Below are 57,671 nucleotides of genomic sequence, written 5' to 3'. Positions count from 1 at the left end.
GGATCCACGTCTGGGCGCGGCCCGCCACCGCGAGCTGCTCGCGCGGGCTCGCCTTGGCGCTGGACAGGTTGTCCATGAAGAAGTAGGCGCAGCCGGCGGCCACCACGATGAACGGCACCCAGAACCAGCCCGCCGCCGCCAGCCCGAACGCCCCGATCACCAGCGGCATCACGAGCTGCACCGAGCTGACGCCGATGTTGCCGCCCGCCGCGTTCAGCCCGAGCGCCACGCCCTGGCGGGCGCGCGGGTAGAAGTAGGTGATGTTGGCCATGCTGGAGGCGAAGTTCCCGCCGCCGACGCCGGCGACGGCCGCGATGGCCAGGAACGCCCAGTACGGGGTGTCCGGGCTGCTCACCGCCACGCCGAGCAGCACCGCCGGGACGATCAGCAGCAGCGCGCTCGCCACCGTGAAGTTGCGCCCGCCGAACCTGGCCGGTCCGAACGTGTACGGCACCCGCAGCGCCGAGCCGACCAGGTTCGGCACCGCCACGAGCCAGAAGAGCTGGTCGGTCGAGAAGTCGTAGGCGCCCATCCGGGCGGCCACGATGCTCCAGAGCGTCCAGACGGTGAAGCCGAGATGCTCGGCCAGGATCGAGAAGACGAGGTTCCGGCGGGCGACCTTCCGGCCCGTGTGCTGCCAGAAGGCCGCGTCGTCGGGATGCCACTCGGCGATCCAGCGCGTCATCGTTCCTCCTACGTTCTGGTGAGGTCGAACGTAGGAACCCGGCGTTACGCACATGGACGGTCCGTGGCTGTGCGCCGGTTACATGTGACTCACCCGGGCAACACGCAATACATATGCGTCACGCCGGAAACATGCTGGTAATCAGCCCCGCAGGGCCCGGAAGAAGGCCCGCACGTCCTCGGTGAGCGCCTGCGGCTGCTCCAGCGCGGCGAAGTGCCCGCCGTGCGCGAACTCCGACCAGTGCACGATCGTGTCGGTCCGCTCGGCCAGCGCGCGGACCGGCTTGACGTAGTCGTGGGCGAACACCGCCACGCCCGTCGGCGTCGGCGAGCGCTCCGGCATGCTCCACGCGTGCGCGAACTCCCAGTAGATCTGCGCCGCCGAGTCGGCCGTGTTCGTCAGCCAGTAGAGCGACACGTTCGTGAGCAGCCGGTCGCGGTCCACGCCGTTCTCGGTCCACTCGGCGAACTTCTCCGCGATCCAGGCGAGCTGCCCCACCGGCGAGTCGGCCAGCCCGAACGCGAGCGTCTGCGGCCGGGTCGACTGGATCGCCAGGTAGCCGCCCAGCTCGCCCGTGAAGCGCTCCAGCCCGGCCAGCCTGGCTTGGTCCTCCTCGCCGAGCTCGGCCTGCTCCGCCGGGTCGCCGTGGGGGAAGGTCATGAGGTAGTTCACGTGCACGCCGATCACGCGCCCGGCGTCGACCCGGCCCAGCTCCCGCGACACGCCCGACCCCCAGTCGCCGCCCTGCGCGCCGTAGCGGTCGTAGCCGAGCCTGGCCATCAGCGTGGCCCAGGCGCGGGCGATCCGCTCCAGCGTCCAGCCCGGGCCGGCCAGCGGCGCGGAGAAGCCGAACCCCGGCAGCGACGGGACGACCAGGTGGAAGGCGTCGGCCGGGTCGCCGCCGTGCGCCCTCGGGTCGGTCAGCGGGCCGATCACGTCCAGGAACTCCACCACCGAGCCCGGCCAGCCGTGCGTCAGGACCAGCGGCGTGGCGTCTGGCTCCGGCGAGCGGACGTGCAGGAAGTGGATGACCTGGCCGTCGATCGTGGTGACGTACTGCGGAAGGGCGTTGAGCCGCTTCTCGTGCAGGCGCCAGTCGTAGTCCGTGGCCCAGTGCTCGGCCAGCTCCGCCAGCGCCGCGACCGGCAGGCCGCGCTCCGGCCCTGCCCCCGGCGTCTGCACCGGCAGCCGGGCCCGGCCCAGCCGCTCGCGCAGGTCGTCCAGGTCCGCCTGGGGGATGTCGATGCGGAAGTCCCTGATCTCTTCGCTCATGACCCCACCGTCGCAGCCCTTGTGGCAAAGTCCTTGCCTGGATTGAATGCGGGCATGCTGGGAACCTCCGCGCGGCTGCTGCGCCTGCTCTCACTGCTCCAGGCCAGGGCCGACTGGACCGGCGCCGAGCTGGCCGAACGGCTGGAGGTCAGCCCGCGCACCGTCCGCTACGACATCGGCAAACTGCGCAGCCTCGGCTACCCGGTGCACGCCGCGCCCGGCGTCGCCGGCGGCTACCGGCTCGGCGCGGGCGCCAAACTGCCGCCGCTGCTGCTCGACGACGAGGAGGCCGTCGCCGTCGCCGTCGCGCTGCGCACCGCCGGGGCGTTCGAGGAGACCGCGCTGCGCGCCCTGGTCAAGCTCGAACAGGTACTCCCCGCCCGCCTGCGCCACCGCGTCCAGGCGCTGCACCGGCACACCGTGTCGCTCCGGCCGCCCGGCACGCCCGTCGCCACCGGCACGCTGACGGCCGTCGCCGCCGCCTGCCGCGACCGGCACCGGCTCCGGTTCGACTACCGCACCCACACCGGTGACGGACGCGTCCGCGACGTCGAACCGTACAAGCTCGTCCACACCGGACGGCGCTGGTACCTGATCGCCTGGGACGTGCACCGTGCCGGCTGGCGCACCTTCCGGGTCGACCGGATGACGGTACGCACCCCGCACGGCCCCCGCTTCACCCCCCGCGCCGCGCCGCCGGCGGACGTGGTGCCGCAGGGCGTCGACACGGCGCTCATGCGGCACCGCGCGACCGTCACCGTGCACGCGCCCGTCGCCGTCGTCCGCGCCCTGCTGCCCCCGTCCGTCGCCGTCGAGCCGCGCGGCGACCACGCCTGCGCGGTCCACGCGGGCGGCGACACGCCGATGCGGCTCGCGCTGCACATCCTCATGCTCGACGCCGACTTCCACGTCGACGGCCCGCCCGAGCTCCTGGCCGCCTTCCGCACCCTGTCGGAACGCGCCGGCCGAGCCTCCATCCCCCAGCAGCCAGGAACGATTACGGAAGGTCACGCGGGGTAACAGCATCACAGCAAGGGGGGAATCATGATCAAAACGCTCCACAAGATGGGCATTAAGTCAAACCACTGCTATCTGGCCGGTATCGCTTCCATTGGGCTGGCCTTCGCCACCTGGATGACGTCCAAGAACGTCGAGAACGCGGGCATGGACCGCGCCGACCGGTGGGGGATCTTCATCGGCCAGTGGGCACCGACGCTGTTCTGCATGGGCGTGGCGCTCCGCATCGAGGAGACCCACGGGCCGGACGCGCAGACGGAGGAGGAGATGTACGGCCACACCGGCCGCCAGTCGGAGAGGATCCGGGCAGGCGCCGGCGTGTGAACACCAGGCAGGCCATGTCCTTCACCGGACATGGCCTGCTCCCCCACCCGCTGACCGATTCCGTGGTCGCCAACCCCCAAGGACCTCACTTCGTTCGGACGTCTTCCCGGCTTTCGCCGCACCCTTGGCCGATTCGGCACGGCAGGCGTCGAACCCGCATACCCGGGACGAGACCTACCCGCTCCCGCAAGATCACGGCCTCGGACTCCCTGGCATGATTGTCCGTTGCTCGTGGAACCAAACCTGGCGGGACACAGCGATGCCACACACCTCACCCCTGACCGCGGCTCTCGTCGCCGCCACGCTGCCGCCCGCGCGGCTGCCTCAGCCTGGTTCGGTGGTGGCGGTCGCGAGGTGGCGGAGCGCCGAGGGGCTCGGCGCGGTGCTCTCCGTACGGCACAGGCGTGACGGCGTGCTGGCCTCGGACGTCGCCGTCGCAGTGCGCACGGACGAGGGCGCCTGGCGGGACCTGGGCGTCTCCTCCGGCTCCAGCGGCTACCCGGACGTCTTCTCCCCCTCCCCCGGCCCGCCGGACGCGGCGCTGCTCGGCATGGCCGAGACGTGGATCTCGGACCAAGATTTCAGGGGTGGTGCGGAGGCTCCGCTGCGCCTGTTCGAGCTCCGGCTCTCCGCCTCGGTCACCTCGGTCGTCTGCGAGACGGCGTCGTCGCGCGCCGTGCAGGAGATCTCGCCGCTGCATTTCTGCCTCGTGGGCGTCCTGGGCGACGAGCCCGCGACCGTGCACGTCCACAGGGGCGCGAACCTGGTGGACGGCATCCCCCTCCACCCCGCCTGGACCCCCTGGCGCTGATCCCCCGGCAGCGCGACACACTCGGCCGACCCGGGCGCCGGTGCATGGCTACGTTGCGATCGGCTCGCTGCGGAGCCGGCTCCTGGGGCCTACGCATTCCCGGGGGCGGTGAGGACTTCCGTGGCGAGGGTTTCGATGACGTGGGCGACCTCGGCCGGGGCGCGGAGGTGGGCGCTGTGTCCCTGGCCGCGCAGGGTGACGCGGCGGGCGTTCGGGAGGCGGCGTTCGAGGGCGTCGAGGCGGGCGGCCAGGTGGGCGGGGCTGCGGTCGCCGCCGAGCAGGACGACGGGGGCGTCGATGGCGGCGTACGCGTCGAGGCGGTCGCCGAGGTCGTCGATCGCCTCGAGGTCGTCGATCTGCCGGGGCGCCAGGGCCCGCATCCTGGGCGCGGCCGCCACGTACAGGCCGACGAGGCGGGAGGCGAACGGCGGGATGCCGACGACGTCGCGGACGAAGATCTCGATGGCCTTGCCGGGGCGGCCGGCGTCGGCGAGGGCGCGGGTGCGGGCGGTGGCCTCGCCGCCGAGCGGGGGGCCGGTGACGATGGGGGGTTCGTAGAGGACCGCGCCCGCGAACGCGCCGGGGGCGGCGGCGAGCGCCTCCAGGACGGCGACGCCGCCGGAGGAGTGGCCGGCGAGCAGCACCGGGCCGCCGAGTGCCGCCGCCGCCACGCGGACGTCGTCGGCCTCCTGGGCCATGGTGCAGCGGGGGCGCAGGTCGAGGCGGTACTGGCGGCGGTGGATCCGGACGACCCGGTGGCGGGGGCTGAGCAGGCGGGCGACCTTGTGCCATTGCGAACCGTCGTCCAGGCCCGCGTGCACCACGAGGACGGCGGGGCCACGGCCCTCGTCGGTGGCGTGTATGCCGGCGCCGTCGGGGGTGGGGATGGTGAGCACGGTGCCTCCTTAGCAACGCTAAGGGCGACTTTAGCATTGCTAAGGTAGGGCGTCGATGGGCGAGAACAGGCGGGGCGCGCTGTCCCCACAGGTGCTGGTCGAGACCGCGTTGCGGCTGCTGGACGAGGTCGGGCTCGACGGGCTGACCGTGCGCAGGCTGGCCGCCGAGCTGGGCGTGCGGTCACCGGCGCTCTACTGGCACATCCGCACCAAGCAGGAGCTTCTGGACGGGATGGCCGACGCGATCGTGCTGGCGGCGGGCATGGGGCCGCCGGGCGCGGACGAGACGTGGCAGGAGTGGCTGGCCCGGCGCGCCCGCGCGTACCGGCGCTGCCTGCTCGCGCACCGCGACAGCGCCCGCATCGTCGCCGGGGCCACGCGGCTCGGCGCGGAGACGGTCGCGAGGTTCGACGAGGAGCTGGCGGAGCTGGTCAGGCGCGGGTTCGGGCCGGTGCTCGCGTTGCGGGCGATCACCCACGTCACCCACTACGTCAACGGGTTCGTGCTGCAGGAGCAGGCGGAACGCCCCGAGAGCGGGCAGCCGGCCGGGCCGCCCGGCGAGACGCTGGCGGCGGCGCTGCGCGAAGGGGACAGCCCGCTGGGTGAAGAGGCGTTCGAGCACGGCCTGCGCACGCTCGTCGCGGGCATCGAGGCGGCTCTGGAGGAAGGTCAGCGGTAGGGGTCGGTGATCTCGCGGAGGCGGGTCAGGGCGTGGCGGAGCCGGTCGGTTCCGCGTCTGCCGAGGTGGCGGGCGGGGGCGACGCGGCGGCACGGTCACCGGCCCGGCGCGGACGGTCATCGGGTGGTACGTGGCACCCAGCCCAGGAACGTGCCCTCGGGGCAGTGCGTGGCCAGGGCCGCCGCGATCGAGCCGTGCAGGTGGGCGTCGCCGGGCAGGGCGAGGTGGCGCTCGCCGGGCTCGTCGTGGAACGACAGGTCGAGCCGGGCCCCCGGGTAGCGGCGGACGCCGTCGACGGTCTTCGCTTCGCCGGTGTACGAGAGGGCGGCCGAACGGATTCTGGGCCAGGGGTGCTCGTTGATGCCGCGTTCGGTGACGGTCAGGACGCCCAGGGCCTTGGCGCGCAGATTGATCCGGATATATCCGGCGATGCCGATGATCACGACGAGCACCACGCCGGCCATGAACGCGAGGTAGTCCGGCGCGTCCACCCCCCGGTCCTCGGGCAGCGTCGCGCCGATCACCCCGACGACGACCAGCACGGCGACGGAGATGACGAGCATCAGGCAGCCGAACATCCCCCGGCCCTGCCTGAGCGCGGCGCCCCGCAGGTCGAACGCGGTCCCGTCAGGCGGCTGCCGCACCACCCGCACCCTGGTCGTGGAACGGCTCCACCGCTTGACGTCCTCGCGCCCCAGCAGCAGCCCGCCCGCGACGCCGCACAGCGCGGCCCCGGCCCCGATCCCCTGCGACGGATACACCCCGCCACCGGAGATCCCTGCGGCGAGCACCGCGCCCACGAGCAGGACCGAGCCGATCCCGAGCACCGCCACGCGCATCAGCCCGATCGCCATCGGCCCGCCCAGCCACACCCGGGCGAGCCAGAAGCACCAGACCGAGCTCCAGAACACCCCGGCGAAGATCTCGAACGGCGCGGCGGCGGTCCCCCACACGAGCACGGCGCCGCCGGCGAGACCCAGCCAGAACACGGCGAGCAGCCCGGCAGCCAGCCGAAGAGCGGGGGGACGCGGCATGCGCGGCATCCTAACCGGCCCCGGGCCGCCACCACGCCCCGCCGAGGCCCGTCCGCAGCTACGGGAGCCGCCCCTGGGAGACGACCGTTCGGGCGAGCTCGGCGCGGGGGCGGCCCACGAGGCGCGGGGCGGTCCGTACGGGCGCGCGCCCCCGTACGGACGAGAGCTCGTACGTACGGGGGGCGGTCCGTACGCGCGCGGTCCGTACGGGCGGGTGGTTGCCCGGATCTCGGCCTGCTGCGGCCAGGACGGGCTGGTCAGGAGGGTGGGGGGAGGGCGGTCAGGCCGGCGCCGATGAGGCCCGCCTGGTCGGTGAGGGCCGCCGGGTGGATCGGGGCGCGGCGGGGGCCGGGCAGGGCGTCGGCGCGGTAGGCCAGGCGGAGCGGGTCCAGCAGGAGGGGGCCGAGTCGCGAGACACCGCCCGCGATCACGATCACGTCGGGGTCCAGGAGGTTGGCGGCGCCCGCGAGCGTACGGCCCAGGAGGGTCGCGGCGGTGGTGATCACCTGGGTGGCGCGCGGGTCGCCGGATCGGGCCAGGGCGGCGATGGCGGCCAAATCGAGGCGGTCGCCGGTCAGCTCGCGGCCTGTCAGTTCGTGGTACGTGCGCTCGATCGCGGGGCCTGAGGCGTGGGCTTCGATGTGGTCCGTCGCGCCGCACGAGCACTTGCGACCGGCGACCAGGGCGGAGGCCGGGGCGGGGAGGTGGCCGAGGGCGCCCGCGGTGCCCGTGGGGCCGGGGTACGTGGTGCCGCCGGTCACCAGGGCGCCGCCGATGCCGGTGCCGACGGCGACGACCAGGGCAGTGCGGGCGCCCCGGGCGGCGCCGAGGCGGGCTTCGGCGGTTCCGGCGGCGTGGCAGTCGTTCACCACGGCCACCGGAAGGCCGAGGGCGTGCCCGGCGATGGACCTGACGTCGGTGCCGGCCCAGCCGGTGAGCAGGTCGGTGGCGCTGGAGATGCGTCCGCCGGCGTCGACCACGCCGGCCGTCGCGATGCCGCACGCCACCACCCGGTCACCGCCGAGGGCCAGCAGGGGCCGGACGCAGTCCAGGACGGCTGCCATGATGGCCTCGCCGCCGTCGGCCGCCGGGGTGGGCGTGCGCCGCTCGCCGGTCAGCCGCCCGGCGGCGTCCACCAGCCCGGCCGCGATCTTGGTGCCGCCGATGTCCACCGCCACGGCCAGCGCCCCGCCACCATCACTGAAAGCCCGGGAGCCGACGCCGGGCGCCTCGGAACGAATGCCCGGCTCCCCACCGCGGTCCCAGGACAGGTCGCCTGGCCGGTTCGCCGTCATCGGGAGGCTGCCGGGGTGGCGTGGGTGAGGCGGGCGGTGAGGGACACCGGGTCGGTGATCGCGCCGCCGGCCACGACGGCCCACGCCCCGGCCTCGAACGCGCGCCGTACCTGGTCCTCGGTCCGGTAGCGCCCCTCGGCGACGACCCGCACGCCGTGCCCGGCGAGGGCGGCGACGAGGGCGAGGTCGGGGTCGTCGGGCGTGGGGAGCTGGGCGGCGGTGTAGCCGGACAGGGTGGTGCCGACCACGGCGGCGCCCGCGTCCCAGGCGGCGAGGCCCTCGTCGAGGGTGGAGACGTCGGCCATCACGGGCACGAACGCGCGCACGGCCGCGACCAGCTCGGCGTCGGCGGGCGATTCGCGGGTCAAATCGACGGCGACCATCGCGGCCCCGGCCGCCGCCAGGTCGCGGGCGAGGCCGAGGGTGGGGGTGATGAGGTGGCGGTGCGCGTACGGGATCTTGTGCAGGCCGATGACCGGGAGCGCGGTGTGGCGCCGGACGGCGCGGATGTCGGCGGCGGAGTTGATCCGGAGCCCGGCTGCGCCGCCGAGTTCGGCGCAGCGGGCGAGCCGGGCGATGGTCTCGGGGTCGCGCAGCGGGTGCCCGTCGGGCGCCTGGCAGGAGACGACGAGGCCGCCCCGGATCTGTTCCAGCATGGTTGTATAGCCCAATCCACCTGATCCCCCACGACAAGGGGGATTCGCTCGGCGAAATGGTATAGCCCAATTCTGGGGAGGGCTAGACTGCCCGCTGTGAACGAGGAGGCGGAGGGCAAGTCGGCACGGCTGCGCCGGCATCTGCTCTCGCTGCTGGGCGACGAGCTGGCCCCGCACGACCGGCTGCCGACCGAGCGCAGTCTGGCGGAGGAGTTCGGGGCGAGCCGGTTGACGGTGCGGCTGGTGCTCGACCAGCTTGAGCGGGAGGGCCGCGTCTACCGGGTGCAGGGCTCGGGGACGTTCGCGAGCGAGCCGCGCATCGCCAAGTCGGTGGAGCTGACCTCGTTCAGCGAGGACATGCGGGCGCGGGGGCTGCGGCCGGGGTCGCTGGCGGTGACGGAGGAACGCATCCCGGCCGGGGCGGAGGTCGGCTACGCGCTGGGCATCAGCCCGTCGGCCGAGGTGCTGCACGTGCGGCGGGTGCGTACGGCCGACGGCGAGCCGATCTGCCTGGAGCACTCCTACCTGCCGTCGGCGCTGGTGCCGGGCACGCTGGGCGAGGCGTTGCGCGGCTCGCTGTACGAGGAGCTGGCCGGGCACGGGCTGGCCCCGCGCCGGGCCGAGCAGACGATCAGGGCGACGGTGCTGGACCCGGCCGACGCGCGGGAATTGCGGGTGGCGGCGTTCTCGCCGGCGTTCCTGGTGCAGCGGACGGCCTACGACGCGCGCGGCCGGGCGGTCGAGCGCGCGCTGTCGCTCTATCGGGCCGACCGCTACTCCTACGAGCTGACGATCTACCGGGACTGACCGGCTACCGGGACTGACCGGCGAAGGTCGTCAGGGCGTCGCCCGAGAGCCGGTAGCGGATCCACTCGTCGCACGGCTCGGCGCCGATCGACCGGTAGAAGTCGATCGACGGCTGGTTCCAGTCGAGCACCGACCATTCGAACCGCTCGTAGCCGCGCTCGACGCCGATGCGGGCCAGCTCCGTCATGAGCGCCTTGCCGTGCCCGCCGCCCCGGCTCTCCGGCCGAACGTACAGATCCTCCAGATAGATCCCGTACGTCCCGGTCCAGGTGGAGAAGCTGAGGAACCACAGCGCGAAGCCGACGACCTGCCCGTCGCTCTCGGCGACGTGGGCGTATGCCGCCGGGGAGTCGCCGAACAGCGCGTCCTTCAGCCGCTCGTCGGTGAGCTTGACCTCGTGCAGGGATTTCTCGTATTCGGCCAGGTCGCGGACCAGCTGGTTGATCACGGGCACGTCGTCGGGAGTGGCGGGGCGAATCATGTGCGCAAGCGTATGACACCTGCGCGCCTACCCTTTTCGCCCGTCCCCGTGCGACGATGCGCAGGCGTGGTGTGCGCCGGGGGGCGGGGGGCCTGTTGGGATGGCGTGCGCGCGCGTTCCCGGGAGGTGGCTGTTCGGTGGGGGGCGTGGATCTGGCCCGCTGTGACGACGGCGCGTTCGCGATCACCGCGGGCGAGCGGGCGCTGTACGAGGAGGGCGACTTACGGGCCGCGCGGCGCTGCTTCGAGGCGGCGCACGGCCGGGCCGAGGCGAGCGGCGACCGTGCCGCGCTGGCGCGGGCGGCGCTCGGGCTGGGCGGGATCTGGGTGCAGGAGCACCGGCCGGGCCCGCGTCAGGAGACGGTACGGGCGCGGCAGCGGCGGGCGCTGGCGCTGGTCGGCCCGCGCTCCCCGCTGGCGCTGCGGCTGCGGATCAGGATGCGCGGCGAGGACGACTACCGGGCGGGCGAGCACGCCGGGACCCTGCGCCTGCTGGAGGAGGCGAGGGCGGCGGGTGACCCGGTGGCGCTCGCGGAGGCGCTGAGCCTGGCGCACCACTGCCTGCTGGGCCCGGCCCACGCGGGCACGCGGCTGGCGCTGGCGTCGGAGCTGACGGGCGTGGCCGCGCGCACCGGGCGGCGCGGCGACCTGCTCATGGGGCTGATGTGGCGGACGGTCGACCTGTTCAAGGCGGCCGATCCGCAGGCGGAGCCGTCGCTGCGGGAGCTGCGGGCGGCGCTGGCGGCGGGCGACCATCTGGCGGTCGGGTTCGTGGCGCGGGCGGCGGAGGTGATGCTCGCGACGCGGGCGGGCCGGTTCGAGGAGGCGGAGGCGCTGGCGGGCGCGTGCGCGCAGCGGGGCGCGGAGGCGGGGCACGTGGACGCGCCCGGCTGGTACGGCGAGCAGCTCGGCGCCATCCGCTGGTTCCAAGGGCGGGCGGGCGAGCTGGTGCCGTCGCTGCGCGAGCTGGCCGGGTCGCCGACGCTCAGCCCGGTGGACCACGCGGTGGCGGCGAGCCTGGCCGTGTCCGCCGCGACGGCCGGCGATCACCGGACGGCGGCGGGGGTGCTGGCCCGGTTGCGCGGCCAGAACCTGCCGCGTTCGGGAAGCTGGCTGGCGACGCTCTACTTCCTGACCGAGGCCGCGTACCTGCTGCGTGACACGGGCACGGCGGCGCGGGCCCGCGAGCTGCTGGCGCCCTACGCGGGGCTGCCGGCTGTGGCCGGGCCGGGCGTGACGTGTCTCGGCTCGGTGCGGCACTCGCTGGGGATGGCGGCGCTGACGACCGGCGACGTGGACGGCGCGGTGGCGGAGCTGCGCGCGGCGGTGCGCGACAACGTGGCGCTGGGCCACCGGCCCGCCGCGGCGCTGTCGCGGCACCGGCTCGCGCAGGCGCTGGCGCTGCGCCACGGCCTCGACGACGAGGCAGCCCGCCGGGAGCGGTCGGCCGCCGCCGAGGAGGCCAGGGAGCTGGGCATGATGCTGCCCGCCGGGCCGGGCGCGTGCCGGATCGAGCCGCACGGCAGGCAGTGGCGGGTGACGCTGGGCGGGCGGCGCACGCTCGTCGCCGACAGCGTCGGCATGCGTCACCTGGCCGTCCTGGTGGCGCGGCCGGGCCGGGAGGTCCCGGCGGCCGACCTGGTCGAGGAGGACCGGGCGGGCGGCGGGGAGCGGGCCAGGATCGCCGTCGGCAAGGCGGTCAGGCGGGCGCTGGCGCGGATCGCGGAGGCGGACCCGGTCATCGGCGTGGAGCTGCGGGCCGCCGTGCGGACGGGGGCCCGCTGCGCCTATCTGCCGGGAAACGACGAGATCCCGCCCAACCGGACGGGATCTCGTGAAGAGTAGCGGGGGAAGGATTTGAACCTACGACCTTCGGGTTATGAGCCCGACGAGCTACCGAACTGCTCTACCCCGCGTCGACTCCTCAACTGTATCGCACTTCCGGACCTACACGAGCCGGATCACGTGAAGCAGATACTCCTTCCGGTTGAGCGGGTTGTGGTCGGTGCGCGGCCGGGCGGGCGCGGGGCCGCGCACCTCCTGGTAGGAGTCGAACGCGCTCTCCAGCATCCCCTCCCCCCGGGTGAGCCCCGGCAGCCGCTGCTCCAGCTCGTGCACCCGGGCCGCCGGGATCACCCCGTCCACCCGGTACGCGCTCCCGGCGGGCCCGGCGGCGCCCGGCACGCCGCCGAGGCGGGCCAGCTCGGCCAGCACGGCGGCGGAGGCGTCGGCCGGCAGCTCCAGCGCGAAGCGGTGCATCGGCTCGTACACGCGGGTGCCGGCCCGCTTCAGCGCGTCCATGAGCACCAGCGGCGTCAGGTGGCGGAAGTCTCCGGCGGTGCTCGACATGCTCTTGTCGAACCCGCCGTGCGCGCTGCTCTGCCTGGCCCAGTAGCCGGAGTGCGTGAGCGTGACCACGCAGTCGAGCACCTGCCAGCCGTACAGCCCCTGGCCCAGGGTCTCGCGGACGGTGTCCTCGACGGCCCGCATGAACGTGTACGGCATCGAGCCCAGCTCCACCTCCAGCCTGAAGTCCACGCCTGACCCGATCGGCGCGGGCTCGACGCGCAGCCCGACGGTGCCGAGGAACGGATTGCCGCCCTTGCCGATCAGCTCCACGGCCGCGCCGGTGCCCGCGGGGCGCTCGACGCAGATCGTGGTGGTCTCGCGGAAGGTGACGCCGAGCCCGTACTCGGCGGCCAGCGTCTCCTGGATGACCTCCTTCTGCACCTCGCCGTACAGGGAGACGGAGATCTCCTGGCGCACGTCGTCCTGGCGCAGGTTGATCAGTGGGTCCTGCTCGGCGAGCTGGGAGAGCGCGGCGTGCAGGGCGGCCCGGCCGGACGGGTCGCCCGGCACGACGACGGTCTCCAGCGTGGGCGGCGCGAAGTGCTGCCGGGCGAGCCGCGGGGGCCGTCCGACGGCGTCGCCGATCCGCACCTCGGTGAGCCCGTGCAGCCGGGCGATGCGCCCCGCCTCGACGGCCGGGGCGCGGACGGCCGAGCCCCGGTCGAACAGCGCGATCGACGTCACCTTGCCCTCCCGGCCGTCGCCGAACGGCACGACGTCCCGTACGCGGACCGTGCCGGAGAACAGCCGCACGTAGGCGGCCTTCTCCCCGGCCGGCCCGCGCTCGACCTTGAACACGGTGCCGGAGAGCGGCCCGCCGGCGTCGCCGCGCGCGGCCGGGAGCAGGTCGCGGATGCCGCCGATCAGCTCGGGGACGCCCGCGCCGGTGATGGCCGAGCCGAGGAACACCGGGTGCGCGAGCGCCCGCCGCGTCTGCCCGGCCAGCGCCCGGCGCAGCCGCCGGTACGGGACGGGCGTGCCCTCCACGTACGCGGCCAGCAGCGCGTCGTCGTGCTCGGCGAGCGTCTCGGCCAGGGCGTCGTCCGCGTCGCCCGGCCCGTACGGGACGAACCGGGCGTCGCGCCGGCCCTCGCCCGTGACGGCGCCCATCGCGACGCTCGCCGGGGCGAGCTTGGCCGCGATGTCGCGCAGCACGCCCGCGCAGCGCGCCCCGCCCCGGTCGATCTTGTTGACGAAGATCAGCACGGGGATGCCGAGCCGCCGCAGCGTCCGCATCAGCACGCGGGTCTGCGCCTGGACGCCCTCGACGGCGGACACGACGAGCACCGCGCCGTCGAGCACGCCGAGCACCCGTTCGACCTCGGCGATGAAGTCGGGGTGGCCGGGCGTGTCGATGAGGTTGACCGTCACGTCGCCCAGCGGGAAGGAGACGACGGCGGACTTGATGGTGATGCCGCGCCGGCGTTCGAGGGCGAGGGAGTCGGTCTGGGTGTTGCCGTCGTCGACGCTGCCGAGCTCGTCGATGACTCCGGCGGCGTGCAGCAGCCGCTCGGTCAGGCTGGTCTTACCGGCGTCTACATGCGCAAGGACGCCCAAATTCAGAAATTTCACGAACCGCCATGTCCTCTGAGTGGATGGAAGTGCTCAGCTGGGGGGACATGGTTGTGGCTCGCATCGTGAAGCTCCTCCGCTCGTCGGTGTCCCGGCAGCACACCAGATCGGCGGCCGCCGGGACAACAGGTTTTACCTCAGCCCGCGGCGGCTTCGAGCAGACCCTTCACCTCGATCTTGTTCATGCCGAGCATGGCCTGCGCGACCCTGGCCGCGACCGCCGGGTCAGGGCCGCCCATCAGGTCCGGCAGGGCGCGCGGGATGATCTGCCAGGACAGGCCGTAGCGGTCCTTGAGCCAGCCGCACCGGCCCTCCTCGCCGCCCTCCGTCAGCCGGGCCCACAGCTCGTCGACCTCCTCCTGCGACGCGCAGTCCACGTACAGGGAGGTCGCCTCGCTGAACTCCTTGCCCGGTCCCCCGTTCAGCGCGATGTGACGCTGCCCGGCCAGCTCGAACGTCACCGTCATCGCCGCGCCCCCCGGCACCCGCTGGACGTCCACGATCCGCGAGTCCGGCAGGAGCGAGGTGTAGAAGGTGGCCGCCTCCTCGGCCTGGTCGTCGAACCACAGGAATGTCGTGACCTTCTGCATGACGTCGTCCTCTCGTGAGGGGGAACCTCCCCCTCACCAGCGCGTCGAACGACCGGCCGCCGGATCGACACGCGACCGGAGAAGTTTTCCGCCGGGCGCGTCACGGCAGGTCAGGCCACCCGCCATACGATCGTCCCCTAGACCTGAGGAGGCCCGATGATTTTCATCACCGCGAAGTTCCGCGTACTGCCCGAGTCCGCCGCCAGGTGGGCGGAGATCACCGCCGAGTTCACCGCCGCCACCCGGGCCGAGCCCGGCTGCCTGTGGTTCGACTGGTCGCGCAGCCTCGACGACCCGAACGAGTACGTGCTCGTCGAGGCGTTCCGCGACGACGAGGCCGGCGCCGCGCACGTCCGGTCGGACCACTTCCGCGAGGCGCAGCGGACGCTGCCGCCGCACCTCGCGGAGACCCCGCGGATCGTCAACACGACGATCGCGCAGGACGGCTGGTCCGAGCTGGGGGAGATGGCCGTGCCGCCCGCGCGATGACCTCCTCCGTCGTGAGCGGCGCCCTGGGGTGGTGGCTCAGGCACATCGGCACCCGCGTCCTGACCGGGCCCCGCCCCTCCAGCGCCACGTAGAACTCCCCGGACCGCAACCGCGACACGTCGGGCACGTCGCCGCCCTTCGCCCGCGCCATCTCGCGGGCCGCGCCGATCTGGATGGGCGCGTTCAGCAGGCCGAAGAACTGGGTGGCGGCGTTGCCGGGGATCTGGTTGTGCAGCCCCTTCGGCGCCTGCGTGGCGAAGACCAGGCCGAGCCCGTACTTGCGGGCCTGCGACGCCAGCGCCAGCGTGCTGCGCAGGCACGCGGTGACACCACCGGCCGCCGGGGCGAACGTCTGCGCCTCGTCCATCACGAACAGGCCGCCCAGCGGCCGGTCACCCGCCGGGTTCTTCTTGACCCAGGCGAACAGCGCAAGCTGCAACTGGCTGACGAAGCTCTGCCGCTGCTCGTCCCCCGGCAGGCCCGCCAGGCTCACCACCGACACGCGGGCCCGCCTGCCCGGCGGCGGCGTCAGCAGCAGGCCAGGGTCCACCGGCGTCCCCTCGCCGCCGAACAGCGGATCGTTGTCCATCGCCGCCCGCAGCGACTGGGCCAGATCCGCGGCGATGCGCTCCGCGTCCGCCAGCTCGCTCACGCCCTCCGGCAGCGCCGCCAGCATCCCGGCCAGGCCGCGCAACGTCGTCCCGCCCCGCCGCCCGTACCATTCGAGCGCCTTGCGCAGCACCGCCTGGCCGCGCTGCGCCTTCACGGTCTGCGCGGTCAGCTTCAGCCTCGGGGCCACGGCCGCCATCGCGGCCTCCACCGCCTCGCCGAACTCGTCCGGATCGGCGGCCACCCCGGCCAGGTCGGGCAGCGGCTGGAAGCTCAACGGCCGGCCCGCCGCCCGCCTCGGCGTCCACACCACCACATCGGTGCCCGCCAGATACGCCTCCGCCTTGCGCTCGTCGCCCTCCGCCCAGCCCTCCGGCCGCTCCGGCCACCGGTCCCCCAGCCTCGCCAGGTCGTTGTTCGGGTCGAGCACGATGGCCGACACACCCCGCAGCGCGCACTCCTCCACCAGCCGCCGGATCAGCACCGTCTTGCCGGAGCCGGTGCCGGCGAAGATCGCCACATGCTTCCTGAGCCCCTCCAACTGCACCCGCACCCCGACGTCCACGTACTCCCCACCGTCGAAATCCCCGGAAACGGGCACACCCGACACGACGGGAGCGGGCGCGGCCGTCTGCGGCCCCGCCCCTCCCGCAGCGGGCGCCCCCAGCGCGCCCCCACCCGAACCGGACGCAGCCGCTCCAGGAGCGGGGGCGGGCGCCTCCGGCGTGCCACCGCCCGGACCGGACGGCGCCACCCCGGGTGTGGACGCATCGGACTGGGGCGGTTCGGGGGGAACGGTCCAGGGGCCGGTGAGGGCTTGGGTGAGGAAGGCGATGGCGGACGTGGGACGGCGGGTGGTGAGCCAGGAAGCGAGCCCCGGCGGGTTCTCGGCCAGCAGCGCCTTGAGCGCCGCCAGGACCTTGAGGTCGCCGCGCGTCACGGGCAGGGTGCGCCCTCCGGCGTGCTCGAAGGCCGCGATCGCCTCCTTGGTGCGCACCCCGGGAGACCAGGGCGCGTTGCGCAGCAGGAAGAGCCGCCGCTTGGGCACGCGCGGATCCAGCCCGGCGGCGACGGACGCCTTGCGCACCCGGTTGAGCGCCGCGTTCCCGTGGGCGGCGCTGACCGCGCGGAACGCCCAGTGCGCCTCGTCCTCGGTCTCCTCGTCGAGCGTGTGCCGCAGCCGGGCGTGCAGCGGCGGCTTGGCGCTGGGCGGCGGGTCGACGCTGAACGCCTTGCCCGCTTCGCCGCGTTCGCCGATCCAGGCGGCCAGCCCCGCCGCGAGGAGCGCGGGGACGATGACGTCCTCGGTCGCGGCGTCGAGCTCCGGCGGCTCGGCGGCGTCGCGCAGCCGGGCGAACCGCGTGTCGATCGCCGCGAGCAGGCCCGCGTCGGGGACGGGACTCTGACGCGTCGTGCCGGTGCCGGATCCGGTGAGCCGGGTCAGCTCGCGGACCTGCCCGTCCTGTACGCAGCCCTGGACGTGGTCGTCGATCGTGATGAGCAGTTGCCGGGGCGTGAACCCGGGCGCCTGCTCGAACGCCTCCGGCCGGACGGGCCAGGTCGGGTACGGCGGCTCGAACCCGGCGGCGGCGTACTGCACCTCGAACCGCCGCGCCACGAGCCGCGCCGCCGTCTGCGCGTCGGGCAGGGTCTTGAGCTGCACGGCCTGCCGGAACCGGTCCCGTACGGTGTCGACGGCCACCTTCTCGATCAGCGTCCAGGTCGCAGGCAGGCAGGTGACGACGGTGAGCGTGCGCCGGGTGACCTCGCGCAGATCCATGAGCCCGCCGGCGATCCGTTCGATCATGGCCGATTCGCCCGGCTCGCGGGCGAGCGGATCGGTGGCGATGGGCGACTGGGCGACGAGCGCGTCGATCTGGTCGACGGCGACGATGGCGGGCCCGGTGAGGGCCAGCAGCCGCGAGACGTCCCTGACGATCTCCTGCGGCGTGCGGTCGACCTGCCGGATGCCCCAGCGGGCCCGCTCGCCGGGTTCGCCCTCGGGGGCCGACGACAGGAACGCCTCGCCGAGGTCCTGCAGCGCGAGGTCGTCGGACGCGTACAGCACCAGGGCCCGCGCCGTGTCCTGCGCCTGGCTGCCGACCTGCCGGTCGAGCCGGCGCAGCGCCGTGACGAACCGGTCCAGCACCTCCCGGGTGACGGCCTTCCTGCCGCTGACGGCGCGCCGTTCCATCCGGGACAGGTCGGCCGCCGAGGCCAGCCGCGTCAGGAACAGGCCGAGCTGGCTCTGCCCTTCGGCGGCGTCGCGGGACAGGCTGTCCAGGACGGACACGACGGTGCTCTCCCAGAAGCCCTTGGCGTCGAGCAGGCCGACGAGGACGAAGTAGCCGCCGCGGCGTTGCGCCTGTTCGCGTACCCAGCCGAGCAGGTGGGTCTTGCCGGTGCCGCGCTGCCCCTGGACGACGACGCCGATCGGGCTGGTGTCGCGCCCCTCGGCGGCCTCGGTCAGGCCGGTGAGCACGATCCCGGCGGACGGCCCGTGCAGCCCGTCCACGTGGTGGTCGGAGTGCCGCCAGACGTCGTCGGCGCCCTCGGCGTAGTTGAAGCGGAGCGCCGCCAGGGCCGCGGCCCCGGCCGTCACTGCCCGATCCACAGCAGGTGCTTGTCCTGCTCGCCGATGCGGACGGCGGCCTCGCGGTCCTGCGGGCTGAGCGTCTTCTGGTTGGACTCGGGGACGAGGTTGACGTCGGCGAGGCGTTCCATGCGGGTCAGCGTCCCGTCGAGCGCCTCCCTCGGCACGTCGCCGAGCAGCGCCCGCAGCCGCGTCAGGCTCACCCACGCGCCGGGCGAGGCCGCGAGCCGGGTGTAGGCGTCCCGGACCCGCCCCTCCACGTCCGCGCTCTCCCCCGGCGGCTGCGGCTCCAGCGGCTGGAAGACGTCGGCGAGCCGCTGGTCGGTACGCTCCAGGAACTCCGGCAGCCAGCCGAGCAGCGCCCGCGCGATCACCCCCGACGAGCCGCCGAACACCGGCAGCCGCCCCGCGCGCAGGTCCTCCCCCAGCCGCGCCCAGCCCGCGTCGGTGAGCACGTGCGCGAACCCGCGCCCCTGCTTCCAGCTGTCGACCAGCTTCAGCTCATTGAGCTTGACCCGCTTCTTCCCGTCGATCGACAGCCCGCGCCGCGCCTTGAGCTCCGTGTTGGAGATCTCCCGGGCCTCGACCGCCAGCGCCACCAGCGCCGAGAACTCGGGCAGCGACAGGGCCTTGTCTGACATGGCTCATCCTTCGGTAGTCCCGCGGCGGCTCCGCAGAAACAGCTCGATCTGCCGGGCCACCGATCCGGGATCGGTCAACACATGGGAATCGGTGAAGCGCAACACCGCGTAACCGGCGAGCTGGAGCAGCACGTCCCGCCTCCGGTCGTCGGCGAACTTGGCCGGCCGCCGGTGGTCGGGGCCGTCGATCTCGACGACGCACCGCTCCGCCTGCCACAGCAAATCCACCCGGATGGGCGGGGCCAGCGGGTGGGGCTGGTACGTCCGGTTCCACGCCCGCCCGGCGGCCCAGGGCCGGGGCGCGAGTGCGTCCTCCAGCGCCTGCTCGCTGCGGCTCGCCGGATGCGGCCGCCCCGCCACCGGCGGATACCCCAGCCCTCCGCCCTCCGCCTCCCCGTGCGGCGGGCGCGGGTCATCCGGCGTCCAACCGGCCGGCCGTACGCTCTCCGCCTGGTCGGTGGGGATGCGTACGCGCTCGCCGGGGAGTGTGTGGACGGCGGGAAGGCGGAGCGGCCGGAGCGGGAGCGGGACGGCGGGCACCCGGTCCACGGCGGGCAGCGGCGCCCCGGCCAGCCACACGCCGAACCCACCCCGGTGGGCGAGCCATTCGCAGCCGGCGACGAGCACCTCCTGCGCGGCGGACGGCAGCTCACCGGGGACCCGCACCAGGATGGCCGTCCACTCCCGCCGGAAGCTCGCGGCCAGCACCCGCGCCAGCCCCGCCGCCCGCGCCTCCGGCCCGAACCGCCCCCGCCCCCGGCCCCGACCCCGGTTCTGGCCCCAACCCTGGTCTCGGCTCCCGCCCCCGCCCTGGCCCCGAGCCCCGGCCTGATCCCGGGCCGCGCCCTGGCCCCGGCCCTCGCCCTGGTCCTGGTCCTGGTCCTGGTCGAAGGTAGGGGTGGGACCCGTACCCGGGAGAGGGCCGAAGCCGGGCGCGGAGCCCGGGACGAGGCCGGGCTCGGGAACGGGGGTGTGGGTGGCGAGGGCGCGGGTGGCCAGGGCGGCGAGGAAGGGGCCGAAGTGAGGGCTGGTCGCGGCTTCGCGCAGGGCCAGGGCGCGGACCGCGGCCGGGGCGGCGCCGCCGGGGCCGTCGAGCGTCGCGGCGGCCGGCAGCCACGCGGGGAAGAGGGCGAGCGCGGCGGCGTCGAGCTCGTCCAGGACCGCCGCGACGAGGTCGGCGGCGGTGCGGGCCGGGCGGGCGGTGTAGGTGACGATCGCGGGGCCGTCCTCGGGCAGCGGATCGGCGGCGAGCTCGATCGCGTCGGGGTCGGCCCCGGCCCACACCACCCGGCCGGCCGGTGATCGCGACCATGAGCGCACCACAGGCCAGTCCTCGTCGGGGGGAGAAAGCGGGGGGACAGCGGGGGAACCATCGGCGAGGCTATACGGGCCCGCCCGCGGCTGTCCGGCGAAAGGGTCTCAGACGCGTACCGGCACGGGGACCGCCTCCGGCCGGGCCCGGCCGCGCCGGACGTGGACGAGGCCCGACAGCCCGGCGAGCAGCACCAGGATGGCCACGGCCACGGGCCAGGCCAGGTCGGGCACCGGTTCCGGGACGACGGGGGCGGCCTGGGCGGCGCGGACGAGCCCGGGGGCGAGCGCGTACGCGAGCCCGAGCCCGGCCGCCACTCCCCCGGCCGCGTAGAAGAGGGCGCGGGCCCCGGCGAGCAGCGCGGCCAGGACGAGGACGGCGAGCGCGGCGGCCAGCCCGAGCAGGAGGGCGGCCCGCTGGTCGCCGAGGAGGGGTGCGGCCAGGTCGCGCGAGCGGGCGAGGTGGACGTCCCAGCCGGGGTGGGCGGCGAGCGCGGCGCGGGTGCGCTGGGGGTCGCCGGTGGCGAGCCACCAGTCGGTGGCGGGCGCGGGGAGCCGCCCGGCGGCCAGCTCGCGGACCTGGAGGGTGGGCCAGTCGGCGAGGATGCCGGGGAGCGCGGGCGTGGTCGCGGGCAGCCGGTCGACGATGCCGGCGACCTTGACGCGTACGGGTTTGCGTTCGAGAAGGATGACCGATTCGCGGCCGGTCTCGAGGTTGTGCGCGGCGGCGAGGTCGGCGGTGACGACGACGGGCAGCGGCCCGTCCACGGGCGCGGCGGTGGGCACGGGCCGGACGGTGACGGCGCTGTCGGCGACGCGCACGGTGAACAGCCCGCTGTCGGCCTGCTCGCCGCCGGTCCACTGCTGGCCGGTGGGCAGCGTGAGCGTCTGGCCGCCGGCGCGCAGGGCGGTCACGGTCGCGGTGCGGGGGACGCCGTCGACGACGCGGCCGAGGAACCCGCGGACGGTGAGCGGGTAGGCGATCTCCTCGCCGGGGCCGGCCAGCGCGGACAGGTCGACGTCGGTGGCGCCGGTGCGCAGCGGCGGCACGGGCACGCCGTGCCAGGCGCCGAGGGCGTCGGAGACCACCAGGACGAGCGGCAGCGGCCCGTCGGGCGTCTCGGCCTCGACGGTGAGCGTGCGCGGCGTGCCGGGGACGGGCAGCCCGCCGATGGCCGGGCGTCCGGCGGCGAGGCCGGCGGCCAGTTCGGCGACGGTGCGGTCGGACAGGTCGGGGCGGATCCGGTACGCCTGGCCGAGGCGGTCGGCGTCGAGGCCGACGAGGGTGGCGTCGTGCAGGTCGACCACGACCGTCACCCGGTGGGCGGGCACGGCGGCGGTGACGCCGGGCAGCGCGGCGAAGGCGCTGCCGCGGCCGAGCGCGTGCGGGGTGCCGCCTTCGGCGGGGCCGTGCACGCGCAGGTCGGCGCCTGCCTGGTGGGTCGCCTGGTCGGCCTGGGAGGTGCGCCAGGTGGCGGCGGTGGACACGGTGGTGACGACGAGGGCGGCGGCCAGGGCGACGGAGATCCCGCGCACGCCCGGCCGCCGTACGAGCAGCAGGAGCAGGGCCGCGCCCAGCCCGCCGGCGAGCCCGAGCACGGCGGCCCGGGAGGCGGCGGTGACGGCGTCGAGCCGGGCCACGGTCGCGGGCAGCGCGCTGACGGGCGTGCAGTCGGCGCACCCGGCGCTCAGCAGGCCCTCCCGCAGGCGCTCGACCCTGGCGGCCGTCGCGTGCGCGTCGGCGCCGGTCAGGTCGGGGACGAACGTCCAGGACGCCTTGACGTTGGTGGCGAATCGGTCGAGGAAGGTCCGCTGGTCGACCATCAGCGGGCCGTACGTGGTGTAGTAGTCGCGCTCGTCGACGCCCCTGGCGAGCATCGGGTCGTCGGCCCAGCGCGGCCCATACGGGTCGTCGAGCAGGTAGACGCCGGTGATCCGGACCTTGACCGGCTTGCCGTCGATGCGCCCCTGGACGGTGATCTCCTGTCCGGCGCGGAGCCTGGCGAGCGTGGCGGCGGGCTGGGAGACGGCGGCCTGCACGGTGCCGTCGGCGCCGCCGTGACCGGGCCAGGCGCCTTCGACGAGCTTGGCGTGCTCGCGCAGGTCGCTCACGCTGTCGAACCTGAGCCGCTCGGGCCGGCGCAGGTTCTCCTGGCCGGGCATCGCGTAGGCGTCGGAGCGGAACCGGGTGGCCGGCTCGCCCCCGGCCCCGCCGAGCGCCGCCCCGGTCCGTTCGCGGACGACGCCGTCGATGCGGGCGTACGTCTCGGCCGTGATCAGCCCGGTGACCGTGACGGAGGTGGCCTCCGGCGGCGCCGAGGCCAGCGCTTCGCTCAGGTCGGGCCCGCCCAGCGACATGGCGTAGCCGCCGAGCCCGGCCAGCGCGGCGGCCGGCAGCACGACGGCCAGCCCTTTCCAGAGAACGCGACTCCACTTGGACACCCCGACAAGTTCCCAGTGAACGCCCCGAAGATCAAGAGCACGCGGGCCACGGGTTGATCAACGCGACGCCGCATTAAGCCGCCCGAAATTCACCGATTCGATAATGGAATAACCGCCGTCCGGCGACTCGTGCTGGCATTCCCGCGCCTTTACCCCGATACTGGGAATGCAAGATCCGCTCATTTCCAGCCGGGAGAATCGCAAGCAGCCGGGCATTCGAGTCTTGCGAAGAATGAAAGGGCGCTATGGTTGGGCGCCGGCTCACGCAAGGACGTTCCCTATTCGGCAGGGGTGGAATCCGTGGCGAAGCAGCTCCTGGGCGGCCTGACCGAGGCGGATCGCGCCGGCCGTCAGCACGTGCACGTCACCTTCGTGCAGAAGGCGTTCCTGGCCGACGACGGGCGGCTGCTCCTGGTGCGCAAATCGGCCGCCGACCCCTACCATCCGGGGCTGTGGGAAGTGCCCGGCGGGCGCATGCAGCCCGCCGAGGGGCTGGACGAGCACATCGTCCGCGAGGTGCGCGAGGAGTCGGGCATCGACATCGAGCCGGGGCCGCCGTTTCACATGTGGGACTGGCTCATGCGCGGTGAGGGCCGCTCCCGGGTCCGCGCGATCGCGGTGGGCCGGATCTGCCGGCCGCTGTCGCGCCGCCTGTCCCGCGCGCACCAGGTGCCCGGCGACCACATCAGCGACGTCCGCTGGGTGGCGCTCGACGAGCTTGCCGAATATCCGCTCATTCCCGGCATGGACCAGGCCGTCGAGCATTTCGTCCGCCTGCTCCGGCGGGGGCTCACCGACTCCCTCTCGGCATGACGGCGGCCCGGCCGCCGGGCGGGCGTGCGGGCCGCCTGGTCGTGATCGGGGAGATCCGGGTGGACGTGCGCGTCCGGCTCGACTCGCTGCGTTTCGCCGAACTGGACGCCAACCGCCTGCACTACGGCGCGGTGGACGTCACGCCCGCCGGGGTGGCGCTCGGCCTGGCCCGGCAGGCGGTCGGCCGGTTCGACCGGGTCGAGCTGGTCGCCAGGATCGGCCGTGACGCGTTCACCGAGACGATCCTGGCCGAGCTCGCCGCCCTGGGCGTCGAGCCGCGCCTGACCGTGGTGGAGGGGGTCTGCACCGGCCGCGTCGTGGTGGTGCGCGACGCCGGGCCGGGTGACGGGGTGCGGCTCATGGTCGCCGAGCCGCTGCCGGAGGGGCAGCTGCTCGCCCCCGCCGATGTGCGGGCGGCCGGGCGGGCGATCGCCGAGGCGGACGTGCTGTTCCTGACCGGCTACGAGCTCCTCCACCCGCGCTCGGCCCGCGCCGTGCTGGAGGCGGCGGGCATCGCGCACGCCGGCGGCACCCTGGTCTGCGTCGACATGGTGCCCCATGACCTCCACCGGCGCGTGGACTCCCGCCGGTGGCTGCCGGCGCTGCACGCGGCCGACGTCGTCGTGGCCGAGCTGCAGACGCTCAACGGCCTGCTGGGCACGCCGTGCGCGACGCCGGCGCAGCTCTTCCCGCATCTCGACGCGGCGCTGCCGGGCGGACCGGTGTGGCTGATCAGGTCGGGGGCGGGCAACATGGGGCGGTCCACGGTCTACCATCACGGCCTCGTCCACCGCGACTACGAGACCGGCTACGAGCTGGCCCGCGAGCCCATGGGGTTCGGTGACGCGGTGACGGCGGCCGAGCTGCGCTGGCTGCTGTCGGCCTGGCCGCTGAGCAGCCGGTCGGCCCACGGCAGCAGCGCGCGCAACGTCGCCAGGAAGAGCTCGCGCGTCGCCAACGTGCCGTAGGTCTCCTGCCAGCGCCACGGCCGTCCCTCGGCGGTCGCGGCCTTGCGCAGGAACTGGGTGGGCAGCGCCGCGCGGCACGGGTAGACGGCCGGGCCCGAGGCGTCCTCCACGTACAGGTAGGAGGTCCGGCGGCGGTAGAGGCCCGTCATCCCGTACGGGCCGGCCCGCAGTCCCTCGGCCTCGACGCGCTCGCGCAGGGACGGCAGGCCGGGGACGCAGTGCAGGTGCGCGTGGTCGATGCAGGCGCCGCCGCCCTGCGAGGTCGCCGGGCCGTGCTCGAAGAAGGTGACGGGCAGGCCGTACGCGCCGGCCAGCATGGCGGTCACCAGGGCGCGCCAGGCGGCGAGCTTGTCCAGCAGGGCGGGCGGGCACGCGCCGAAGCACGGGCGGTGCGCGGTGGACACGATCAGCAGGTGGCCGGGCCGCAGCGGGGCGAGGTCGGGGGCGCACCACAGGTCGTCGTCACCCCACAGCACACCGGCCGCTCCCGGCACTCCGGCGTCGGCGTTCATCCGGAATCGATAACGGGCACAGAAAACGCAGTCCGTTTCTTCCGCCCGTGCGGTTGCATTGTTCCGCCCTATTACCGCGCCGTTCTTTTCCGTGGCGGTGAGCCCGGCGGCGGTGAGCCGTTCGCGCCATGATTCCCGCTCGGCCTCCGGCACCCGGCTCAAGGTCACGGTCCCGCCGGGCGCGGGGAGCGTCAGCGCCTCCGCCGCGAGGCCGGCGGCGGCCGTCAGGTCGCAGTGGACGCGCCGGAAGAACCCCGGAGGGTACGGCAGGGCCCCGCCCGCGGGCCTGCTGACCACGGCTCCCTCCACCGCGTAGCCGTCCGGGGACGGTCCGAGATGGACGAGCCCGGCCCCGTCGCGGAGGGAGGCGGCCCACTCCGGTGTTCCGCCGATGACCGCCGTGTCGCCTTCGTTCATGCGCTCCTGCTCCATAAGGGACGCCGAAATACAGGATTTATCCAGATCAATCACGAAAGGCTCCCCAAACATATTCAACGGCACCATCCCCGGCAACACCATCAATAGGTACGATGCGTGCGAGATCTCAGGCGGCCCGGCACGAAAGGGCTCGATGTACGAGATAGACCTGACCCAGGTGGAGGGCGCGCTGCGCCGGTCGACGAGCCTGTTGCGCCGGACCTACACCGAAAGCCCCGCGGGCGGTGGCGGCTGGTACCACATGCTCGAAACCCCTCCCCCGGGCGCCACCGCCACCGCGGTGGCGCTTCTGGCCTTCCACGCCGCCGGAGAGAAGCCGCACCAGCTCACCGACGCCCTCGCCTTCCTGCGGGCCCGGCAGCTCCGCGACGCCGATCCCCGCGTCGACGGCGGCTGGTGGACCAACACGAGCGGCGAGCGCCCGGTCGTCGAGGCGACGGCCTGGGTGATCCGGTGCCTGGCGACGCTCCGCTGCGACTCCCGGCCCGACTCCCCCGACCTGGACCGCGCGGTGGAGTGGCTGCGCCGCAACCGCCACCCCTCGGGCGGCTGGGGATCGTTCGCCGACTGCCCGCCGCGCACCTGGCTCACCTGCCTGGCGCTGCGCGCGCTCGTGGCGGCGGCCCCGTACGATCCGGCCGTCGAGTCCGGCGTGGCCTGGCTCCTCGACCAGCGCCTGTTCCCCCGGGCGTGGGGCGCGGAGCCGGGCGCGACGCCGAGGGTGGCGCACACGGCGATGGCACTGACGACGCTGCTGGCGGCCGGGGCCGACCCGGCCGACGAGCGGCTGCGGGGCCGGTTCGACTGGCTGCTCGAACACGTCGACACCGGCTCGCTGGACGAGAAGCACAACCGGGTGGAGAGCACGGCGGTGCGGCTGCCGAGCGCCACCGGCAGCGAGATCTGGCGGCCCCCGCCGCTCATGCACTACGCGCTGCCGGTCGCCGCCACGGCGCTCATGCGCCACCCGCGCGTGCCCGAGCCGGACGTGACGGCCCGGCTGGCCGAGGCCGTGCACCGCATCGTCACCGACCAGTGCGACGACGGCTCGTGGCCCAACAACCACGACATGAACGTCACGCTGTGGGGCGTGTGGCCGTGCGTGGAGACGCTGGCCGGGATCCGCGCGCTGCCGCTGGCGCGTGCCGCGGACCGGGTCGTCTGGGCCGAGGGCGTCGTCGTGCTCCGGCACGGAGACCGTGACCGGCCGCTGGCGGCGGCCCTGAAGCCGCTGCTGCCCGCCCGGCCGAGGCCGCGTCCGCTGCGCTGGGCGCGCCGCCACTGGGCCTGGGTGGTGTTCGCCACCTTCGGCCTGGGCGGCACCGCCGGCCTGCTGGCCGGGCTCATCGAGCCCAAGGACCTGGCGCTGGGTCTGCTCGTCCCCGTCGCGCTGCTGGTGATCTCGGCGGTCATGCAGCGCAAGCAGGCCGAGCCGTAAAGTTTTGGCGTCCCAGTCGTCCCCCGACTGGGACAAGTAGAGATTATGGCCTTCTGTCCGGTTTGTATAGGTTTTTGGCCAGCTCGTGCGCCCACCATTGCGCACCGATCTGTCGGCCACGTCTGCGATCATTCCGCTCACATCGACACAGGAGCGACCATGACCGAGATCCCCGGACACCTCGTCCCCCTCCCCGGCGCCGACACGCTGGACGACGTCTACTGCGTGTCCTTCGTACGCAACCTCACCCCCGACGAGGTCCTGCGCCGCTTCGGCGTGGACGAGGACACCCTGGAGGAGGTGGCGTTCGACGACCTCGGCGAACGCTCGATCGACACCATGCGCGAGGACGCTGCCGGCTTCATCGGCGCCACGAAGGCCGGCGACTGGACCGTGGTCGTGGAGCCGGGCGGCTGGCAGCTGGCCGTCGACCCCGACGTGTACGGGCCCGTGTCCCAGGGGACGGAGGTGGTCTCGATCTGCCGCCACGACTACGCCTCCGACAGCTTCGCCTACATCGTCGACGGCACGCCGGTCGTCGCCTTCGACCCGCGCCACCCGGAACTCCCCTCGGGCGCCGACGCGGACCGGTTCGCCGCGGAGATGCGCGCGACCGGCCTGGTCCCCGGCGGTGAGATCGACCGTCCGATCGAGCGGGCCTTCGCCCTGGCCGAGCGCATCACCGGTCTGCCCTTCTCCGCCGGCCTGCTGGCCCAGCCGTTCCTGGGCGCGGAGACGCTAGACGACTGACCCGGGATCGGGCGGCAGCAGGGTCCGCCTGATCTCCTCGGCGACCCCGGCCAGCTCGTCGGTCAGGTAGAAGTGCCCGCCGGGGAACCGCCTGAAGGTGAACGCGCCGCCCGTGTGGTCGCGCCAGGAGCGGGCCGCGCTCAGGCTGGTGCCCGGGTCGGCGTCACCGGCCAGCGCGGTCACCGGGCAGGCGAGCACCCCGCCGGCGTAGCGGTAGCGCTCCAGCGCCTTGTAGTCGCTGCGGATCGGGCCCAGCACGAGCCGCATCAGCTCGGGGTCCAGGAGCAGCACGTCGTCCGTGCCGTCGAGGCGGCGCATCTCGGCGATGATGCCGTCGTCGTCACGCAGGTGGACCTCCTCCGACCGCTCGGAGGAGGGGCTGCGCGCGGCCGACACGAACAGGTGCGGCACCGCGATCCCGTCGCCTTCGAGCCGCTGCGCCACCTCGAAGGCGAGCGTGGCGCCCATGCTGTGCCCGAACAGCGCCGGGGGCGGGCCGGCGAGCTTGCGCACCCGCAGGAAGATCTCGTCGGCGAGCGCGTTCAGGTCCTCGACGCACGGCTCGGCGACCCGGTCCTGACGGCCCGGATACTGGATGACCAGGACCTCCAGGCCGGGGCTGAGCGCCTGCGACAGGGGCACGAAGAAGCTCGCGGAGCCGCCCGCGTGCGGGAAGCACACCAGGCGCGGCGCGCCGGGCCGGGGCTCGTGGAAGCGGCGGACCCACAGGTCGCCGTGGTAGGGGCTCATCGGCGTTCCAGGTTCGTCATGTGGCCGGCGACGCGGTCGGCGGTGGGGCGGTGCAGGGTGTCGACCACGCGCCCGTCGGTGAGGAAGACCACCGAGTCGGCGTAGGAGGCGGCGACGGGGTCGTGCGTCACCATGATCACGGTGCGGCGGTGCCGGTCGACCATCGCGCGGATGAGCTCCAGCACCTCCTTGGCGCTGCGGGTGTCGAGCGCGCCGGTCGGCTCGTCGGCGAACAGCACCGCCGGCTGCGTGATGAGGGCGCGGGCGATCGCGACCCGCTGCTGCTGCCCGCCGGACAGCTCGGCCGGGCGGTGGGAGCTCCGCTCGGCGAGTCCGACCTCGGCCAGGGCGCGCTGCACCTGGTCGGCGGCCGGTTTGCGGCCCGCCAGCAGCAGCGGCAACCCCACGTTCTGCGCGGCCGTCAGCGCGGTGATCAGGTTGAACGCCTGGAAGACGAAGCTGATCCTCTCCCGGCGCAGCGTGGTCAGCCGCTGCTCGTCCAGCCCGCCCAGCTCGACGCCGGTGAGGATCACCTGGCCGGAGTCGGGCCGGTCGAGCCCGGCCGCGCACTGGAGCAGCGTGGACTTGCCGGACCCGGAGGGCCCCATCACGGCGGTGAAGCTGCCCGTGGCGAAGCCGATGCTCAGATCGGCCAGCGCGGTCACCGCGGCGCTCCCGGTCCCGTACGTCTTGCGCACCGAGCGCAGCTCGACGGCGAAGTCCATGGCAGTCACCTTCTCTGTCGTCACTCTGTCGTCACTCTGGCGCGTCACTCTGGCACGTCACTCTGACAACGGGGCGGGCGTGCGCACGGCCGCCGTGGCGGTCAGCGTCGTGGCGAGGATGGCGAGCAGGGCGCTCGTGGCGGCGAACGCGAGGACGGGCGCCCACGGGACGGCCAGCGTGGCCCCGGGCACGACCTGGGTCAGCGCGGCCAGCAGCCCGGCGAAGTTGATCGCGGACGCGGCGGTGGCCAGCACCATCGCGGCCGCCGCGATCACGACCGACTCGGCGAGCAGCGCCGCCACCGCCTGCCGTGACGTGGCTCCGAGCAGCCGCAGCAGGGTCAGGTCGCGCCGCCTGGCGGTGGCGGCCATGACCATCGTGTTGACGATGGCGATGCAGCTGTAGACGATCGCGATGCCGAGCGTCACCAGCATGCCGATCACGCCGGTGCCCTGGTCGCTGTTGCCCACCGTGGCCGCCCATTCGGCCTTGGTCAGCAGCGAGGCCCCCAGCTCGCCGCTCCGCTCCCGCAGCGCCGCCGCGGCCTCGCCCCCGGCCTGTACGTACGCGGCCTCGGCCGGGCGCGGGCCAGTGTCGGAGACGTCCAGGTAGAAGTCGCCGCCTCCGGCGCTGTCGCCGACGACCGCGGCCACGGTGAGCTGGACCGGCTTGCCGCCGTCCGGCGTGACCGTGACGCGCTGCCCGGCGCCGAGCTCCCAGATGTCGGACACCACGATGCCGCCGGGCCCGAAGTCCTCCAGCGTGCCGTCGATCAGCGGCAGCGAGGTCATCGCGGCGAACCGCTGGGCGTCGGTGGCGTAGCCCCAGAACCCGTCGGCCAGCCCGGCCTCGCCGGTGACCTGGACGGTCGTCGGCGCGAGCGGGGCGATCCGGACGCCGGGGATCTTCCGTGCCCGATCGAGCGCCTCGGCGCTGATGGCGGGGCCGCCCTCGGGCACCAGCACGTAGTCGGCGCGTAACCGCTCGCCCGCCTCGACCGACTGGGCGTGGCCGATCGTCTCCAGCGCGCCGAGCAGGCTGATCGACATGCCGGCGGTGATGAGAATGGGTAGCGTCGTCGCGGCGGTGCGCCGGGCCATCGTGAGGGTGTTCTCCCGGACCAGGGTGCCGATCGCGCTGCCGCCGCGCGCCCACGGCAGCGTCAGCAGCCTCAGGACGGGCGGGACGAGGGCCGGGGCCAGCAGCGCCACGGCCGCGACCAGCGTGAGCAGCACCCACAGGTAGACCACGGGGACCGTGGCGAGCTCCGGCAGCACGGCCGCGACCACGCCCATCCCCATGAGCGAGATCAGCAGGAGCGCGACGCCCCAACCGGTGCGCGCGGACCTGCCGGGCCGCGCCCCGGGCGGGTCGCCGGCCGACTCGCGCAGCGACTGCGTCGGCCGGATCGTCGCCGCCCGCCGCGAGGCCACCGACACGCTCAGCGCCGTCAGCCCCATGCCGCCGAGGCAGACCAGCACGAGCGGCACGGGCGAGATCGACACCTCGAACCAGGACGGCGCCAGGCCGCTCGACGCCAGCACCGAGGCCAGCACCGGCGCGCCCACGAGGCTGATCACGACCCCGGCCACGCAGCCGATCGCGGCCAGGAGCAGCGCCTCGATCACGATCATCCGCCGCACCTGCTGCGGGGTGGCGCCGATCAGCCGGAACAGCGCCAGCTCACGGGTGCGCTGGATCACCGTCAGGGCGAAGGTGGAGGCCACGATGAAGACGGTGGCGAACCCGGTCACCCCCGCCGACACGCTGAGCAGCACCACGGTCCCGGTCAGCGCGGCGCGCTGGCCGGGGAAGCCCGTGAGGGCCGAGTTCATCACCAGCGCGATGGTGGCGATGATGCCGACGCCCAGGGCGAGGGCGACGAGGGACACGACGAAGGCCACCCACCGCTCCCGGAGCGTGCTCATCGCGATGCTCAGCACAGGCGAACCTCCACACCTTCAGCGACAGAGGGGACGACGTCGGCGACCGTCTTGACGGCCGCGCTGACGATCGTGTTGACAGTCAGGGTCGACGAGCCGTGCGGCGGCCGGACGGGCCGCGTGCCGAAATCCCCCGGATGGCTCGATACGCAGGCTAATCCTGCCCGTCAATGGACAGAATTCCAATACTCCCGCCAAATATAGTGAGACTATAGCATTTCATGAAAGGGTGCCGTTTCAGCATTTCAATGAGGCCCTCCGGGCGCCTGCTCCACGACCGAGGTGGAGTTAGCTACCGGTGGGAAGTAGCACCCCCTTTACCGACACCTGCCAGGAAACCTGACACGATGTGTGCATGACGGATACGGACTCGCGGGAATGGTGCCCGGTCCTGCTGCGCCGCACGCAGCCCGGCGAATGCGCCGGGTGCCCCAACCGGGCGCGGGCGGAGCCGGCGGCTGACGACCCGTCCGGGCGACCGGCCGACGGCGACCGCGACTGACCGGCGTGAGCCTCCCGGCTGGTCAGGACCCCAAATACGCGACCCGTATCCCGCCCGTACTGTTGTGCACCGAAATATTGTTCTTCGCGCCTTCGGTGGCGCGTACTCCGACGTCCGGCTCGCCGATGCCGCTGCGAATGTCGAGCGCGTAACCGTCACTTTCGGGCACCTCCACGTCGATGTTCCCGGCCTGCGAATCCGCCCGCACCGAGCCCGGCGGCCGGACGAATCTCAGCGCGATGTCGCCCAGCTGGGCGCTGACCTCGACGTCGGCCGCCCGCAGCCCCGTGCCCGTGATCGCGCCGGTCTCCGTGGCCAGCCGCAGCTCCCCGGTCAGGTCGCGCAGCGTGATGTCGCCCTCGGCGGTCCGCGCCTCCACGGCGGTCCCCGCCGGGACCCGGATCGTGTAGCTGACCCAGCAGGCCCCGATCAGCAGGTCCTCGTCGCAGCGCGCCTGGATGCCGAGCGTGTCGCCGGACCACCGCTCCGTCAGCGCCGGCCGGGGGCCCGACCAGGTCAGCCGCCGTTCGACGTCGACCCGCCCGGCCTCGCCGGGGAGCAGGCGCACCTCGCCGATCCTGAGGTCCACCGTGACGCGGGCGGCCGGGCGCTGGTGGGTCTGGCGCTGCGTCTCGCTCTGCCTGGCCAGCCAGGACCACAGCGTCAGGCCGATCAGCACGGCGATGAGCAGCGCCGCCCCCGCGCCGAGCGTGATCCAGCCCGCCCGGGCCCGGCGTGAGGCGGTCATGCCTTCAGGTATTTCAGCACGGCGAGCACCCTTCGGTGGTCGGTGTCCGTCGTGGGCAGGTCGAGCTTGGTGAAGATGCCGTTGATGTGCTTGGCGACGGCGCTCTCGCTGATCGCCAGGCCCATCGCGATGCCCGCGTTCGACTTGCCCTCAGCCATGAGGGTCAGCACCTCGCGCTCGCGGGCCGACAGCCGGGAGAGGCTGTCGGGCCTGCGGCGGACGAGCAGTTGCGACACCACCTCGGGGTCGAGCGCGGTGCCGCCGGCGGCGACCCGGCGCACGGCTTCCAGGAACTCGCGGAAGTTCGCCACGCGGTCCTTGAGCAGGTAGCCGAGGCCGCTGGACTCCCCGACGAGCAGTTCGGTGGCGTACTGCTCCTCCACGTACTGCGAGAGCACCAGCACGGCGACGTGCGGCCACCGCTCGCGGACGACCAGCGCGGCGCGCATGCCCTCGTCGGTCTGGGTGGGCGGCATGCGCACGTCGACCAGCGCCAGGTCCGGCTGGTGTTCCTCGACGGCGGCCAGCAGCCCGTCGGAGTCGGAGGCGGTGGCGACCACCTGGATACCGGCCAGCTCCAGCATCCGGACCAGCCCCTCGCGCAGCAGCGCGGAGTCCTCGGCGATCACGACACGCACGGCATCTCCACATCGATCACGGTCGGCCCGCCGGCCGGGCTGTCGATGCGCAGCTCGCCGCCGACGGATCTGACGCGGTCGCGCAGCCCGCGCAGGCCGGAGCCCTTGTCCAGGCTGGCGCCGCCGCCGCCGTCGTCGGCGATCCGGATGCGCAACCGGTCGTCGCGCCGGTTGACCTCGATGTGCACGTTGTCGGCCTCCGTGTGCTTGGCGACGTTGGTGAGTGCCTCCGAGACGACGAAGTAGGCCGCCGCCTCGATCGTCCGTGAGGGTCGTGGCCGCACGTCCACGGTGAGGTGGACGGGAAGCGGCAGCCTGGCCGCGATCCCGGACAGCGCGGCGTCGAGGCCGCGGTCGTCGAGGACGGCAGGGTGCAGCCCGCGGACGAATCCGCGCAGCTCGGTGAGGGCCTGCTTGGCCTCCTCGTGCGCGTCGGCGATCAGCTTGCGGGCGTCCGGCGGGAGGTCGGAGAGCAGCTCCCTGGCGATGCCCAGGTTCATGGCCAGGGAGGTCAGGCGTTGCTGGGTGCCGTCGTGCAGGTCGCGTTCGATGCGCCGGCGTTCGGCGTCGGCGGCGTCGAGGAGGCGGATCTGGTTCTCCGACAGCACCTCGACGCGGCGGGCGAGCTGGTCGACGTGGGTGGAGGTGAGCAGGCGGGTGGCGACGGCGGCGTCCCAGGCGGCCAGGCCGCGCACCACCCACGGGGCGCCGAACAGGCACAGCAGCCCGGCCGCCGTGAGCGCCAGCAGCGTGGCGGGCTCGTGCAGGCCCCAGCCGAAGCCGTTGCGGGCCGGCAGCGCCCACGCGTAGCCGATGATCGTGGCGCCGAGCAGGCCGGCCGTCCAGAGCGTCACCGAGACGGCCGCGCCCAGCGTGAGCACCAGGCCGCTGAGCAGGCTGTAGGCCAGGCGCGAGCGGACCACCGGCTGCTGGAGCTCGGCCCGTACGCGCGAGCGCAGGCCCTGGCCTTCGGGGGGCGGGTGGACGGCGGCCGGGATGGGCGCGCCGCGCAGGGCGGCGAAGCGGGAGCGGTGCATGCGCGTGCACGTCCGCCCGCACCACAGCAGGGCCGACAGGGGGAGCCAGCGGACGCCGACGAGGGTGAGCATCACCACGGCGGAGCCGACGACGCTGAGCACGGTGAACGCCAGCATCCCGACGGCGCTGCCCGCGGCGATCTGGAACGTGGCCAGCCAGGTGCGGGCCTGCCACGGCGCGCGTAACACCCGTCCCCCGACGGTCACGAGCCCTCCCCGTTCTCCACCCGTTGCGGCCGAATCCGTTGGTAGGCAATCATGCGCCCGCCCCCGGGACAAGCCCGCGGTGATCACACCCTGGCCAGGGGGTCGCGCTCGTGCTCGCGCAGCCCGACGCGCTCGTGCGCGCGGCGCATCCGGCCCGGCGCCCACCAGTTCCAGCGGCCGAGCAGGGTCATGGTGGCGGGCAGCAGGAGGCAGCGCACGAGCGTGGCGTCGACGATCACCGCGACGAGCAGGGCCACGCCGAGCTGTTCCATGTCGCCGATCTTCGAGGCGCCGAAGCAGGCGAAGACGATGCCCATGACGGCGGCGGCCAGGGTGATCAGCCGTCCGCTGTGCTGGAGGCCGTGGCGTACGGACGTGTTGGTGTCGTGCCCGCGGTCGGCGTACTCCTTGATCCGGGCCAGCAGGAACACGTGGTAGTCCATGGCGAAGGCGAACCCGAACGCGAACACGGTGACCAGCAGGTAGACGCTCAGCCCGGAGACGGGCAGGGTGTCGAGCGGGCCGGACAGCAGGCCGTGCTGGAAGAGCAGGACGAGCATGCCGTACGTGGCCGCGAGCGACACGATGTTGAGCACGACCGCGACCAGCGGGGCGACGACCGAGCCGGTCATGAGGAACAGCAGCACGAGCATCGCGAGCAGGGCGACGGCGACGGCGAGCGGCAGGTCGCGGGAGGTCCGGTCGAGCAGGTCGAACATGCCGGCGGTCTCACCGGTCACCCACGAGCGGACGCCGTCCGGCCGGTCGGCGCGCAGCCGGTCCAGCACCTGTTCGGCGGCGGGTCCCTGCGGGTCTCCGTGGACGAGGATGCCGACGGACGACAGGCCGGGGCCCTCGGCGCGGGGCGGCTCGATCCTGGCGATGCCGGGGTCGTCGCGGAAGGCGGCGCTCCAGGCGGCCAGCTCGGCGGGGCCGGTCTCGGCGACGACGCGCAGCGGCGGGTTGCTGGTGAAGCCGTAGTGGGCGGAGACCTCGCGTTCGACCTGGAGCGACTGCGTGCCGGGCGGGACGCTCTCCGCGCCGGCCATCCTGATCTGGAGCCCGGTCAGCGTGCTCCCGGCGACGGCCAGCACGAGCAGCACGCCGGCCAGGACGAGCACCGGCACGCGGTGGGTGACCCGGGCGATCCCGGCGAACACCCCGTTGTCCGGCCGGGTCCGCACCCGTGCGGGCTTGACCCGCTTGCCGAACAGCCCGAGCAGCGCCGGGACGAGGGTGACCGCGGCCAGCATGCCGAGCAGGGCCGAGGCGATGCCGGCGGCGCCCATCGTCTGCAGTCGGGGCTGCTGGATCACCAGCAGGCTGGACAGCGCGGCGGCGACGGTGAGGGCGCTGAACAGCACCGTGCGCCCGGCGGTCGCCCACGCCCGGCGGACGGCCTCCGGCCGGTCGTGCCCGGCCGCCAGCTCCTCCCGGTAGCGGGCCACCAGCAGCAGGCCGTAGTCGATCGAGAGGCCGAGCCCCAGCAGGTCGACGACGCTGAGCACGGTGTTGTCGATCTGCAGGACGCGGGTCGCCAGCAGCATCAGCCCGAACGACGAGGCGATGGTCGCCACCGCCGTGATCACCGGGATGCTCGCGGCGAGCAGGCCGCCGAACACGAAGACCAGCACCACCAGCGTGATCGGCAGCGAGTACATGGTCGCGTTGGCCATGTCCTGCTGCGCCATCGCGTTCGTGTCGTCGGAGATCAGGTCGATCCCGCCGAAGCGGACGCTCACGCCGGGCCGCTCCTCGGCCAGGCCGCCGAGGCGCTCCTGCGCCTGCTGCAGCGGCACGCCCTGGTCGCCGGCCTTCACGAGCTGGACCTGCACGGCCGCGCCGGTCCCGCGGTCGCCGGCGTACGGCTCGCCGACCGCGTGCACGCCGGGGATGGCCCGCACGTCGGCGAGCGCGCGGGCGAGCTCGGGGGCCGCCCGGTCCATCCCGGCGACCACGGTGGTGAACTCGCGGCCGTGCGTACGGCCCTCCACGAGGGCGCGCTGGCCCTCGTCGGCCTCCAGGCCCCTGATGTAGTTGGCCGAGCTGACGGTGTGGAGCAGGGGGCCGACGGACGTCCCTCCCACGACGACGATCAGGATCCAGGCCGCGAGAACCCATCCTCGGCGGCGGTAACAGAAACTGCCGATCCGACTAAGCATGCTCTTCACTGTGGCAGCGGGGAGAGCGGCTGTCGGGAGTGCCTGTTGCCGTTTCCGGGTGGTACTAGGTACAGCCCCCGCCCGGACGTGACGAAGTCCCTGACCGGGGGCCCGGCCAGGGACTTCACGCACGGGCGCGGTCACGCGCCGCCGCTCGGCAGCCGCCCTCCGTGCGGTGTGTTGACGACGTCGCGGACCGACGGGCTGAGCACGGCGGCGACGACGAGCAGGCCCATCATCGCGGTCATGCCGAGCACCGAGTTCGTCACGCCCCACCAGCTCAGCGCGGCGCCCGCGATCAGGCTGCCGAGGAAGTTCGCGCCGGAGCCGAGCGTCATCATCACGCTCAGCACGCGGCCGAACAGGTGGTCGGGCGTCACCTGCATGGTGTAGACGGAGCCGGCGACGTTGAACACGCCGGACACGTACCCGTTGAGCGCGAACACCGCGGCCAGCGGCCACGGGTCGGTGACCACCGCGAGCGGCGCGATGCAGATCGCCCAGACGAGCAGCCCGCCGCAGACGAGCGTGCGCATGGTCACCCGCTGGCGCCACATGGTGGCGGTCATCGCGCCGGCCACGCCGCCGATGCCGCCCGCGGTGACGACGAGGCCGACGATGGCGGGCGAGTGGCCGCCGTCATGGATGACGGCGAACAGCGTCAGCGTCATCCCCATGAAGATCATGTTGCTGGCGGAGATGAGCGTCATCGCAGCCCGCAGGAACGGCTGCCCCCACACCCACTGGACGCCCTCGCGGATCTCCGCGTACAGCCTGCCGCGCGGCGGCGGCGCGCCCTCGGCCTGGAAGCTCTTGCGGATGAACAGCAGCTGCACCAGCGAGATCACGTGCATGACCACGGTGAGCAGGAACGGCGTCCAGCGCACCAGGCTGAACAGGAAGCTGCCCAGCGGGTTGGCCAGCATGTTCACGCCCTGCATCCGGGCCTCGTTGCGGCTCAGCGCCACCGGCACCTGGCTCTCGTGCACCAGGTTGCGCACGGCGGAGCGCTCGGCCAGCTCGTAGAAGATGCTGAGGCTGCCCTGGACGAACGCGGCGATGATCAGGTGGGGCAGCCAGATCGCGTCGGCGAGGACGGCGACGAGCACGCTGGCGGCCGTGACCACGCACCCGAGGTCCGAGAGGATCATCAGGCGCCGCCGGTCGAACCGGTCGACGAACGCGCCCGCGGGCACCTGGACCAGCAGGTGCGGCAGCGAGGTCGCCGCCGCGATGAGGCCGGTGGCCACGGTGGACCCGGTCTGCCAGAGCACCAGCAGCGGGTAGACCGTCATGGTGAGCATGGCGCCGAGCGAGGTGAACCCGGCGCCGGTCCACAGGAGCATGAAGTCCCGGTTGCGGCCCAGCGGGACGATGTTCTCGACGGGGCTCTCGACCGGGTCCTTGACCGGCTCGGAGGACTGGGTGGCGCTCATCGGTTCACCTGCCCGAGGTGGGCCTTCAGCAGGGCGGCGATCTCGGACAGCGGGCCCGGATCGGCCATCTGGTGGTGTGCGCAGGAAATCTCGTACTCCTTGATGCTCCCGGCGACGTACGGCCGCCACAGCTCGCCCGGCGATGCCACCGGCTTGCCCTCAGCCGCCGTGAAGAACAGCAGGTCGCCGTCGAAGGCGGCGTCCGGCGGCTGAGATCCGATGCCCTCCTCGTTGCGGTAGACGCGGTAGAGCGAGCGCAGCGTCGGCTCGTCGAGGTCCGTCAGCGGCGCGCCGTTGTCCTTGATCGCCTGAAGCGGGGACTCGATGTCGCTGAGGACCTCGCGCAGCAGGGCGAACGACAGCGGGCGGCCGTCCAGGGCGCTGGTGTCGACGCCGGTCTCGCGCAGGATGTTGCCGATGAACTCGGCCTCGGTCGGCACCTCGCCCGGCTCCTCGTCGGGGTAGGCGTCGAGCATCGCCAGCAGGTCGACCTGGTGGCCGAACCTGCGCAGGTGCACGGCGACCTCGTGGGCGATCCGGCCGCCCCACGACCAGCCCAGCAGGCGGTAGGGGCCTTCGGGGGCGACGGTGCGCAGCTGCTCGGCGTAGTCGGCGGCCATCTCGCCGATCGAGCGCGGGCTCAGGTCCGGCTGGGCGATGCCGCGCGCCTGGATGCCGTAGATGGGCTGGTCCGCGTCGAGCATCCCGATGAGCCGCGCGTAGGGCCAGGCCAGGCCGCCCGCCGGGTGCACGCAGAACAGCGGCGGCCGGCTCCCGCCGGTCTGCAGCGGGAGCAGCACCCCCAGCCCGGCGTCCTTGGCGTCGGAGCCCAGCCGCCGGGCGAGCGCAGCGGCGGTCGGGGCCTCGAACACGACGCGCACCGGCAGCTCGTGGCCCAGCACCGAGCGGATCCGCGCGGCGAGCCGGATCGCGAGCAGCGAGTTGCCGCCCAGCTCGAAGAACCCGTCGTCGACGCCGACCCGGTCCAGCCCCAGCACCTCGGCGAACAGCCGGCAGAGGGTCTCCTCCCTGGCGTTGCGCGGCTCGCCGCTCGACACCAGGCCGGACAGGTCGGGCGCGGGCAGCGCGGCCCGGTCGAGCTTGCCGTTGGCGGTGAGCGGGAAGGCGTCCAGCACGACGATCGCGGCGGGCACCATGTGGCCGGGCAGCCATTCGCCGGCGAAGCGCCGCAGCGACACGGCGAGCTCGCCGGTGCGGCGCGCGCCTGCGGGGTCGTTGACCGTGTCCGGCCACGGCCTGTCCGCCCGGGCCAGGTAGAGGCCGTCGAGCGCGGCGGGCGCCGCCGCGTGCGGCAGGAAGACCGCGTCGAAGGCGTCGGCCCGGCCGCGCGACCAGGTCAGGTAGACGGAGTGGCCGGTCCTCGCCGCCCAGGCGTGCAGCGCCTCGGGGTCGGCGGCCGGGATGGGGGCGGTCAGCTGCGCCCGCACCAGCTCCGGCGACACGCCCTGCGTGAGCGCCTGCGCCGCGGCGACCTCGTTGACCAGGCGCGCGTTCGGGATGCCGGTCACGCGGACCGGCCGGCCGAGGCGCCCGTCCAGGTCGCCGAGGCCGTGCACGTCCCTGCCCCAGACGAGCTCGGGCACCGCCTCCACGGACCGGCCGGGGACGGGCGTCTTGTGCAGCACGACCTCGTAGCGGTGCCGGGTCAGCTCGTTGTGGTCGGCGCCGCGCTTGAGCCGGATGTCGACGGCGCCGACGCTGCCGTTCTCCTCGGCCAGGGTGGTGAAGAACTCGGGGTCGATCACCAGCTCCCGCTCCAGCCGCATCGCCCGCTCGACGCCGGCGAGCATGGCCTGGTCGGCGGCCTTGTTCTCCCTGCCGAACTGGATCGCGGTGTGCAGCGCGCGGAGGGTCTCGCCGCGGCGGACGTCGCCGACGAACAGCCTGCCGCCCGGGGCGAGCAGGTCGATCGCCTGGTTGAGCACCTGCCTCAGGTAGGCGCCGTTGGGGAAGTACTGGACGACCGAGTTGAGGATCACGGTGTCGAAGAACCCGGCAGGCAGCCCGTCGGTCACGTCGGCGGGCTGCGAGCGCAGCCGTACCTTGTCGGTCAGGCCCTGGGCCTTGACGTGCTCGCCGAGCAGCGCGATCGCGGAGGGCGACAGGTCGGTGCCCCAGTAGGTCTCCACGTCGTCCACGAGCTTGGCCAGCAGCAGGCCGGTGCCGACGCCGATCTCCAGGACGCGCCGGGGCCGGTACTCGGCGATGCGCGCGATCACGGCGGCGCGCCAGCTCTCCATCTGGTCGAGCGGGATCGGCTCCCCCGTGTAGCTGGAGTCCCAGCCGCCGAAGTCGGTGCCGAACGGGGTCTCCTCCAGGTCGGTGTGCTCGATGGACTCGTGGAGCTTCAGCCACTCCTCGACCTGGCGGCCGGCCGCGTCGTCGTCGCCGCCCGAGGGGACGACGTAGGCGACGAGCTGGTCCGCCCGCGCGACGGCGACGGCCTGCGCCACGCCGGGGTGCTGGACCAGGGCGTTCTCGACCTCGCCGAGCTCGACGCGGAAGCCGCGGATCTTGACCTGCTCGTCGGCGCGGCCCAGGTACTCCACGGTGCCGTCGTCGCGCCAGCGGACCAGGTCGCCGGTGCGGTACATCCGCTCCCCCGGCGCGCCGAACGGGCAGGGCACGAAGCGCTCGGCCGTGAGCCCGGGACGGTTGAGGTAGCCCCTGGCCACCCCGGCGCCCGCGAGGTGCAGCTCGCCGGTGACCCCGATCGGCACGGGCAGGCCGTGGGCGTCGAGCACGTAGGCGCGCACGTTCCACAGCGGCCTGCCGATGACCTGCTCGCGCTCGCCGGCCATCCGGTGGTAGAGCGCGTCGACCGTGGCCTCCGTCGGCCCGTAACAGTTGTAGACGGCGGTCCCGGTGGCGCCCGCGAGGGCGTCGAGCAGCGGCTCGCTCATCGGCTCGCCGCCCACGACCAGCACCTTCGGGGGCGCCTCGGCCAGCAGGCCGGCGGCGACGAGCTGCTCGGCGAACGACGGCGTCACGTCGACCAGGTCGAGCCGGTTGGCCCGCGCGTAGGCGACGAACGCGGCGGGGTCGTAGCGGCAGTCGTCGTCCAGGACGTGCAGCTCGTGCCCGGCCAGCATCCACAGCAGCCCGGCGACCGAGGCGTCGAAGGAGATCGACGCGGCCAGCGCCACCCGGAACCGCCCGTCGCCCGCGAGCGGGCGGTACAGGCCGGCCAGGTGGTCGTGGAACAGGTTCGCCACGTTCGCGTGGGTGACCACGACGCCCTTGGGCGTCCCGGTGGACCCGGAGGTGTAGATCACGTACGCGGGGTTCGCCGGGTCCGGCGCGGGCAGCCGGACGGCGGGCGGGTCGGCGGCGCGGTCGCCGTCGATCAGCAGGGTGTCGACCCCGTCGGGCAGGTCGCCGCCGCCGAGCACGTCCGAGCGCGAGACGACGACGGCGGGCGCGGCGTCCCGCACGAGGTAGGCGATGCGGGCGGCCGGGTAGTCGGGGTCGACGGGCACGTAGGCGGCGCCCGACTTGAGGACCGCCAGGATCGCCACGATCAGGTCCGGCGAGCGCGGCAGCGCCACGCCGACCAGGCGCTCCGGCCCGGCCCCCCGCGCGGCGAGCTCGGCCGCGAGACGGCCGGCGCGCTCGTCGAGCTCCGCGTACGTGAGCGCGGCGCCGCCGGACACGACCGCGACCGCGTCGGGCGTGCGGGCGGCCTGGGCCTCGAACAGCTCGGGCAGGGTGGCGCGCGGCACCTCGTGCGCGGTGGCGTTGTTGGTGACCAGCACCCGCTCGCGCTCGGCGGGGTGCAGGACGTCCACGCCGGACACCGGGCGGACCGGGTCGTCGGCGAACGACTCCGCCAGCCGCACCAGCCAGCCGAGGACCCGCTCGGCGAACTCCCGCTCGAACAGGTCGGTCTGGTAGTCCAGCCGCAGCTCCAGGCCGGTGCCGGGGGCCACGGCGAGAGACAGCGGGTAGTGGGTGGCGTCGGTGCCCGCCGTGCCCACGACGCTCACCATCGCGCCCATGTCGCGGTCGGCGTCGGTCGCCGGCGGGTAGTTCTCGAACACCATCAGCGTGTCGAACAGCGTCCCGCCGCCGGCCAGCCTCTGGATCTCGACCAGGCCGAGGTGGTGGTGGGGCAGCAGCTCGGCCTGGGTGCGCTGGAGCCGGCCGCACACGTCGGCGAGCGAGTCGCCCGGCGTGATCCGCAGCCGGACGGGCACCGTGTTGATGAACAGGCCCACCATGTCCTCGACGCCCGCGATCTCCGGCGGCCTGCCGGACACGGTCGCGCCGAACACCACGTCGTCGCGGCCGAGCAGCCGGGCCAGGGCCAGCCCCCAGATGCCCTGGACCACGGTGTTGACCGTGAGCCCGGCCCGGCGCGCCTGCCGGGTGAGGCCGTCGGTGAGCTCGGCGCTCAGCGTGGCCGTGACCGTGCCGGGCAGCCCCGGGATGTGGTCGCCGAGCTCGGGCACGACGAGCGTCGGCTCGTCCAGGCCCTGGAGCTCCCGCGTCCACGCCTGCCGCCCCGCGTCGGCGTCCTGCCGCGCCAGCCACTCCAGGTAGGTCTTGTACGGGGTCACCGGCGGCAGCCCGGCCGGGTCGCCGTGCTGCCGGTAGAGGGTGAGCAGGTCCCTGAACAGCGGCGGCGCCGACCAGCCGTCCATCAGGATGTGGTGGTGCGTGAGCACCAGCAGCGTCCTGCCCTCGGCGCAGCGGATCACCATGATCCGCAGCAGCGGCGGCTTCGCCAGGTCGAACCGCTCGGCCTGGTCGGCCAGGAGCAGCCGTTCCAGCTCGGCGTCCCGGTCGGCCTCGGGCAGGTCGGCCAGCTCGATCCGGCGCAGCGGCACCTCCACGTCGACGGGGATCAACTGCACCGGCGCGCCCCGGTTCTTGCGGGTGCGGAAGCAGGCCTTCAGGTTGACGTGGCGTTCCAGCAGGGCGCGGACGGCGACGCGCAGCGCCTCGATGTCGAGCTCGCCGTGGAACTCCAGGACCGTCTGCGGCATGTAGACGTCGACGGCGTCGTGGTCGTAGAGGGAATGGAACAGCATTCCCTCCTGGAGCGGCGACAGGGGCAGGTAATCGGCCAGACCTCGGCGCTTCATGAGCGGACTCTCATTCGTTGTCCCATTCGGTGGCAAGATCGTCAATTTCTTCCTGGCTCAGTTCGAGCAGCGGCAGGTCGGACGGGGTGTGGCCGCCCGCGTCACCCCGCCGCACGTGCGTGACCAGGCCCCGCAGGGCCTCGGTCCACAGCTCGGCGAGTTCTTCCACGTCCTTCCTGTCGATCAGGTCCGCCGGGAAGGTCCACGTGGCCTCCAGCCGCGGGCCGGCGGGCAGGTCGTACGTGACGGCGTTGATCTCCAGCGGGTGCCCCACGGCCAGTCGCGGGCGGGGGGCCGCGGGCGGCGCCTCCTCGCCGGCGCGCTGGATCCGGCCGAGGTAGTTGAAGCCGATCTGCGGCACCGGCAGCCCGGCCAGCCGGGGCGCGGTGCCGGGGTTGAGGTGGCGCAGCATCCCGAAGCCGATGCCGTTCTCGGGGACGGCGCGGAGCTGCTCCTTGACCCGCTTCATGGCCAGGCCGACGGCCGGCTCGCCGGCGCGGACGGCCGCCCAGTCGGCCGGGCCGGGGTCGACGGCCACGGGGAAGAGGCTGGTGAACCAGCCGACCGTGCGCGACAGGTCGACGTCGCCGGCGATGTCCTCGCGGCCGTGCCCTTCCAGGTCCAGCAGGACGGCGGTCGGTGCCGCCAGGGCCGCCGCGCGCCGGGACCGCCACTGCGAGACGGCGAGCCCGAGCCCGGTGAGCAGGACGTCGTTGACGCGCCCGTGGAAGGCCGCGGGCACGCTGGTCAGCAGCGGTTCCGTCACCTCGGCGGGCAGGGTCACGCGCACGTCGGCCGTCCGGTCGGAGGTGTCGCGCACCGGGTCGAGCGGGCGGCTGCCGAGGAGGGGGTCCGGCGTGGCGAGCACGTCGGTCCAGAACGGGAGCTGCGCCTCCCTGGCCGGGTCGCCGGCCAGCTCGCGCAGGCGCCGCGCCCACCGGCGGAACGAGGACGGCACCGGGTCCAGCTCGACCGGCTCGCCGGCGGCCAGCGCCGTCCAGGCGGCGTGCAGGTCGGGCAGCAGGATCCGCCAGGAGACGCCGTCGACGACCAGGTGGTGCAGCACCAGCAGCAGCCGGCCCTCGCGGTCCGGGCCGTGGTCGAACCAGACGGCGCGCACCATCACGCCCGCGTCCACGTCCAGGCCGGCCACGGCCGCGTGCCCGTGCCGGGCGAGCGCGGCCGCGTCGAGCCCGCCCCCGTCCAGCCCGCCGCCGTCGAGCCCGGTCGCGTCGAGGCCGGTCGCGTCCACCCGGCGTACGCAGGTCGCGGCGTCGAGGGCGCCCTTCTCCGGCACCGTGAGCCGCCACTGCCCGCCGGTCCGCGACAGCCGCATCCGCAGGGCGTCGTGGTGGTCGAGCAGCGCCTGGAGCCCCTGGGTGACCAGGTCCAGGCGGGCGCCCGGGGGCGTGGGCAGGAACGCCGACTGGTGGTGGGCGTCGATCGAGCCGTGCCGCTCGGCCAGCCAGGCGATGATGGGCGTGAGCGGCACGTCGCCGACGGCCTCCGCGGGGTCCTCGGTGACCCCGGCCGGAGCGGGGCGCATGGCTGCGGCCAGCGCCTCCATCGTCCGGTGGGTGAAGACGTCCCGGGGCGTCAGCTGCCAGCCCGCCCGGTGCGCCCGCGCCGCGAGCTGGATCGTCATGATGCTGTCGCCGCCGAGCTCGAAGAACCCGTCGTCGAGGCCGACCCGCTCCAGGCCGAGCACGTCGGCGACCAGGCCGCACAGCAGCTCCTCCTGCGGGGTGCGGGGGGCGCGGTGCGCGGCCAGGTTCCGCGACCACGGCTCGGGCAGCGCCCGGCGGTCGAGCTTGCCGTTGGGCGTCAGCGGGATCGCGTCGAGGTGCATGACCGCCGACGGGACGAGGTAGTCCGGCAGCAGGGCGGCCAGGTGGGCGCGCAGCTCGTCCGGGCTCGCCGCCTCCCCCGCCGGGACGACGTAGGCGACCAGGCGCTTGACGCCCGGCTGGTCCTCGCGCGCCACGACGACGCTGGTGGTGACGTCGGCGCGCTCGTTCAGCACCGCCTCGACCTCGCCGGGCTCGATCCGGAAGCCGCGGATCTTGACCTGCTCGTCGGCGCGGCCGAGGAACTCCACCTGCCCGTCCTCGCGCCACCGGACGACGTCGCCGGTGCGGTACATCCGCTCGCCGGGCGCGCCGAACGGGCAGGGCACGAACCGGTCGGCGGTCAGGTCCGGCCGGTGCAGGTAGCCGCGCGCCAGCCCGTCGCCCGCCAGGTACAGCTCGCCGGGCACGCCCACGGGCATCGGCTGGAAGTGCTCGTCCAGCACGTACACGTGCGCGTTGAGCAGCGGCGTGCCGATCGGCGGGGCGGCGCCGGGCGGCGCGGCGGCGACCAGCGCGGCCACGGTGAACTCGGTGGGGCCGTAGGCGTTGAACATGCGGCGCCCGGGGGCCCAGCGGGCGACCACCTCGGCGGAGCACGCCTCCCCCGCCGTGACCACGGTCTCCCAGCTCGGGTACGGGCGCTCGGGCAGGGTCGCCAGGACCTGGGGCGGCAGCACCGCGTGGGTCACGCCGGCGCCGTCGATCAGCTCGGCGAGCCGGTCGCCGCCCAGGCAGTCCAGCGGGCGCAGGACGAGCGCGGCGCCCGCCGCCCACGCCATCAGCATGTTGGCGACGGAGGCGTCGAACCCGAAGGAGGCGAACTGCAGCACCCGCGACGTGCCGGTGATCCCGTACCGCTCGATGTTGTCGGCGGCCAGGGACGCCAGCCCGCGGTGGGTGACCACGACGCCCTTGGGCGTGCCGGTGGAGCCCGAGGTGTAGATGACGTAGGCGGGCTGGTCCAGCGCGATCGGCGGGCGCGGGCTGTCCGCCGTGGCGGGGACGTCCTCGATCGGCACGACGGCGTGGCCGTCCGGGACGCGGGCGGCCAGGCCGGGCGCGGCCAGCACGAACGCGGGCTCGGCGGCGGCCAGCACCTGGGCGATCCGCGCGTCCGGGTGGTCCGGGTCGATCGGGACGTACGCGGATCCGGACTTGGCGACGGCGAGGAGCGCCACCACCAGCTCGACGGAGGCGGGGGCGAGCACGGCGATCAGCCGTTCGGCGCCCGCGCCGCGCTCGATCAGCGCCTTGGCCAGCCCGTTGGCGCGGGCGTCGAGCTGCGCGTAGGTCAGCTCGGTGTCGCCGAGGACCAGCGCCGGCGCGCCGGGGGTGCGGGCGGCGGCGGCCTCGAACAGCTCGGGCAGCGTCCGCGCGATCCCGGGCCGGGCGGTGTCGTTCCAGCGGACCAGGACCTGATCCAGCTCGCCGTCCGTGAGCAGCGCGGTGTGGCCGAGCGGCCGGTCGGGATCGGCGGCGACGGCGGTGAGGAGCCGGCCCAGCAGCGTGGCCAGCCGCCGCGCGGTGGCCGCGTCGAACAGGTCGGTGGCGTAGTTCAGCTCGCCGCTCAGGCCGGCCGGGTCGCCGGTGGCGGTGCGGTGCTCGGTGAGCTGGACGAGCAGGTCGAACTTGGCCACGCCCTCCTCGAACGGCACCGGGGCGACGTCGAGGCCGGGCAGGTCGAGTGTGGCGTGCTCGTCCGGCGCGAGGCTGAGCATCACCTGGAACAGCGGGTGGCGGCCCGCCGACCGCTCCGGCGCGACCAGGTCGACCAGCCGTTCGAAGGGCAGGTCCTGGTGGGCGAAGGCGCCGAGGTCGGTCTCCCTGACCCGCGCCAGCAGCTCGCGGAACGACGGGTTGCCCGAGGTGTCGTTGCGCAGCACCAGCGTGTTCACGAAGAACCCCACCAGGTCGGAGAGCGCCTGGTCGGTGCGGCCGGCGACCGGGGAGCCGATCGGGATGTCGGTGCCGGCGCCCAGGCGGGTGAGCAGCGCGGCCAGCCCTGCCTGCAGCGCCATGAAGAGGGTGACCCGGTGCTCGGCCGCGACGGCGGCCAGCGCCCGGTGGGTGTCGGCGTCGACGCGCAGCTCGGCGGACGCGCCCCGGTGCGACGACACGGCGGGGCGCTGCCGGTCGGCGGGCAGCGCGATCTCGTCGGGCAGCCCGGCCAGCGTCTTCGACCAGTACGCGACCAGCTCGTCGGCCGAGTCGAGCACCTCCCGCTGCCACAGGGCGTAGTCGGCGTACTGGACGGGCAGCGGCTCCCATCCGGGGGCCGTGCCGCGCACGCGGGCGGAGTAGGCCGCCGCCAGGTCGCGGGCGAGCGGGCCCATCGACAGGGCGTCGCCCGCGATGTGGTGCACGACGATGAGCAGCACGTTCTCCTCGGCCGACAGCCGGAACAGCCGCGCGCGGACGGGCAGCTCGGTGGCCAGGTCGAAGCCCTCTGCGGCCGCCTCGGTCAGCACCGCGCGGAGCCGCCCGGGCTCGACGTCGGCGCACGGCAGGTCGATCGCGGCGTCCGGCACGATCTCCTGGCGCGGCACCCCGTCCACCTCCGGGAACACCGTGCGCAGGCTCTCCTGCCTGGCCAGCACGTCCGCGAACGCCTGCCGCAGCGCGCCGGCGTCCAGCGGCCCGGTCAGCCGCAGCGCGGCGGGGATGTTGTAGGTCGCGTTCGGGCCCTCCATGCGGTTGAGGAACCACAGCCTGCGCTGCGCGAACGACAGCGGCAGCACGTCGGGCCTGGCCACGGGCCGCAGCGGCGGCTGGACGCGCCCGGACGCCTCGGCCAGGTGCCCGGCCAGCGCGGCGACCGTCGGCGCCTCGAAGACCAGCCGGATGGGCAGCTCCACGCCGAGCACGGCGCGCACCCTGGACACCAGGCGGACGGCCGACAGCGAGTTGCCGCCCGCGTCGAAGAAGCCGTCGTCGACGCCCACCCGCTCGACGCCCAGGACCTCGGCGAACAGGTCGCACAGCACCTGTTCGCGGGGCGTGCGCGGCGCGCGGCTGACGACCGGGGCGGCCGCCTCCGGCGCGGGCAGCGCCCGGCGGTCCAGCTTCCCGTTGGCCGTCACGGGCAGCCGGTCGATCACCATGATCACCGACGGGACCATGTAGCCGGGCAGCCGCCCGGACACGAACCCGCGCAGCTCGGCGACGTCCGTCTCCGGGGCGGCCACCACGTACGACACGAGCCTCGGGTCGGCGCCGCCCTCCAGGACGGTCGCCGCCTCCGCGACCGCCGGGTGCGCGGCCAGGGCCGAGGAGATCTCGCCCAGCTCGATCCGGTAGCCGCGCAGCTTGACCTGGTCGTCGGCGCGGCCGAGGAACTCCAGGGTGCCGTCGGGGCGCCACCGACCCAGGTCGCCGCTGCGGTAGAGCACGCCGCCGTCGCCGAACGGGTCCGGCACGAACCGCTGCGCGGTCAGCGCGGGGTTGCCGAGGTAGCCGCGCGCCACGCCCAGGCCGCTGATGTGGATCTCGCCGGGCGTGCCGACCGGGACCGGGGCGCCGTGCCGGTCGAGCAGGTGGACCCGGCCGTCGGCCAGCGGCCTGCCGATCGGGTTGCCCGCGCCCGGCTCCAGGTCGGCCTCGGTGATCCGGTGGAACGTGGTGTGCACGGTCGTCTCGGTGATGCCGTACATGTTCACCAGGGCCGGACGGGACAGCCCGAACCGGGACGTCCACGGCCGCAGCTCGGCGATCTCCAGCTTCTCGCCGCCGAACACCACGTAGCGCAGGGCCAGCCGGTCCAGCCGGGGGTCGCCGTCCCTGGCCAGGGCGACGAGCGAGCGGAACGCCGACGGCGTCTGGTTCAGCACGCTCACCCGGTGGCGGACCAGCAGGTCGACGAAGTCGTCCGGGGAGCGCACCTGTTCGAGGGACGGCACGACGACCGTGCCGCCGTGGAAGAGCGCGCCCCACAGCTCCCAGACGGAGAAGTCGAAGGCGTAGGAGTGGAACAGGGTCCACACGTCGCCGAGGCCGAAGTCGAAGTGCCGCGCGGTGGCCTCGAACAGGCTCGTGACGTTGGCGTGGGTGACGCCGGTGCCCTTCGGCCGTCCGGTCGAGCCCGAGGTGTAGATGACGTAGCACAGGTCGCCGGCCGATCCCGGCGCGGCCGGGGCGGTGCCGGGGTAGCCCGACACGTCGCCGAGGACGAGCGCGCCGCGCAGGTCCGCGGCGCGGCCCTCGTCGGTGACCACGATCGGCGCGCCGGAGTCGGCCAGGATGTAGTTCACCCGCTCGTGCGGCTGCTGCGGGTCCAGCGGCAGGTACGCGGCGCCGGACTTGAGCACGCCGAGCAGGGTGGGCACGAGGTCGGGGCCCCGGTCGAGGCACACGCCGACCAGCGTCTCCGGCCCGGCTCCCAGCTCGATGAGGCGGTGGGCGCAGCGGTTGGCGCGCCGGTCGAGCTCGGCGTAGGTCAGCTCGGTGCCGCCGGACACGACGGCGACGGCGTCCGGGGTGCGCGCGGCCTGCCGCTCGAACAGCTCGTGCACCCGCGCGGCCGGCGCGGTGATCTGCTCGTCGCCGCTGAAGGCGGCCATCAGCGCCTCGTCGCCGTCGGGCAGGAACGTGGCGACGGCGTCGCCGCCGGGGTCCGCCGCCATCGCGGCGAGCACCTTGCGGTACATCTGGGTCAGCCGGTCGGCGTCGGCCCTGCTGATGACGCTGGTGTCGACGCTGATCCCGATGTGCCCGACGCGCACCGCCACGCCGAGCGGGAACTCCGTCGGGCTGTCGTCGATGCTGGCCAGGTAGTCCACCAGCCCGGTGTCGACCTGGTGGAAGTCCAGGTAGACGAACATGGTGTCCAGCAGCCGCCCGCCACCGGCCAGCTCCTGGATCGCGGGCATCGGGAACTGGCGGTGCCGCCACATCGTGCGCTCGCCGGCGAAGGTCCGCTCGACGAGGTCCCGCCAGGTCCGGGCGCCGGTCTCGTGGGCGAACGGCAGCGTGTTGAGGTACATGCCGTACACGTGCTCCGCGCCGGTCACCTCGGGCCTGCCGTGGAACACCACGCCCGCCAGGAACGACTCCTCCTCGGTGAGCTGGCTGAGCACCTTGAGGTGCGCGGCCAGCAGCACGCTCTTCATCGGGGCGCCGGCGGCGTCCGCCAGCGCGCGCAGCCCGGGCTCCAGGTCGAGGAAGGAGACGACGGCCGTGTGGCTGCTCCGCTCGGCCTCGCCCGTTCCGGGCGTCACGGCGAACTTCGGGTGGCCGCGGACGATGTCGCGCCAGTAGCCCCGGCTCTCCTCCGACTCCAGCGAGCGCAGCTCGGCGGCGATGAAGTCGGCGTAACGCAGCCGGGGGGCCTCCCACGGCTCCGGCTCGGCGCCGTCGCGCAGCCGCCGGTAGCAGCCCAGCAGGTCCATCAGCATCGAGTGGTGGCTCCAGCCCTCCATCACCGCGTGGTGCTCGGTGACCGACAGCCACCACGAGCCGTCCGCGCAGGTGTGGGCGGCCAGCCGGATCAGGCACGGCCGGCCCAGGTCCTCGAACGGGCGGGCCCGCTCGGCCTCGACGTAGGCGCGCATCGCCCGCTCGATGCCGGCGTCGTCGAGGTCGCCGAGGTCCGCCGTGGTGACGGACATCTCCGCCTCCCGGTGGACGAGCTGCATCGGCACGCTGTACGTGGTCATGTCGATGGCCGTGCGCAGCGCCTCGTGGCGGGCGACGAGGATCGCGGCCGCCTCACGGAACGCCTCGGGGGAGAACGGCGCCCCGTCGCGGATCCGGAACGACGTGGCGTTGTGGTAGACGCGCAGCTCCTGGTCGGCCATCATCTCGGCGACCATCCCGGCCTGCACCCGGGAGAGCGGGTACGCGTCGGCGACCCCGGCGGGGACCTTGGCCCGGTCCGCCGGCGAGATCAGCTCGAACGGCCGCACGTACCCCTGTTCGGGCGCGTCGTCCTGGGGCGCGCCGACGGCGGCGGCCAGCGCGGCGACGCTGCGGTGCTCGAACAGGTCGCTGACGCCGACGTCGAACCCGGCCTCGCGCAGCGCGCCCGCGAGCGCCACCGCGCGGATCGAGTCGCCGCCGATGTCGAAGAACCCGTCGTGCACGCCGACCTTGTCCACGCCGAGCACGTCGCTCCAGATGGCGGCGATCCGCTCCTCCACGCTGTCGCGCGGGGCCAGGTAGTCGCCCCGGGTGCCCAGCTCGGCGCGGCCGGGCGCGGGCAGGGCGGCGCGGTCGAGCTTGCCGTTGTTGGTCAGCGGGAAGCGGTCCAGCACGACGAAGGCCGAGGGGACCATGTACTCGGGCAGGTCGCGGGCGAGGAACTCGCGCAGCTCCGCCGGAGGCGGGACGTCGCCGCCGTCGCTGATCAGGTAGCCGACGAGCTGCTTGTCCCCGGCGGAGCCGCTCTCCCTGAGCAGGACGACGGCCTCGCTGATGCCGGGGTGCCGGGTGAGCACGGACTCGATCTCGCCCAGCTCGATGCGGTAGCCGCGCAGCTTGACCTGGTGGTCGATGCGGCCGAGGAATTCGAGGCTGCCGTCGGGGAGCCTGCGGGCCAGGTCGCCGCTGCGGTACATGCGGGCGCCCGGGTGCGCGCCGAAGGGGTCGGGGACGAACTTCTCGGCGGTGAGCGCCGGCCGGTTGAGGTAGGCGCGGGCGACGCCGGGCCCGCCGACGTGGATCTCGCCGGGGACGCCGATCGGCACCAGGTTCCCCCACTGGTCCAGCAGGTGGACGCGCAGGTCGGCGAGCGGGCGGCCCACGGCGTTGCCGGCGCCCGGCCGCAGGTCGGCCTCGTTCACCTCGTGGTAGGTGGTGTGCACGGTCGTCTCGGTGATGCCGTACATGTTGACCAGGACGGGGCCGCGCAGGCCGAACCTGGCGACCCACGGCTCCAGCTCGGAGATCTCCAGCTTCTCCCCGGCGAACACGACCGCGCGCAGCCTCAGCCGGTCGAGGCCCGGGTGGCCCTGCCGGGCGAGGCCGACCAGGCCGCGGAAGGCCGACGGCGTCTGGTTCAGCACCGTCACCCCGTGCTCGGCCAGCAGGGCGAGCAGGTCCTCGGGGGAACGGGTCACCTCGCGGGGCGGCACGACGAGGGTGCCGCCGTACAGCAGGGAGCCCCACAGCTCCCACACGGACACGTCGAAGGCGTAGGAGTGGCACAGGGGCCACACGTCGGCCGCGGAGAAGCGGTAGTGCCGCTCGGCGCTCCGCAGCAGCCGGACCACGTTGGCGTGGGACAGGCACACGCCCTTGGGCCGCCCGGTCGAGCCGGAGGTGTAGATGACGTAGATCAGGTCGTCGGCCGTGCCGGGGACGGCGAGGTCGTCGCCGGAGTGGCCGGCGATGAGCTCGCGGTCCCGGTCGACGTCCACGATCGTGCCCTCGTAGAACCCGGCGACGGTACGGGCGCGGGCGGTCGAGGTGACGAGCACGGGGGCCGCCGCGTCGGTGACCATGAAGCCGAGCCGGTCGGCCGGCTGGGCGGGGTCCAGCGGCAGGTAGGCGGCGCCGCACTTGAGGACCGCGAGCAGGGCGGGGACGAGGGCGAGGTCGTTGTCCAGGCACACGCCGACCAGCGAGCCGGGCCCGGCGCCCAGGGTGCGCAGGTGGCGGGCCAGCCGGTTGGCCTCGGCGTTGAGCTGGGCGTAGGTGAGCCGGGTCTGCCCGAACACCACGGCGGTCGCGCCGGGGGTGCGGGCGGCCTGCCGTTCGAACAGCTCGTGGACGCGGCCGTCGATGACCGGCTGCTCGGCGGCGCCGATCTGCAGCGCGCGCTCCTCGGCGCCGATGAAGTCGAGCGTGGCCGCCCGCGCGGCGGGGTCGGCGGCGACGGCCCGGAGGAGCCGGACGTAGTTGCCGGCCATGCGCGTCATGGTGTCCCGGTCGAACAGGGCGGTCGCGTACTCCAGCTTGGCCGGCAGCCTGTCGTGCTCGCTCTCGTCCACCAGGAGGGTCAGGTCGAAGCGGGAGAAGCGGGAGGAGCCGGGGATCGGCGCGACCGTGAGGCCGGGCAGCCGCAGCCCGGCCCGCTCGCCCTGCTGCAGGGTGAAGGCGACCTGGAACAGCGGGGTCCTGGACATGTCGCGCTGCGGCTGCAGCTCGTCCACCAGGAGGGCGAACGGGATGCCCTGGTGGTCGAAGGCGTCGGCGACCATGCCGTGGGCGTCGGCGAGCAGGTCCTGGAAGGCGGCGTCGTCGTCCCAGCGGGCGCGCAGGACGAGGCTGTTGATGCCGTAGCCGATCAGCTCGCGCAGCTCGGGGCGGGAGCGGCCGGAGACCATCGTGCCCACGGGAATGTCGGTCTTGCCGGTGTAGCGCGAGAGCAGCACGTGGAAGGCGGTCAGCAGGACGGTGAACAGCGTGGTGCCGCGGTCGCGGGCCAGGTCGCGGAGCCGGGCGGCCAGGTCGCCGGGGATCTCGAAGCCGAGGACGTCCCCGGCGGGGTCGCGGTGACTCGGCCGGGGCCGGTCGGCGGGCAGGTCGAGCGGCTCCATGCCGTCCAGGCGCTGCCGCCAGTAGCGGAGGTGCCGCTGGTGCTCGGCGTCCTGGGCGCGTTCCCAGGCCGCGTAGTCGGCGTACTGGACGGCCAGCGGGGCCAGCGTCGGCGGGCGTCCCTCGTGGCGGGCCGCGTACAGCTCGCCGAGCTCGGCGGTCAGGACGGCCAGCGACCAGGCGTCGCAGGCGATGTGGTGCAGGACGACGATCAGCGCGTGGTCGTCGTCGGCCAGCCGGGCCAGCGTGGCCCGGACCGGCCACTCGTGCTCCAGGTCGAACGGGACCAGCGCCTCCCGCTCGCTGAGCTCCGCGACGGCGGCGTCCCGGTCCTCGCGGGCGGACAGGTCCAGCGACGTCAGCCGCAGGTCGCCGGGGGCGTCGACGACCTGGACGGGCTCGGTCCCGGCCATGCGGTAGCGGGTGCGCAGGATCTCGTGCCGGGCGAGCACCTCCCGCCACGCCTCCACCAGGGCGGCCACGTCGAGCGGCCCGCGCAGCCGCCACGCGACGGGGACGAGGTACTCCGGGTTGCTGGTCTCCAGCCGGTTGAGGAACCAGAGCTGCTGCTGGCCGAACGACAGCGGAAGGCGCGCGTTGCGATCGGTCAGGGGTATGCCCGCGGCGGGTGATCCCCGGCGCGCTCGCCGGGCTTCAAGGCTCCGGCGGATCAGCTCCTCACGAGCGGAATTCGAGACTGGCTCGTTGCTCATCCCCGTTGCTCCCTAGACAGGTGGTCGGCCATCAGAGAACGAGCCTTGGATCAGCGCCTATACGGGCCCTATACGGGGGCGCCCGTACCGCGGCGCAGGCTCGCGGGGCGCATGTCGGTCCACACGCGCCCGATGTGGGCGAGGCATTCCTCGCGGGTCCCGGTGAACCCTTCGGGTCTCCAGCCGGCCGGGAGAGCCCGGTCGGCCCACCAGATCGAATGCTGTTCCTCGTCGTTGAGCACGACGAGGAACGGGGCGGCGGTTCGCTGCTCGGTCATGGGGAACTCCTCGCTGCGCGGCGCCGGTGCGCCGGCGTGGTCGTCGCGAGGAGTCTCGACGCCTCCGCCATATCCGCCCTATACGGATGTCTCCCGATTTACTGGTCTTTCTTGATCACTGGGCCGGGGCGATCTCGCGGAAGCCGATGCCGTCCATCTGGATGGAGGCGGCCGTCATCCGGGCCAGGGCCGCCTGGCGGTCCAGCGAGGAGTCCTCCCGCACGGCGAAGTCCAGCGCGAGCGCGCGGACCAGCGGGTGGAAGCGGTACTGCGCGGACATCCCGTGCGTGCCGGGCACGCTCTCCAGCAGCCGCGCGTCCAGCAGCTGCTCGACCAGGTCGCGGGCCCGGGTGACCTTGGTGTCGAGGACGACGGCCGCCATCCACAGCGTGAAGGCGGGCACGTCGAGCAGCACGAGCAGCCGCAGGGCCCGCTGGGTGTCCGGCGCCAGCGCCAGGTAGCTGCGGCCCAGCCGGTCCCGGAGCGTGGCATCGGCGGCGCCCAGCTCCGCCAGCCGCTGCCGAGGGTCGGCCAGCCGCTGGGCGAGCTGGCCCAGCGACCAGTGCGGCTTGGCCACCAGGCGCATGCCGGCCAGGCGGACGCCCAGCGGCAGCCGGCCGCAGAACGCGGCGATGCGCGCGGCCTCCTCCGGCTCCGCCTGGACGCGGCCGGCGCCGATGATCCGGCCGAGCAGGTCGACGGCGTGCCGCTCGGCCGGCACGTCCAGGTCCAGTGCCGGCATCCCGGCGAGCACCAGCCGCGCCCGGCCGGTCACCAGGACGGCGCTCCTCGGGCCCGGCGGCAGCAGCGGGCGGACCTGCTGCTCACCGGCCGCGTCGTCGAGCACCACCATGATCCGCTGGTGGATCATCCGGCTCCGGTAGAGGCGGACGCGCTCCTCGAACGAGGCCGGCACCGCCGAGGCGTCCACGCCGAGCGACAGCAGCATCTCGCCGAGCGCGTCGAACGGCGACACCGGGCGGGCCCGCAGCCCGCCGAGGTCGACGAAGAGCTGGCCGTCCGGGTAGCGGTCGAGGACCTGGTAGGCGACGTGGACGGCCAGCGCGGTCTTGCCCACCCCGGCCATGCCGCCGACGACCGAGCCCACCGTGACGCCCTGGCCGCCCTTGCTGCCGAGCGAGGCGCTGAGCTCGGCGGACTCCGCGGACCTGCCGGTGAAGTCGCCCACGTCGGGCGGGAGCTGGCCGGGGCGCAGGCGCGTGGTGACCGTCGCGCGCTCCCCGGCCGTGTCGAGCGCCGGGTCGCCGACGAGCACCTTGCCGTACAGCTCGCGCAGCTCCTGGCCGGGCTCGGTGGACAGGTCGTCGGCGAGCAGGCCGCGCAGGTCCTCGTAGACGTTGATCGCGTCGGCCTGCCGGCCCGAGCGGTGCAGGGCCAGCATGAGCTGGCCGCGCAGGCGCTCGCGCCACGGGTGCCTGGACACCAGCCCGGTCAGCTCGGACACCAGGCCGCTGTGCCGGCCCAGGAGCAGGTCGGCGTCGACGCGGTCCTCCAGGGTGGCGAGTTTGGCCTCCTCCAGGCGGGGCCGCTCCACGGCGGTGAGCAGGTCGGTGGCGCCGGACAGCGCAGGGCCGCGCCAGAGTGCCAGCGCCTCGCCCAGCACGCGCGCCGCCTCGCCCGCCGCTCCCTTCTCCAGCAGGTGCCTGCCCTGCCGGGTGAGCTTCTCGAAGACGAGCAGGTCCACCGCGTCCGGGTCGGCCTCCATGAGGTAGCCGGGCCGCTGCCGGGTGATGGAGACGCCGAGCTTCTGCCGCAGCCGCGAGACGTAGATCTGGATCTGCGCCTCGGAGGTGGTGGGCAGCTCCTCCCCCCACAGCATCTCCGCGATCCAGGAGTCCGACACGATGCGCGAGCGCGACAGCAGGAGGATCGCCAGCAGCGTACGGATCTTGGTGGCGCTGAGTTCGACCGGCCCCGACGCCCCGCTCACCGTTATCGGGCCGAGTATGCGAAAGTGCAGCACCCCATCACCTTTCATCACGAAGCTCGTCTCGGGTCGTCACCGGCGTCCGTGCCTGGCCAGCCGCCGGGGGATCACGTCGAAGGTGCGCGAGTCCTCGTGCCGGGCCAGCAGCTCGGCGAACATCACCTCGCCCGCCTCGCCCGCCGGCCGGGCGGGCGCCCCGAGGCGGGCGGCGATCCGGCGCAGGGCGACCCGCTGCCAGGCGGCGCCGAAGTCGCCGGCCCGCGCCGCCGTCACCCCCGCGCACGCGGCGGCGGCCAGCGTGAACGCGTACTGCTCGGCCAGCGCGAACGTGTCCGCCGAGGCCGTCACGGTCCGCTCGCCCGGCGGCAGCTCCTCGCAGCGCGTGCGCAGCTCGGCCAGCCGGTCGAGGAAGAACGCCCGCAGCTCGGCGTCCTCGATCCGCGACAGCGCGGCGGTCAGGCTGTCGCGGCCCCGCGCGTCCGGCGCCAGCCTGTCGAAGTCGAGCTCGGGCAGCGCGGAGCCGAGGTCGAACAGCTCGTCCGGCCCGGCGTCGGCGCGCAGCCAGCTCCGCCGCGCCAGCCGGGGCAGCTGCGGGATGATCGTCGCCAGGCAGGCGGCGCTGCTCGAATGGGCCAGCGCGGCCACGGCGAGATCCCGGTGATACTTCTGGAAGATCCCGTAGGGGCCCTCCCGCAGGTACGAGCGCGCGCCGAGGATCGTGAAGAGGTCGTAGGAGGCCGAGTCGAGCAGGGCGCACACCACGTACTTGCAGGCCGCCGCGAGCACGCTGGTCTGCTCGGGCAGCAGGTGCAGGGCGCGCCCGGCCACCGCGCCGAACGCGTCGCACACCAGGAGGTCGGCGAAGACGCCCACCAGGCAGTCGCGGGTGACCGGGATGTCGGCCACCGGCCGGCCGTAGAGCACCCGCTCCCCCGCGAAGCTCAACGCCAGCCGGAGCTGGGTGTCCAGGGCGCCGAGCGCGATGGCGGGCAGCGCGATCCGCGTCACCTGGAAGGCGCGCAGCGCGGTCTCCAGGCCGGTGCCGGGCTCGCCGAGCAGCGCGTCCGCGGGCACCCGGCTGCCGTCGAACGCCACCCCGGCCAGCGGGGTGGCGCGCAGCCCGGACGTGTGGTGGCGGGGCAGGATGCGGTAGTCGCGGGTGCCGGCCAGGTCGACCAGCAGCATGGAGTGGCTGCGGCTGCCGGGATCGTCGCGGGTGCGGGCGAACACGGTGACGGCGCGGGCCCGGCCGATGTTGTTGATGAGCTGCTTGGTCCCGGTCATCACCAGGCTGTCGCCGTGCGCCTCGGCGCGCATCGACATGCGCGAGAAGTCGGCGCCGTGGGCCAGCTCGGTGAACGCCGCCGCCGCCCGGTCGCCGCCGAGCAGCCGCCCGGCCAGCCACGCGCGCTGGGCGGCGTCGCCCGCCGTCCACACCGGGACCGCGGCGATGAAGCTCGTCACCCCGTAGCCGATGCCCAGCGTGGGATCGCGCCTGAAGACCGCCCGCATCTCCTGGACGAGGCCGTTCACGTCGACGAAGGCGCCGCCGAGCGAGGCCGGGACGAACCGGTCGGCCAGCCGCGCCCCGTCGAGGACGGCCTCCCCGGCGGCCAGCAGCTCGCCCCGCTCGTCGGCGGCCAGGACCGCGGCGAACCCGGTGGGGTTCGCCGCGTTCCAGG

General features: G+C 74.2%; 38 protein-coding genes, 1 tRNA gene and 1 pseudogene (1 of these 40 running past the window's edge). 12 read left to right on the top strand and 28 right to left on the bottom strand.

Going from position 1 to position 57,671, the window contains the following annotated elements:
* Together KME80_RS23455 and KME80_RS23450 are read right to left on the bottom strand one after the other, a co-directional pair.
* Positions 1-685: the 5' portion of an MFS transporter gene (locus KME80_RS23455; RefSeq protein WP_219508269.1), read on the bottom strand. Its footprint begins 626 nt before the window's first position; only the first 685 of its 1,311 coding nucleotides appear in the window; its start codon is at positions 683-685; its stop codon lies off the left edge, out of view.
* Positions 686-826: 141 nt separating this feature from the next.
* On the bottom strand, positions 827-1,957 hold the full coding sequence (locus KME80_RS23450; RefSeq protein ID WP_219508268.1) for an epoxide hydrolase family protein: 1,131 nt from the start codon (positions 1,955-1,957) through the stop codon (positions 827-829).
* 54 nt (positions 1,958-2,011) lie between these two features.
* Here KME80_RS23450 and KME80_RS23445 point away from each other — a divergent pair, with 54 nt between their 5' ends.
* From KME80_RS23445 to KME80_RS23435, 3 genes are all read left to right on the top strand, one after another.
* The gene (locus KME80_RS23445; RefSeq protein ID WP_219508267.1) at positions 2,012-2,977 is read left to right on the top strand and encodes a helix-turn-helix transcriptional regulator; all 966 of its coding nucleotides are present in this window, start codon (positions 2,012-2,014) and stop codon (positions 2,975-2,977) included.
* Between the two features lie 24 nt (positions 2,978-3,001).
* On the top strand, positions 3,002-3,298 hold the full coding sequence (locus tag KME80_RS23440; RefSeq protein ID WP_219508266.1) for a hypothetical protein: 297 nt from the start codon (positions 3,002-3,004) through the stop codon (positions 3,296-3,298).
* A gap of 259 nt (positions 3,299-3,557) precedes the next feature.
* Positions 3,558-4,109: a hypothetical protein gene (locus tag KME80_RS23435; RefSeq protein WP_219508265.1), complete on the top strand. Its 552-nt coding sequence runs from the start codon at positions 3,558-3,560 to the stop codon at positions 4,107-4,109.
* An 89-nt stretch (positions 4,110-4,198) separates the two neighbouring features.
* Here KME80_RS23435 and KME80_RS23430 read toward each other — a convergent pair whose 3' ends face one another.
* Positions 4,199-5,005: an alpha/beta fold hydrolase gene (locus KME80_RS23430; protein WP_219508264.1), complete on the bottom strand. Its 807-nt coding sequence runs from the start codon at positions 5,003-5,005 to the stop codon at positions 4,199-4,201.
* Between the two features lie 55 nt (positions 5,006-5,060).
* Between KME80_RS23430 and KME80_RS23425 the strand changes: the two genes are divergently transcribed.
* On the top strand, positions 5,061-5,684 hold the full coding sequence (locus tag KME80_RS23425; RefSeq protein WP_219508263.1) for a TetR/AcrR family transcriptional regulator C-terminal domain-containing protein: 624 nt from the start codon (positions 5,061-5,063) through the stop codon (positions 5,682-5,684).
* A gap of 116 nt (positions 5,685-5,800) precedes the next feature.
* Here KME80_RS23425 and KME80_RS23420 read toward each other — a convergent pair whose 3' ends face one another.
* From KME80_RS23420 to KME80_RS23410, 3 genes are all read right to left on the bottom strand, one after another.
* A complete protein-coding gene (locus KME80_RS23420; protein ID WP_219508262.1) occupies positions 5,801-6,718 on the bottom strand; it encodes a hypothetical protein in 918 nt (305 codons plus the stop codon).
* 257 nt (positions 6,719-6,975) lie between these two features.
* The gene (locus tag KME80_RS23415) at positions 6,976-8,013 is read right to left on the bottom strand and encodes an ROK family protein (RefSeq protein ID WP_219508261.1); all 1,038 of its coding nucleotides are present in this window, start codon (positions 8,011-8,013) and stop codon (positions 6,976-6,978) included.
* Positions 8,010-8,669, bottom strand: a complete 660-nt coding sequence (locus tag KME80_RS23410) for an N-acetylmannosamine-6-phosphate 2-epimerase (protein WP_219508260.1) — start codon at positions 8,667-8,669, stop codon at positions 8,010-8,012. Before KME80_RS23410 ends, KME80_RS23415 begins: the two co-directional genes overlap by 4 nt.
* A gap of 96 nt (positions 8,670-8,765) precedes the next feature.
* On the opposite strand from KME80_RS23410, the gene KME80_RS23405 reads away from it, so the two are divergent.
* Positions 8,766-9,476 carry a GntR family transcriptional regulator gene (locus KME80_RS23405; RefSeq protein ID WP_219508259.1) on the top strand — a complete coding sequence of 237 codons (711 nt, stop codon included), beginning with the start codon at positions 8,766-8,768 and terminating at the stop codon, positions 9,474-9,476.
* Between the two features lie 4 nt (positions 9,477-9,480).
* Here KME80_RS23405 and KME80_RS23400 read toward each other — a convergent pair whose 3' ends face one another.
* Positions 9,481-9,957, bottom strand: a complete 477-nt coding sequence (locus KME80_RS23400; protein ID WP_219508258.1) for a GNAT family N-acetyltransferase — start codon at positions 9,955-9,957, stop codon at positions 9,481-9,483.
* Positions 9,958-10,094: 137 nt separating this feature from the next.
* Between KME80_RS23400 and KME80_RS23395 the strand changes: the two genes are divergently transcribed.
* Positions 10,095-11,801: a hypothetical protein gene (locus KME80_RS23395; protein ID WP_219508257.1), complete on the top strand. Its 1,707-nt coding sequence runs from the start codon at positions 10,095-10,097 to the stop codon at positions 11,799-11,801.
* On the opposite strand, the gene KME80_RS23390 is transcribed toward KME80_RS23395, so the two are convergent.
* The 3 genes from KME80_RS23390 to KME80_RS23380 all read right to left on the bottom strand — a co-directional run bounded on the left by KME80_RS23390 (position 11,799) and on the right by KME80_RS23380 (position 14,467).
* Positions 11,799-11,872, bottom strand: a tRNA-Met gene (locus KME80_RS23390). The genes KME80_RS23395 and KME80_RS23390 overlap by 3 nt on opposite strands.
* Before the next feature lie 31 nt (positions 11,873-11,903).
* The gene (locus KME80_RS23385) at positions 11,904-13,862 is read right to left on the bottom strand and encodes an elongation factor G (RefSeq protein ID WP_246645563.1); all 1,959 of its coding nucleotides are present in this window, start codon (positions 13,860-13,862) and stop codon (positions 11,904-11,906) included.
* 152 nt (positions 13,863-14,014) lie between these two features.
* Positions 14,015-14,467: a VOC family protein gene (locus tag KME80_RS23380; RefSeq protein ID WP_219508255.1), complete on the bottom strand. Its 453-nt coding sequence runs from the start codon at positions 14,465-14,467 to the stop codon at positions 14,015-14,017.
* A gap of 156 nt (positions 14,468-14,623) precedes the next feature.
* On the opposite strand from KME80_RS23380, the gene KME80_RS23375 reads away from it, so the two are divergent.
* Complete coding sequence (locus tag KME80_RS23375; RefSeq protein WP_219508254.1) at positions 14,624-14,956, top strand: putative quinol monooxygenase; 333 nt, start codon at positions 14,624-14,626, stop codon at positions 14,954-14,956.
* Here KME80_RS23375 and KME80_RS23370 read toward each other — a convergent pair.
* From KME80_RS23370 to KME80_RS23350, 4 genes are all read right to left on the bottom strand, one after another.
* Entirely contained in the window at positions 14,889-18,167 is a 3,279-nt protein-coding gene (locus tag KME80_RS23370; RefSeq protein WP_219508253.1) for a helicase HerA domain-containing protein, read from the bottom strand. The two genes, KME80_RS23375 and KME80_RS23370, sit on opposite strands and share 68 nt — an antisense overlap.
* Positions 18,164-18,799 carry a hypothetical protein gene (locus tag KME80_RS23365; protein ID WP_219508252.1) on the bottom strand — a complete coding sequence of 212 codons (636 nt, stop codon included), beginning with the start codon at positions 18,797-18,799 and terminating at the stop codon, positions 18,164-18,166. The genes KME80_RS23370 and KME80_RS23365 overlap by 4 nt, the downstream gene beginning before the upstream one ends.
* Before the next feature lie 3 nt (positions 18,800-18,802).
* Positions 18,803-20,122, bottom strand: a complete 1,320-nt coding sequence (locus KME80_RS52805; protein ID WP_308125897.1) for an endonuclease domain-containing protein — start codon at positions 20,120-20,122, stop codon at positions 18,803-18,805.
* A 96-nt stretch (positions 20,123-20,218) separates the two neighbouring features.
* Positions 20,219-22,552, bottom strand: a complete 2,334-nt coding sequence (locus KME80_RS23350) for a thioesterase domain-containing protein (RefSeq protein ID WP_219508249.1) — start codon at positions 22,550-22,552, stop codon at positions 20,219-20,221.
* A 300-nt stretch (positions 22,553-22,852) separates the two neighbouring features.
* Between KME80_RS23350 and KME80_RS23345 the strand changes: the two genes are divergently transcribed.
* Together KME80_RS23345 and KME80_RS50585 are read left to right on the top strand one after the other, a co-directional pair.
* Complete coding sequence (locus tag KME80_RS23345; RefSeq protein WP_219508248.1) at positions 22,853-23,365, top strand: NUDIX domain-containing protein; 513 nt, start codon at positions 22,853-22,855, stop codon at positions 23,363-23,365.
* The gene (locus KME80_RS50585) at positions 23,362-24,333 is read left to right on the top strand and encodes a carbohydrate kinase family protein (RefSeq protein ID WP_246645559.1); all 972 of its coding nucleotides are present in this window, start codon (positions 23,362-23,364) and stop codon (positions 24,331-24,333) included. Before KME80_RS23345 ends, KME80_RS50585 begins: the two co-directional genes overlap by 4 nt.
* Before the next feature lie 221 nt (positions 24,334-24,554).
* Here KME80_RS50585 and KME80_RS50580 read toward each other — a convergent pair.
* A pseudogene (locus tag KME80_RS50580) lies at positions 24,555-24,845 on the bottom strand (HIT family protein); the annotation flags it as partial.
* Positions 24,846-25,416: 571 nt separating this feature from the next.
* Between KME80_RS50580 and KME80_RS23335 the strand changes: the two are divergent.
* Positions 25,417-26,721 (top strand): prenyltransferase/squalene oxidase repeat-containing protein, encoded by a 1,305-nt coding sequence (locus tag KME80_RS23335; RefSeq protein WP_219508246.1) that lies wholly within the window; start codon positions 25,417-25,419, stop codon positions 26,719-26,721.
* Positions 26,722-26,880: 159 nt separating this feature from the next.
* A complete protein-coding gene (locus KME80_RS23330) occupies positions 26,881-27,471 on the top strand; it encodes a DUF6461 domain-containing protein (RefSeq protein ID WP_219508245.1) in 591 nt (196 codons plus the stop codon).
* Here the strand turns inward: KME80_RS23330 and KME80_RS23325 are convergent.
* From KME80_RS23325 to KME80_RS23315, 3 genes are read right to left on the bottom strand one after another with little or no spacing between them, the layout of a single operon-like run.
* On the bottom strand, positions 27,460-28,221 hold the full coding sequence (locus tag KME80_RS23325; protein ID WP_219508244.1) for a thioesterase II family protein: 762 nt from the start codon (positions 28,219-28,221) through the stop codon (positions 27,460-27,462). The genes KME80_RS23330 and KME80_RS23325 overlap by 12 nt on opposite strands.
* Positions 28,218-28,946 carry an ABC transporter ATP-binding protein gene (locus tag KME80_RS23320; RefSeq protein ID WP_219508243.1) on the bottom strand — a complete coding sequence of 243 codons (729 nt, stop codon included), beginning with the start codon at positions 28,944-28,946 and terminating at the stop codon, positions 28,218-28,220. The genes KME80_RS23325 and KME80_RS23320 overlap by 4 nt, the downstream gene beginning before the upstream one ends.
* Before the next feature lie 57 nt (positions 28,947-29,003).
* Positions 29,004-30,890 carry an ABC transporter permease gene (locus KME80_RS23315; RefSeq protein ID WP_219508242.1) on the bottom strand — a complete coding sequence of 629 codons (1,887 nt, stop codon included), beginning with the start codon at positions 30,888-30,890 and terminating at the stop codon, positions 29,004-29,006.
* A gap of 355 nt (positions 30,891-31,245) precedes the next feature.
* On the opposite strand from KME80_RS23315, the gene KME80_RS23310 reads away from it, so the two are divergent.
* Positions 31,246-31,392: a hypothetical protein gene (locus tag KME80_RS23310; RefSeq protein WP_219508241.1), complete on the top strand. Its 147-nt coding sequence runs from the start codon at positions 31,246-31,248 to the stop codon at positions 31,390-31,392.
* 22 nt (positions 31,393-31,414) lie between these two features.
* On the opposite strand, the gene KME80_RS23305 is transcribed toward KME80_RS23310, so the two are convergent.
* From KME80_RS23305 to KME80_RS23260, 10 genes are all read right to left on the bottom strand, one after another.
* Positions 31,415-32,140 carry a DUF4097 family beta strand repeat-containing protein gene (locus KME80_RS23305; protein WP_219508240.1) on the bottom strand — a complete coding sequence of 242 codons (726 nt, stop codon included), beginning with the start codon at positions 32,138-32,140 and terminating at the stop codon, positions 31,415-31,417.
* Positions 32,137-32,778: a response regulator transcription factor gene (locus KME80_RS23300; RefSeq protein WP_308125896.1), complete on the bottom strand. Its 642-nt coding sequence runs from the start codon at positions 32,776-32,778 to the stop codon at positions 32,137-32,139. The genes KME80_RS23305 and KME80_RS23300 overlap by 4 nt, the downstream gene beginning before the upstream one ends.
* Positions 32,766-34,022 carry a sensor histidine kinase gene (locus tag KME80_RS23295; protein ID WP_308125895.1) on the bottom strand — a complete coding sequence of 419 codons (1,257 nt, stop codon included), beginning with the start codon at positions 34,020-34,022 and terminating at the stop codon, positions 32,766-32,768. The genes KME80_RS23300 and KME80_RS23295 overlap by 13 nt, the downstream gene beginning before the upstream one ends.
* A gap of 83 nt (positions 34,023-34,105) precedes the next feature.
* Complete coding sequence (locus KME80_RS23290) at positions 34,106-36,184, bottom strand: MMPL family transporter (protein WP_219508239.1); 2,079 nt, start codon at positions 36,182-36,184, stop codon at positions 34,106-34,108.
* A gap of 140 nt (positions 36,185-36,324) precedes the next feature.
* Positions 36,325-37,620: an MFS transporter gene (locus tag KME80_RS23285; protein ID WP_219508238.1), complete on the bottom strand. Its 1,296-nt coding sequence runs from the start codon at positions 37,618-37,620 to the stop codon at positions 36,325-36,327.
* A complete protein-coding gene (locus KME80_RS23280; RefSeq protein WP_219508237.1) occupies positions 37,617-42,728 on the bottom strand; it encodes a non-ribosomal peptide synthetase in 5,112 nt (1,703 codons plus the stop codon). The genes KME80_RS23285 and KME80_RS23280 overlap by 4 nt, the downstream gene beginning before the upstream one ends.
* A 10-nt stretch (positions 42,729-42,738) precedes the next feature.
* A complete protein-coding gene (locus tag KME80_RS23275; RefSeq protein WP_219508236.1) occupies positions 42,739-53,763 on the bottom strand; it encodes a non-ribosomal peptide synthetase in 11,025 nt (3,674 codons plus the stop codon).
* A 68-nt stretch (positions 53,764-53,831) separates the two neighbouring features.
* Positions 53,832-54,041 (bottom strand): MbtH family protein, encoded by a 210-nt coding sequence (locus tag KME80_RS23270; protein ID WP_219508235.1) that lies wholly within the window; start codon positions 54,039-54,041, stop codon positions 53,832-53,834.
* Between the two features lie 115 nt (positions 54,042-54,156).
* Entirely contained in the window at positions 54,157-55,992 is a 1,836-nt protein-coding gene (locus KME80_RS23265; RefSeq protein ID WP_219508234.1) for an AfsR/SARP family transcriptional regulator, read from the bottom strand.
* A gap of 69 nt (positions 55,993-56,061) precedes the next feature.
* On the bottom strand, positions 56,062-57,671 hold a 1,610-nt coding region (locus KME80_RS23260), incomplete at its 5' end, for an acyl-CoA dehydrogenase family protein (protein WP_219508233.1).

The organism is Nonomuraea ceibae, from assembly GCF_019396325.1.
GTDB classification, from domain to species: domain Bacteria; phylum Actinomycetota; class Actinomycetes; order Streptosporangiales; family Streptosporangiaceae; genus Nonomuraea; species Nonomuraea ceibae.
The sequence above is the reverse complement of the archived record's forward strand: the minus strand, read 5'-3'. Positions and strand labels throughout refer to the sequence as shown.

What these genes read in the sequence shown, in the direction of transcription:
- KME80_RS23450 (WP_219508268.1), bottom strand. Translation starts at nt 1,957, where the DNA reads ATGAGCGAAGAGATCAGGGACTTCCGCATCGACATCCCCCAGGCGGAC.
- KME80_RS23445 (WP_219508267.1), top strand. Translation starts at nt 2,012, where the DNA reads ATGCTGGGAACCTCCGCGCGGCTGCTGCGCCTGCTCTCACTGCTCCAG.
- KME80_RS23440 (WP_219508266.1), top strand. Translation starts at nt 3,002, where the DNA reads ATGATCAAAACGCTCCACAAGATGGGCATTAAGTCAAACCACTGCTAT.
- KME80_RS23435 (WP_219508265.1), top strand. Translation starts at nt 3,558, where the DNA reads ATGCCACACACCTCACCCCTGACCGCGGCTCTCGTCGCCGCCACGCTG.
- KME80_RS23425 (WP_219508263.1), top strand. Translation starts at nt 5,061, where the DNA reads ATGGGCGAGAACAGGCGGGGCGCGCTGTCCCCACAGGTGCTGGTCGAG.
- KME80_RS23420 (WP_219508262.1), bottom strand. Translation starts at nt 6,718, where the DNA reads ATGCCGCGTCCCCCCGCTCTTCGGCTGGCTGCCGGGCTGCTCGCCGTG.
- KME80_RS23415 (WP_219508261.1), bottom strand. Translation starts at nt 8,013, where the DNA reads ATGACGGCGAACCGGCCAGGCGACCTGTCCTGGGACCGCGGTGGGGAG.
- KME80_RS23410 (WP_219508260.1), bottom strand. Translation starts at nt 8,669, where the DNA reads ATGCTGGAACAGATCCGGGGCGGCCTCGTCGTCTCCTGCCAGGCGCCC.
- KME80_RS23400 (WP_219508258.1), bottom strand. Translation starts at nt 9,957, where the DNA reads ATGATTCGCCCCGCCACTCCCGACGACGTGCCCGTGATCAACCAGCTG.
- KME80_RS23380 (WP_219508255.1), bottom strand. Translation starts at nt 14,467, where the DNA reads ATGCAGAAGGTCACGACATTCCTGTGGTTCGACGACCAGGCCGAGGAG.
- KME80_RS23375 (WP_219508254.1), top strand. Translation starts at nt 14,624, where the DNA reads ATGATTTTCATCACCGCGAAGTTCCGCGTACTGCCCGAGTCCGCCGCC.
- KME80_RS23365 (WP_219508252.1), bottom strand. Translation starts at nt 18,799, where the DNA reads ATGTCAGACAAGGCCCTGTCGCTGCCCGAGTTCTCGGCGCTGGTGGCG.
- KME80_RS50585 (WP_246645559.1), top strand. Translation starts at nt 23,362, where the DNA reads ATGACGGCGGCCCGGCCGCCGGGCGGGCGTGCGGGCCGCCTGGTCGTG.
- KME80_RS23335 (WP_219508246.1), top strand. Translation starts at nt 25,417, where the DNA reads ATGTACGAGATAGACCTGACCCAGGTGGAGGGCGCGCTGCGCCGGTCG.
- KME80_RS23330 (WP_219508245.1), top strand. Translation starts at nt 26,881, where the DNA reads ATGACCGAGATCCCCGGACACCTCGTCCCCCTCCCCGGCGCCGACACG.
- KME80_RS23325 (WP_219508244.1), bottom strand. Translation starts at nt 28,221, where the DNA reads ATGAGCCCCTACCACGGCGACCTGTGGGTCCGCCGCTTCCACGAGCCC.
- KME80_RS23320 (WP_219508243.1), bottom strand. Translation starts at nt 28,946, where the DNA reads ATGGACTTCGCCGTCGAGCTGCGCTCGGTGCGCAAGACGTACGGGACC.
- KME80_RS23310 (WP_219508241.1), top strand. Translation starts at nt 31,246, where the DNA reads ATGACGGATACGGACTCGCGGGAATGGTGCCCGGTCCTGCTGCGCCGC.
- KME80_RS23305 (WP_219508240.1), bottom strand. Translation starts at nt 32,140, where the DNA reads ATGACCGCCTCACGCCGGGCCCGGGCGGGCTGGATCACGCTCGGCGCG.
- KME80_RS23290 (WP_219508239.1), bottom strand. Translation starts at nt 36,184, where the DNA reads ATGCTTAGTCGGATCGGCAGTTTCTGTTACCGCCGCCGAGGATGGGTT.
- KME80_RS23285 (WP_219508238.1), bottom strand. Translation starts at nt 37,620, where the DNA reads ATGAGCGCCACCCAGTCCTCCGAGCCGGTCAAGGACCCGGTCGAGAGC.
- KME80_RS23280 (WP_219508237.1), bottom strand. Translation starts at nt 42,728, where the DNA reads ATGAAGCGCCGAGGTCTGGCCGATTACCTGCCCCTGTCGCCGCTCCAG.
- KME80_RS23275 (WP_219508236.1), bottom strand. Translation starts at nt 53,763, where the DNA reads ATGAGCAACGAGCCAGTCTCGAATTCCGCTCGTGAGGAGCTGATCCGC.
- KME80_RS23270 (WP_219508235.1), bottom strand. Translation starts at nt 54,041, where the DNA reads ATGACCGAGCAGCGAACCGCCGCCCCGTTCCTCGTCGTGCTCAACGAC.